Genomic DNA, 57,671 nt, shown 5'->3' on the forward strand with positions numbered 1-57,671 from the left:
GGCGAGCCTGGGCGGTTGGTAGCGGCATGAGTTGAATTTTTCCGGTGACCATATCGAGATGCCCCACGAAATTCCCTTGTTGTACCGTAAACCAGATATCCCGATCATGGCCAAACACCAGAGTATGCGGATCGTGGGCTTTTGGATCGGGCATGGGATATTTAATGACCTTGCCGGTGGACGGATCAAGTTTGCCGATGTGGGCGGCGCGATTTCCGGCATACCAGACCTGACCTTCCTTATCCACAATCAGATTGTGCGGACCGGTACCGGGATCCAGTTTGAATTGGTGAAATTGCCCGAGCTCAGGGTCAAGCACGGCAATGTAATCTCCTCCCTGCCCCACGAACCACACGCGTTGCTGTTGATCCACATACGGATCACGCGGTCTGGTCTGGTCCCAAGGCACCTGCCATTCTTTCATCTCCACCGGCTTGAGGGAAGCAGCTTCGGCTTTCGTGGGATAATTGGTGCATCCGGAAAAACCCATTGGGATGATCAGCCCAATGATGATGGTGCTTGTTTGGTGTAGACGATACACAACGGTTTCTTTCTTTGAATGATCCTCGATGATGAGTCACAAAACCTTATGTGCCTATGTTGGCATGTCTGGAAATATTAGGCAATCAACAATCAACCAGGCAGACCGGATGGACTTAATAGGTCAGGAAAGAAGAACGGATGCCGGGTCTCCGGCAAACCATTTCTTTTTTAACCAGAGCGCGACATGGACAAGAGCTAAGAGCACTGGGACTTCAACTAAAGGTCCGATGACGGTGGCAAACGCAACGGACGACCCCAGGCCGAATGCGGCGATGGCGACGGCGATGGCCAGTTCAAAATTATTGCTGGCTGCCGTGAAGGAGGTAGCCGTGGTTTTGCCATAATCGGCCCCGATGAGTTTGCCCATACTAAAGCTGACGAGAAACATGATGACAAAGTAGAGAATGAGTGGCAGGGCAATGCGAACCACGCCTCCGGGGAGACTGAGCACCATGCCGCCTTTGAGCGTAAACATGGCAAAGATCGTGAACAGAAGCGCCATTAGGGTGAGAGGACCGATTTTCGGAAGAAATGCCTGTTCATACCACGCGCGGCCTTTTTGCCTGATCCCGATCCAGCGTGACAGGTATCCACACACAAAGGGGATGCCCAGATAGATGAAGACGCTATCGGCAATCGTCCGAAAGCCAACGTCGACGACTTCCACAGCCAGACCTAATGCCCCCGGCAGGATGTCCATATAAAACCAGGCCAATCCACTGAAGAAAATCAATTGAAAGAGGCTGTTGAAGGCCACCAAGGCAGCCACATATTGGTTATCGCCTTCGGCGAGTTGATTCCAGACCAGCACCATGGCAATGCAGCGGGCCAGGCCAATAAGGATGAGCCCGGTCAGATATTCCGGGGAATCGTAGAGGAATGTGACAGCCAGACCAAACATGAGCAAGGGGCCGATGACCCAGTTTTGGACGAGTGACAGGAGGAGAATCTTCCAATCGCCAAAGATCAAGGGCAGCTCCTCATACTTCACACGGGCCAGCGGGGGATACATCATAAGCATGAGACCAATGGCGATGGGGATATTGGTGGTTCCGACAGAGAGGCTGTTCACCAATGCCGGAACTTCGGTGAAGACCGAGCCGATTGAGACGCCGGCTGCCATGGCCAGGAGGATCCACCCCGTGAGATAACGGTCGAGAAATATTAAACGACGTGGGGCGGACGCGGTCATGACATGAGCTCTTCGATTCTTGACTTGAGCAGGAAAAAGGTCTGGTCAAAGGCCGCGTTAATTGCTTCTTTCGTACCTATCACCCTGCCCGGATCAGGAATACTCCAATGTAACTTTTGGGGGTGACCGGAAAAAATCGGGCAGGCTTCTCCGGCAGCTTGGTCACAAACCGTGACGACCAGGTCAAACGGTTGGGAAATCATGTCATCCCACGATTTGCTGTACGGCTGGCCCGGATCAATCCCATGTCGTATTAAGGTCGAGACGGAATCCGGATGAACGTATCCGGCAGGATGACTGCCTGCACTCCAAGCCCGGTATCGCCCTTGGCCCATGTGGTTAATGAGGGCTTCGCCCATGATGGAGCGGCACGAATTACCGGTGCAGATAACCAGAACTTTTATTGGCTCAATAGACATTAGCTGCAGCAGGCGCTGGATTCCTGTTCCGGCGTTTTAGGCTCGGGTCTCGCCAAAAACGCCGGTTCACAACAGGCGGTTTCTGTTTGCGCCGAATGGGTTGAAAAGATTGCCGCGTCTTCCATCGTGCGGTAGGCTTCCCAGGGTACACCGGCAGGATCCATCACCCAGGATTTATCCGATTTGGCATAACAACAAACAGTCTCGCCTTCCTCGGCCACCGGGAGACTCCCGACTTGAAGTCGTTGCCTGATCTCGTCCAACTCCTGTCCCTCCTCAACCTGAATGCCCAGGTGATCCACGCCTTTCGTGGATGTCCGCGTAGAGATGGCCAGGTTCACGCGGGGATCTTCAAGCATCCATTTGGCATAGTCCGGTTTACGTTTAACCGGTCCCGCCCCGAACAATTTGCTGTAAAACCCGATGGCTTCTTCCAACTGCTCGACGCCGATATGAATATGAAGACGTTTCATGGATGGGTCTCCTTGTGAGTGGGTTAGCAACAATTTGAGAGTTCAATAATGCTGCACTTCTTTTTTTTATTGTCCCGGATACTGGCCATATCCTCCCGACAGCAGTCTTTGACCATATAGCGAATCAGGTCGGTAAAAAATTCAAAGTTGGCGCTGTAGATGATGGACCGGCTTTTTCGCTGAGAAAGGACCAGCCCCGCTTTGCTCATATGCGAGAGATGAAAGGACAAAGTGTTATGGGGAATGGCCAGGGTCTCGCTCAACGTCCCGGCGGGTGCCCCTTCCGGACCGTATTCCACCAGCAGACGAAACACTCGCAACCGAGTATCTTGTGAGAGGGCCGCAAAAGCCAAAAGGGCCTCCTTAATTTCCATATGTCCAGAATAATAGACATGATTTAAAAAAACAAGGCCCCCTGAATTAATCAGGCTGGAGAGGGATCATGGGATGTGTTGCACCAGTTGTGGGAAAAATAACAATACGGGTCAACACTCAGAGGAAAGGACTGGTTGAATTTTTCATCCATGGCTCAAATCATAGAGGCCATAGGTGTCTGGCCTTTTTGAGACAAAAACTAAAGAGGTCGTGGCGAAGCAGGCTAAGGGCATAACAGTTGGGCGACCATGGAACGCAACTCCCCAAAATCATACGGCTTGCCAAGGATGGCATACACTCCTAAGCGGATGGCTTTCTCACGGATTTCAGCGTTGAGCAACCCTGTGACCATAATGACCGGGACATACGGGCTTTGGGGTTTGAGTTGTAAGCGGTTCAAAAACTCCATGCCGGTCATGACGGGCATGGCATTATCAAGAATAATAATGTCAAAAGGCTGCGATTCAATTAGAGACAACCCGATCGCCCCATTCTCCGCCTCCACGCAACGGCATCCATCATATTCCAGGACCAGCCTGAGCAATCTGCGACTCATCTCATCATCATCAATAATCAGTGTGTTTTTGGACATCAGGACACCCTCTCTTGGCAAACGGCCAAATCCACCACCCTGATAAACAGACCCGACTGAATGCCCGCTCACCGTTTGGGGCCTGTTGAATTTTGGGGCCTGTTGAATAGTAGGGGGATTTGTCGAGCTTTCTGCTATCCTCTGCACAATTGACCTCCCCATCCACCTTCTCCCATGGAGTCGGTCGTATCCCAACTCAAAATGGTGACTCTCGATAATCCGTAACCGTCCATCCATTCCCATCGCCCTCCAATTCATAGAAGACTTTTCCGATTCGTGAACCCTGCGCTATTTGTAAAAAACCCGGGCCGCCTAATGGGTTTGGGGCTTGACCTTTGTCCAGGCCTAGGCCGGACGACAACCTTATCCCCCCTGCCTACACATGCCTTAACCCCCTCACCCGTTTACCACGATGCTGAATCCGCTCAATCCTGCCAGGTCGATGAGTACAGTGTTCATCTTTGAGGGATGTTATGCATAAGATGGCCAGGGCTACTCTGGGGGAAGAGCAGGATAAGGCCTTGCCACAGACGTTAGATAAGCTGAACAAGGAGGTTATTCCCAAGGTGGGAATAACCAGACAAGCCCGACTTGGGTGCAAGGGCAAGAAGAGCTGTGGAATGGCTGGAAGGAACATGTCAGTGTGAGCAGGCAATCCGGACTCATCAATACGATGGCCACAATGTGACCTCTCCATTTCATCCGGAGCATTGAACCGGATACCCAAGGGATCTCTGCGAAGAAGGGAAACCGCTTCATCACCCCGTGCATTCAACCGGCTCACACTCCCAAAACCCCTTCCCTCGGATAGGTTATCTGCTATTCTTCAACTCGCCCTGTTTACCCTGGAGTCGGATTTCTCTCCATCAGCCCATTCATTTTTCCCCACGCCATTCAGAGTCAAGACCTCTTTTGCCGCCTGAAACCAGTCCGCTTGATCATTGCCATGTTGCCACCCTCGTTGTTCATACAATTCATACGCGCGCTTGGCAATTCGCTCCTGCAATTCCCATTCTGAAAGGCAACCAGAATATTCTGTTGGGAGGTGCATGGTTCCTGCACCATTCTGAGGTTCACCCGATTGGCCCAAAGAGTGTGATTTCCCTTTATTCCCGGACTTGGATTTTGTCGTGCGAACCACCATCCTGGATTTGGGAAGTCGGGAGGCCGATCCCTTTGAAGGACTCTCTTCATTGTCAGATTTTTGAGATCTCATAACTCTCCTTTATGTGTGTAGGCTTGCCATTAGTTCACCCTGAATTTCTTTTTCGCTCGCCAACGCATTCTTTGTTTAGACGGGCCGGGTCCGGATCTCTATGCTGTTGAATCCCACGGTCACATTACCCGTATGACCGCCCTTACCACCAGGGAGCGGAGTCGCTGCCTGTGCGAGCCATCCGAGGTTTCGCCTCATTCACGAGCAAGGTCCTCCCCTCATACACCTTATCATTCCAAGCTGCAATCGCTGCCTGAACCTCCTCGTTGCGGGACATCTCCACAAAGCCAAAGCCACGAGATCTCCCTGTCAATTTGTCCATAATCACCTGAGCGGACTTTACCACGCCGTGAGGAGCGAACAGCTCGCGTAATTGAGCGTCCGTCATAGCAAACGGCAGTCCACCCACAAACATTTTCAAATTCATACGATTCCTCCTAACAGGTTGCGGTTAGAGCCAATGAAATCCCATAAGGAACGAACATGAGAAAGGCCAACACCAGAGATGTGATCATGTCTGTGACTCAGATCCACCTCCGATCCACTATTCCTTGACAACCTCACAAACCTCATGAAGGGACAAGGATTCCCGTTGCTTGAAAGAGCCCGGCTTGGCGGGCACCCTTCCTTTCCAAGAGAGACCTTTTCTCCACGGACGTTCGACAAGAAAAATGACGAAGTGATTTCTGCAGCAAGAGATAGGGATTAAATGGTTTCACCAAAAAATCCTGGGCACCCTCATGAAGTAATTCCCGGAGTTTCGCTTGATTCGCCTCTTGGGACATGACAATGACCGGAACGTCGTAGCCCTGCCATCGCAGTTCATCCAGCATGGTCCACCCATTCATGACCGGCATCTCCAAATCAATCAAAATGCCATCGAATGGCATAGTACCGAGCACCGAGAGCCCTTCACGCCCATTGGAGGCAGTCACCACGTCAAATCCCAACCAGGCTATTGCATCGGCTATAATCCGCGCACTGCCTGCCTCGTCATCAACAACCAGAATCCGCTCAGACATTATCATGCCCTCCATTCAAGATTCGATTCACCGAGTTTTTTGCATTGGAGCCCATCATGCGGTGAAAAGCGGCATGAACTCCCTGCCGGACGATTTTCGCCATATTCGCTCTGCTCTCTGTCCCAAGGGTGGTAACGGCAAAACGGGCCTTCTCGTTTGTCCAATTTTTTCGCAGAATTCGACGGCAACAGCGTTACCCCGTCATGGAGTCAGCCCATCCCCTGCACTCGAACCATTATGTTCCAGCTCGGCCCTATCGTTTAATTAAAAACCGCCTGGGAACCTTTCCCCCACCAATGTCTGACGGAATGGCATGAGAATATTCTCTTGATTTTCGCTGATTATCAGGCAGCGACTCTTTCTTCATTGGTACGGACTTTCCTGTTTCTGGTGATTCCCGTTGGTTCATCGTACTCCCTTCTCTCCACATAGCGGTCGATGTGATTCAAGTAAAACAGCCTCTTGCTCTCAACCTGTACTGGCATACCAGAATGCCAAGCCCCATCATGTCTGGAGGGCGCTTGCCGGTTCCATGTCCAATAGGCGAGGCTTCCTCATTTGGCCCGCTCTTTCCAAGGAAAAATTCGGCTGTAGTCCAAAGCGGTGAATATCATACAGGATACGCTCCGGACTTCCCCAATCACTCCATGACACCCCGGCCATTTCGAGCATCGCGAGGTGGTCTGGCACACGCGCCAGCAGGTGTGAAGAGAAATTCCACGCAGGCATCACGCGATAAATCGATTCCAGCACGGTTCCTTCGTATGAGGTGCCAATTGCATGGCCCAGCCTTTCAAACAGCGGCATCATTTCCGGGAAACACTGCCATCCCAGTTTCCACAATGTTTCTGCCTTGGCCGCTATCACCATCGTGTTCCACCACATGCCCGACCGGCCTTGGGTTCCCCATTCGGTGAGATCCGGCTTTTCGAGGAATGAATGAACCGCTCGAACCTTTTGACCAGAGACCCAACCGATTTCCCGCCCGACCTCAATCCATCCATAATCCGGCTCTGTCCTGTCAGGCTTCACTCCGAGCATCACGAGTCGGTCCGTCAACCATTCTGTTGCCGAAACCGCTCGCCCCACGATTTCCAAAAATCGTGCCTCGGGAGTCACAAAATGATCCGACGGATAAATCACCACCGTAGCTTTGGCATCACGGGCGCGCACATAGGTCAACGGGAGAAAGATTCCCGGCACCGTATTACGATTGAGAGGTTGACTGATGATGGTACCGGCTGCCCGGTCTGCCATTTGCTCCCACGCCAGGTGTTGATGAGCTTGCGAAATCACCGTCACCCGGCGTTCCGAAGGTACCAGGCGATCGGCCCGGTCTATGGTATGTTGCAGCATGGACCGGGTCCCGACAAACGTGCAATACTGCTTCGGCTTGTGATCCCCAAACCAGTGATAGTTGGCAAGTCCAAGGCGCTCCCCATTGCCTCCCGCTAAAATAATCGACCAAACATGGTCATTCTGCTTTCCCGAACCCATCATAAACATCCTCCTCGATTGCCCCAATAACGGTGCTATGGTCAATCCAACAATTTGGTGATACGCCTAACACATCCCTCATTCTTCCGATGGTCTCTCAACTGACTCGACCAAAAGGGAGAGAAGCAGGAGACGGAATGGTCGTTTTTGGTTGGATGTGGCTTCCAAACTGACGATTGGCAAGAATCTGCGAATCAATCACTTCCCCGCAATTCACACATTTCCATATCCCGGCCGGATCATCCCGACATACGGCTTCACCTTCCACAAACGTCTCGATCATCCATCCACCACATCGGAAACACTGTCCTCTCATGCTTCACTCCTTCATGCCCTTGCTACTGTGGATGAAGGTATAGCAATCCGATGTTAGGGCCACAATCACCAATACGGCGATTTTCCCTTCACATTTCTGACGATTACGTTGTCGTGGTTTGTACTACAGAGGCAGGGATGACCGAACCGGTTCCCCAGGAGAACACGGTGCCCTGTCGGAATGTCGGTTCAAGGAACCAACTGATGCTGAAAGGCGTACCGGGTTATTTCCGCATTGTTCTTCATTTTCAGTTTCTGAAGAATACGTGAGCGGTACGTACTGACGGTGCTGACGCCCAAAGACAATTCCTGCGCAATATCCCGTGCGGTCTTGCCTGAAGCAATCAGACTGAGGATCTGATACTCCCGGTCGGACAATGTGAGATGAGGAGGGCTTCCGAGGTCATCGGAGAGGGACATGGCTAAGACTTCCGCAAGTGCGGAACTGATATATTTCCCCCCAAGCAAAACTTTTCGGATAGCCGTTACCAATTCTTCTGCCGCACTCTCCTTCGTCAGGTAGCCGGCGGCTCCTGCTTTTAAAACTCTCACGGCGAATTGATCTTCCGGATGCATACTCAACACCAGCACCGGAAGCTTGGGATTCAATTGCTTCAGATCCTTGAGGGCATCCAAGCCGCTTCGACCCGGCATGGTCATATCCAGGATCACAATGTCCCATTTTCGCTTCCTGACGAGGTCAAGGACTTCATGGATATTGGAGGCCTCACCAACAACCGCATCCTTGAAATCCTCGGCGAGAATTTGCTTTACCCCTTGCCGGACCACAGCGTGATCGTCTGCAACCAGAATTTTTACCATACCCCTCCTCGAAACATGTGATTCCCCTTCATCACGTCGGGCGTGCCGACGGGCCAGCCTCCTGACAGACCTTTGCTGATCACCCCTCACGGTTGAGCGGCAATTCCAGGAAGACCGTCGTGCCTTTCTCTGGGTCACCGACGATTGTCACCTCCCCACCCCAAAGCAGGGCGCGTTCGCGCATACCGACCAGGCCCAGGGATTTGGGACTGGAAATCTGCATGAGGGTAATGCCGCGACCATTGTCCGTAACTTTTAATTTCAGATGCGTCACAGACCGATTCATGTGTATGCTGACACTTGTCGCATCGGCATGGCGGATGACATTCGTTAAGATCTCCTGGAGGATTCGAAAGACAGCCGTGGCGCGATCACTGTCGATAGCCAGACTCTCAGGATAAATGTCCAATCTACAAGTAATTCCGGTCCGACTCTGAAATTCTTTGGCCTGCCATTCGATGGCCGGGCCAAGTCCAAGTTCATCCAACACCGCTGGTCGCAATTCTGTACTGACCTTTTGAACCAATCGGACCATCTCATTCGCAAATTTTGACATTGAATGAATTTTGGGAGCGAGTTGAGCAGCCGTCTCCCTTGAATTCGTCATGGGGATTCGCTTGGCCATCCAGGCCAAATCCATTTTCAAGCATGTCAGCGCCGAACCCAACTCATCGTGAATTTCGCGGGCCACCCGCGTCCGCTCCTCTTCCCTGACCGTCTCCAGATGCGCAGCCAGATCGCGCAACTGTTCATGAGATTCCCTCAAACGCTCCTCTGACCTTTTTCGTTCGGTGATGTCCCGGAATGTGACCACCGCTCCCACGATCCTGTCGTGTTCCCAAATGGGATTGCTGGTATATTCCACCCAGAACGGCGAGCCATCCTTTTTCCAAAACACATCCTCCGGAACATGGTGAAGTGTTCCATCCCGAAATGCCTGATGGATCAGACACTCCTCAACCGGAAAAGGCGTGCCATCGGATTTACTGTGGTGGAGAATATCGTGCATGGACCGGCCGCGCAATTCTTCCCTGGTATAGCCAATCATGTCTGCAGCGGCCGGGTTCATCAATATCGTTTTTCCCTCCAGATCAATTCCATAAATCCCATCATGGGCGGAATTCAAAAGAAGTTCATACTTGTAGCGAAGTCGCGCGAGTGAGGCTTCCGCCTTCTTGCGTTCCGTGACATCCCGCGCGATTCCCACTGTAGCCGAAAACTGATTGCGATGATCGTAGATGACCGTCGCATCCACCTCAATCTCACGGATTTCACCACTTTTCATCAGGAAGCGTATGCTTGATCCACTGGTGGCCTGACGTTCCATGCCTTCTTTGTGAAACCAGTGCGCAGAGCGAGGGAGATCGTCGGGATGAAGGAAATGTGAGACAGGGACCCCCTTCATTTCTTCCGGGGCATATCCAAGGATGGGAAGCACGGCCGGGCTGACAAAGCGAAAGCAGCCCAACGCATCCAGTTCAAACACGATGTCGGTGATATGTTCAATCAGTCGATGATAGCGCTCCTCCGTGTGCTTGATCCTGAGCCGCAAATGGTGCTTTTCAAGCACTTCACGCACCACCATGGGCAATTCCAACAAGAAGTTGGTGGATTTTCGGAGGTAATAATCGGCGCCGGCGAGCATCACCTGGACTGCTGTCGCCTCATCACCATGTCCCGTGAGAAGAATGATGCTGGATTCGGGACAGAGAGACCTCAACTCCCGGAGAATCTCCAGCCCGGTTTTCCCCGGAAGCTTATAATCTAAAAGAATCAACGACCAGCTCGATGCTCTGGCCTTCGCCAAACCAGCTTCCGCCGTCCCGGCTCCTACGATGATGCTGCCTGGCCAGACTTGCAGAAGAGCTTCACCGGTCAATTCCACATCATCGGGTTCGTCGTCGATGATCAAAATTCTTTGTGTGTCTTTATCAGGCATACGTACCTCTGCACATTCATTCAGGCATCATAGTATGAGTCGAGACACACCATGCCTTGACTCCCGCCCTCTCACACCCTGTTTCATGAACATGGGAAATCCATGCCATTCAACGTTTCAGAGCTTCCCCACCTGGGAGGGAAAAACGGGAAATGGGTTGCAGGATCCTACAAATAGGGGGGCGGGGTATTCGTCAAAACCCAATATAACTCCAGCGTCTTGACCGTCTCAACAAATTTGTCAAACAATACGGGCTTCTGAATATAGGAATTCACTCCAAGGTCATAGGACCGGACAATATCCTCATCACGTTTCGACGTGGTCAACACCACCACAGGAACCCGGCAAAGGACAGGTTCCTTTTTGATTCGCCTCAAAACATCAATGCCGTCCACCTTGGGTAATCGCAGATCCAAGAGAATGAGTTTGGGAAATCGCTCAGGTGGAAGCGGCGGCTCCCCGTTACCGAACAAGTGTCTCATGGCTTCCTGTCCATCACGGATTACCGTGAGATTATTCGCGATTTTGCCTGCACGCAAGGCTTCCCTGGTCAACTCAATATCGTCTACATTGCCTTCAATCAGCAAAATATCAATGACGTTGATGGTCATCTCTCCTCCTTATGACACCGCGGGAATTTCCATTTGATGGACGATGAGTCTCCTCTCTTGCCTTTCTAAAGACGTGTCGGGGCAGCCGGAGTTGGCGCGGGAATACCCGCTGACAGTGATTTTCCATACCCTCCTTGATTTTCCGGAAGCGTGAAAAAGAACGTGCTCCCTACTCCCTCTGCCGAATCCACCCAAATTTTCCCTTTGTGGAACTCGACAATGCGTTTGACGATCGCCAGCCCAATACCTGTGCCCTCAATCTGGTCTTCAGTATGCAGTCTATTGAAGACTCCGAAAATTTTCTGGTGGAACTCCGGAGAAATGCCAATTCCCTTGTCGCGAATAAAGAAGATAAATTGTTCCGCAAGCTTCTGACACCCGATGCTGATGACCGGAGGCTCCCCGGGTTTGGCATATTTGATGGCGTTAGACAGGAGATTGGCCCAAAGCTGGGCCAGCCGAACCCGATCTCCATAGACCCATGGCAAGGGGCCCTCGATCCGTAACTCTGTGTGTGTCTGACGAATGCGGTCTTCCACATCCATGCGAACCTGAAGAACAATTTGTTCCATCGACACTAATTCCCATGGATGCGTGATGCGTTCGATGCGGGAATACTCTAACAGATCCCGGATTAGTGCCTCCATTCGCTCGGCGCCTTTTCGGATGCGCTCCAGGTAATGCCGCTCTTGGTGTTCCAGTCGCTCGGCGGCTCGTTTCAGGAGCAGGACGGCAAACCCCTGTATGCCCCGCAAGGGTGCTTGCAAGTCATGGGAAATGGCATACACAAAACTCTCTAGTTCTTCATTGCTGATTCGCAGAGACTCTTCATTTCGCTTCGCAGCGGTGACGTCTTTGCATAATCCAACGGTTCCGGTCGGTTGCCCTTCTGCGTTCCGAAGGACAGAGAGGGTGAGGCTGATATGGACGGGATCCCCCTTGGGATTCCGAAATACAATCTCACGACCAATGACCTCCCCATGGACAGTTAATTCGTCCACCAATGGCTTCCAATGACCTGGATCCATGAAGAGTTCCGTCACGGGTTTGGAGACCATGGCTTCCGCGGCATATCCAAGCACATTCTCGGCTCCCCGACTAAACCTCGTAATGTTTCCCTCTGTGTCGGAAAAAAAGATCGGATCGGGCGCGTGATCAAGCACATCCGCCAACTGATCCCGCGCCGCCCGATATTCCTGCTCGGCTTTGACCGCCCGAACCGCCTCGGTTTGCGCCTGACCATATTCCTGTCTCAAGCGGTATGTGAGCCAATACAACAGAGCCACCAGCGGGAAAAAGATGACGCCCCCCGCGAGACCCAAATTCCAAACGATCCGGTGGAGGGGTGCCAGGATCGCACTGCGATCCAGGTTGACGAGGACTGTCCAATTCAGACCTGGAAACTCGCCTATTCCTTTGGTGCGGGCATATCCTCTGAGGATTTCCACTCCACGTCGTTTATGCATTTCTTCGACGTAACCAGGCTGCCCCGACGCATTCATGAATGCCGGTTGAACTCCTAGCTTTCTCAGGTTGACTTTTCCCTCTTCCTGTAACAGAGAATCGGCTAGTAGGTTGCCATCCTTGTCCAATAAATGCCACTCCCCCATCGCGGAAGGGCCTTCAGGCATCTGTACAGGGATCACTGTCCGGTCGAAGACTTTTCGGAGATCGGGCAGCCCCACCCGTGCAGTCACGGCACCCAAAAATTTCGCATCAGCATCAAGGATCGGAGCCGAAAAGGCCACCGCCAAGATCCCTCCAGCATCCAGGGAACGTTCTGCATCTTGAATATGAATACCACCTGTATCGCGCACATCTTGAAACCAGGTTTCGCGACTGCGGTCTTCTCCTACGTTGGAGCGATTGGAGGCGGCAATAATCCTGCCCTGCCGATCGGTCACCGCTATCCACCGGTAGATAGGGTAGGCTTTTTTAAACAAATCCAGATAATTGTTTATGGTGTGGACATCCCTACCATGAAAAACTTCTGATTTGGCAATGGTTTGAATATCCCCATACCGCTCAAACAGGAGCAGGTCCAACTTATCGGCAATATCGACCGCAACCCTGGTCAAACTCCTTCCGGCAGCTTCCAGGGTTTGATTTTCAAGCTGATGAACGGCGACAGCCCCATGAACTAATACCCCGACCACGATGAGGATGCGAAGCCATGACAACCATTGGTAGGAACTTTTTGGTAGCTGCATCATCGCATTTCGTTAAAACCCCTTCCGGACCATAGACCAGAACCCACATTTCCCGGCCTTCGCCATACTGCTACACACAAAGCGGATACGGTTCCGCCGCCTGGCATCCTCTTATGGCTCTTCAATATTCGTCTGTTTAGCCTAGACACAACTTTGAGGGATCGGATCACCACGAAAGATGTGGTCAATGCAGGCAAGTGAAAAAGGCACTGAGGAAGAATTCAATATCACGACCCTATGGTCGATGCTAATTAGCATGCTCATAGAGCCTGGTCAATAGGATGGATTCCTTACCCGGAATTCCATCAGAAAATAAGGATGATGTATGGTTTGCGTTATTCAATACCCCCCTGAACTCAAAACCCTGATAACGTCCAACCCACCACGCGCAAGCGAATTTGTCTCATCTGATTCTGTGACAAGACCTGAGAATCAATCCACAAGCTCAATAATACCCACAGAGGGTACATTCGGCTTCATGCTCAGAAATCAAAAGGCTCGTTAAAATGAAAGAATTGCGTGATGGTGATAGAAAGATGTATGGGCCTGTTAGTATAGGAACGCCTTCCAATAATACCGGACAAGCGACGCATTCCTTCTTACGTCAGACGATATTTTCCGGGCTTGGGGCATGCATTGGGGGATATCGCTTGGGAATTAACACCTATAAATTATGGAAAATAAGTCGAAGGTAATGCGAGCAGGGAGTAGGATATTGCCGACATACTTAGAAACGTCGGTCAACTATTGATTTGGCCAAGGTGATCTAACCGACCACCAGTGCATTCTTGACATCGTTTGGGTGTGCATAGAAAGTCATTTCTCTGGCGCAAGTATTCCCGCAACCGGGCTCCTCCTTCTACCCCACTTCTTTTGGGGTCAACACGTCGTGTTCCGCCTGAAACCAGTCCTCTCGATCATACCCATGTTGGCAGCCTCGTTGCACAAACAATTCATAGGCCCGCTTTTCGATTCGCCCATGTAATATTTCTTCCGAAATGTAATGGGGAAGACCTGATTGAGCTTGCCTGATCTTTGCACCCTTCCTACGCTCAGCCAGTCGAGACACGGCTTTTATATTCCCTTTTTTGGAGTTCGTCGTGGAAGCCCCGTCCTTGGTAATGGGAAATTGAAATGGTAAAACTTTTGAGGTCTTTTCTTCATTGTGAGATTTTTGAGTTCTCATCATTCTCCTACAGTTGGTCCAATGGACACGAGTTCGGGTTAATAATCTTTTTACTCCTCAAGCACGCCTTCTAAAACGTGTGAAAATCGATCCCTACATCATTAAATCGCTCGGTTGTACTTCCCACATATCGTTGCTTCCCAGTGACTATCAAAAACAATGTCCAACCTTCCCTGATCGGTTCACTCTACATGGTGAAAAGAAAAAAATTCATCCGCATCATGTAAGCAAGGGCATTGAGGAAGCATACAACACAAGGGCGGATGACTCTTGCGACTCAGGCCACCTTCCAATCGGATTTCTCCGCAGGCACCCAACAACTCCTTTGGACCAAGAGCGCTCCTTCTGCCAGAGAAATCTTGGCCTCCTGAGTTTCATCTTTTACGATAGCCGGTCTTTTTCCCATGCTCGGTTGCCAAGGGAAATGCCGAAATGTTTTCTGCATCAGAAGAAGATGATTGAACGGTTTCACCAGATAATCCTGGGCACCTTCTGCAAGGAATTTTTTGAGTTTCGCGCAATTTCCCTCCTTCGACATGACAATGACCGGAACCGCGTTCCCCTGCCATCGCAATTCATCCAGCATGGTCCATCCATTCATCACCGGCATCTCCAAATCAAGCAAAATGCCATCAATTGGCGTGGCGTGAAGCACGGAGAGACCTTCACGCCCATTTGAGGCAATTTTCACCTCGAATCCCCACCCCTCTATCGCCCCGGCTACGAAGCTGGCACTGTCTGCCTCATCATCAACGACCAAGATCCTGGTCGACATCGCTTCCTCCATATTCAAAACTTGGCTCGGGGTGTTGCTCGCAGCCGCAACCCCCACTGAAGGCGCAAAACTCGATGCCACAAACCCTCTGCCCCATAATCAACGCGATCGGTCTGGCCTTGGGACTCAATGACGGCAACGGGCAATCGGAGGTCTCTCGTTCTCCATATTTTTCATACCGTCCATTCCCAAAACGGTCAGGCATGGCCCGACAGAGAACAGTACCTTGTGCCGGATATATCAAGTCCCACCTTTTTCCTGACGTTTAATCAAAAACCGTTTAATACCCTTGTCCAGGCTCGCATTTGCGGAATTGGGTCGAGAATGATCGCGTAAAGCCCGGGTATGATCGGCCGCAGCCTCTTTCTCCGTTGGCGCAGACAATTGGGGCCTTCGTGCCTCTGATTGATTCATCATTCTCCCTCCTCTCGAAATAGGGGGTGGATTCAATTCAAGCGTCAGAATCTTTTGGTATCAATCTGTTGGGACGCGCAACACACCGCTGGCAGGGAATTCGTCTTGACTCTTTTCAATAAGGAAAGAATCCCCTCGTCTCATTCAAACCTTCATAGCATAATTGATACCATCGAGCCGCTAGAGATATCCGCAACCGGCCTATGCCTCCAAACACATGACTGGGATTTGGATTACTCCCTCAACGGACAAAGAATCGAATTACAGTCGGGAAAGGATTACGGCGAGCAAAGAGGTTTGAAATGGGCGTTTTCGCACTGAACGCACACGTAAATTCACTCATACATGCGAAGCATGGGCTTGGGAATTTATGATGAACCGTTGTCACGACATTACCAGTCAAATAATCAAACTGATCTATGAACCACGCTCCAACGATTATTCGAGTAAGCGTGGCATTCACACACACCGCCCATCCATTTTTCCGTGCGTGACCTCCACATCTTTCAATTCTATGATGTAATTAACCAGGCTAGTTGGCGCGCCGGGTTCACCTGAACGCCGGGGGAAGCAGAAGGCAAACGGAAAGTATGAGACACTGCAAAAACAATGGGGACATGTGTCACGGAACTATAGGACCAGGGATTCAGGAGAGATGACTTTTATAGGTTCAAATTTCATACGACCGCTTCTGAAACACGTATGCAGGTGAACATGGGAACCAAACAGGATGAAATTCTTTTCATCCTAGACCTCTCTCTCAGTCCTTCATTTCCAGAGGATGCTGGAATCAAAAATTTCCTCAAACATTCCTTCCATCATGAGCCTCGCTTTAAACCAGTGTTCGTCCTCACTATTCTCAGCCTTCCTCTGCTCTACCTCCGAAGATGTCTGTCTTAGCAGTGCGCCACTTGACCTCCTTGGAGACAGCCCTGCAACCAATGCTGTAGCTCGACCAACAACTTCTCAACCACCTTTTGGGCAGCTTGCACGCCACCATAGGCATCTTCACTGGGAGCATTTTCAAGAATTTCAAAACTCCGTGTTCCAAGGACACGAGGATCAAAAACCGTCGTCAGTTGTGCCCTCAGGGCCAATCGAATTCGACTCGGTTGTTGCGTGAATTCCTGAACCAACGCCACCTGGGAGAGATCCAGGCGATAGTCCCCTCGAAGTACGGAAGGCAGTTGAATCACCGCACCCCATTCCCCACTGCTTTCGAGTGCATTCATGATTAACGGGGCCAGCATTCGGGCGGGGGAATCCACCCATTGGCTGGTGGCAAAATAGCGAATTTCATAGGGAACCAGTTCATAGGCCATTCGTTGCAATTCATATCCCGGAGCAGGTTGAGGGAGCGAAATAAGAAGAATTGGCAAATTCGATGGACGGGATCTATCCGTTCCCCGGGCTTCCCCTCCTTCCCCAATTTCCAGGACATACGACCGCACCGGCTCATCATTCCCTCGAGAAAGTGCACAAGCGGAAAGTGCGGTCGCAAGGAATATGGCCGCCAGCAGGAACATAGCCTTCATGTCTTTACTCACCGGGACCTCTGGGTTGAGATGGTCGACCATAAATCAGCGAGTCGGGTTCCTGCTCGATTTGATGAGCCACTCGTTGCAACGTGTGTGTCAGCTGCCGGAGTTCGATGACTAATTGCCCGGTTTCACCCAAAGTTTCGCGCGTGAATTGCTGGATGTCCGGATGGCTTTCCTCAACGATGGACTCTAACGTCTTTCCGGTTCGAGCCAATTCTTCCGCCACCGTCTTGACTGCTGTGACACTCTGGTGAATTCGCGCGACCAGTCTTGGCAAGTCATGGTTCACCGTTGAAGTCAGCATGGCCAGATTCTCGGCAGCTTCGGACGCCCGGTCAATTCCCTGTGCTATCGATTCATTGTGCCGCGTCAAAGTGTGAGACACTATGGAAAGATCATTCAGAATCCCTTCCATCTTTAAGCGGTTCTCCTCATTCATGAACGCCGAAGCGTTCTCACTCAACCCATGCAAACTACTCAAGAGCTTGGAGAGTCCCTGCTCTGATAGGAGACGCGAAATGGCCATGTCCAAACGAAAGAAAAGGGAGGGTTTCGTCTGAATGACCGGATATTCTTGACCCAGCTCGGATTCCAATCTTGGAGCCTCGCGGCTCCCTCCTTCCAAATTCATCGTCGCCAATCCCGTTAATCCCTGCGTCTCTAGCGTCGCAACCGTATCGGTCTTGATGGGTGTGCCCCGAAGAATATCAAGCGTCAAACGCACCTCCTCGGGATTGTCAGGATTCAACGCAATTTCTTTCACTCGCCCCACATTCACCCCCCGATATTTCACCGTCGAGTCGACGCTTAACCCGGACACGGATTGCCGCATGTAGGCATGGTACTGGTCATACGCGCCGCGGTAATCTGATTTCCCCAACCACAACACCATTCCCACCGCAATCGCACCCAGCACAAAAACGAACAATCCGACCATGACGTAATTCCCTCGCGGCTCCATCATGAAACCTCATTTTGACTCTGGGCCGCCCTCCCCCGGGGACCATGGAAATATTCATGAATGATGGGATCCCGTGATTCCGCTAGTTCGTGCATCGTTCCTACACCCAGGATGGTGCCGTTTCCGAGCACGGCGACACGATCTGCGATGCGCCAGAGAGAATCAAGATCATGCGTGACCATCACCACCGTTAAGCCTAGTACCGCTTTTAATTGCAAGACCAAGGCATCAAATCCCGCCGCAATGAGAGGATCCAGGCCGGCAGTGGGTTCATCCAAAAAAATGAGCTCCGGATCCATAACAATCGCCCGTGCCAACGCCGCTCGTCGCCGCATACCCCCACTCAATTCACTGGGGAATTTATCGGCACTGTCCATGGGCAATTCGACCGTGGCAATTTTTACGGCCACAATCTCGCGAATGAGTTCCGGGGAGATATCAGTATGCTCTTTTAACGGCACGGCGACATTTTCCGCCAAGGTCAACGAACTGAATAAGGCGCCCTGCTGAAACATGACCCCCAAACGCCGGTATATATTCTGTGCACCCTGCTCTCTTAACGCTGCCACGTCATGTCCGAACAGGCGAATGGTTCCTTCAGCCTGTGCGTGTAATCCAATGATTTCCCGGAGGAGTGTGGATTTTCCTGAACCATTCCCGCCTGCGATGGCAAAGATCTCCCCCGACATAATCGACAAATTGACATCATCATGGACAACGGCGTCACCAAACCGGGTACACACATGGCTCACTTCAATAATAGGATTTGCGTGATGAATAATGCCTGAAGCCATCGTTAAATATTCCACCAACTAAAAACAATGCTGCACACCGCATCAAACACGATAACCAGAAAAATACTTTGGACCACGCCAATCGTGGTTCTCTTACCCACATCATCGACATTACCCCGGATCTGAAACCCCTGATAACAGCCGACCATGGCGATGATAACGGCAAAACACGGGGCTTTCCCAATCCCGATAAAAAAGTGCCGGAGTGCCACGGATTCTTCAAATCGTCCCACAAACTCCACCCCGCTGACATTCAGCTGACTGGAGGCAACCAATGCACCGCCAATGACTCCGAGAATATCCGCATACACCGTCAAAAGGGGGACCGCGATGACAAGCGCAAGGACCCGCGGAAGTACCAGCAATTGCATGGGCGAAAGTCCCAGGGTCCTGACAGCATCCAACTCCTCCGTCACCTTCATCGTGCCAATCTGGGCGGCATAGGCTGATCCCGAACGCCCGGCAATCAGAATGGCCACGATCAAGGGAGCAATTTCACGAAACAATGAGATGCCGACGAGATCCACCACGAAAATATTGGCTCCAAACTGACGCAATTGTTCGGCACCCTGATACGCAATCACCACACCCATGAGAAAGGCGAGCAATCCGGTTATCGGCAACGCATGATAGCCATCCCGGTCCAGGCTGCGGAACAACGCCCTCCATCGGATTAATGAAGGTCGTCGGAGTGAACGGATCATATGCACCGTCGCCTCTCCGACAAACGCCAGAGCTTTCACCATATGGCCGATATGCCGGGACACCCACCATTTGAAATTTTTCTCCGTATGTTCGCTCACGGGCAATGCGGGATGGATTCGATCCCAATGGCTCGCGACTAATTGCATCAGTTCCTCAAACTCCGGACGTAGGCCTTCAAGCGAGACTTGGTGCCCTTTTGAACGAAGCTCCATAATGGTCCGATACAGCACAATCGCACCACCCGTATCCATGGCCCGAATATTCACCACATCCCACACCAGCTCTCGCACCAGCGGCCACTGGATTTCCATCAGTAACGTATTCAGCATTGTGAGATGAGGAATGATCCATGATCCTTCACAACGAACGATGGAATCATCCATGATAAGGACATGCGGCGGTCTATTTTGATGTGTTCCAGTCATAGGAAACCGGAAAAAATTGCGTGAGAAGTTAACCAACAGGTTTTGGGAACCAAAGCCGGGCCTTGCGTTCTTTCTCTAGGATAACCCAGCTGCAATGGGAATGCCTGGGAACATGGACAACGCCATACACTTTCCTCCCGCATGGTGATTTCTTGAAAAACCAGTTTTGCACCCAGGACTTGGGATGTTTTTCTTAAAATTACCACCTCTAGATACCCTACCCAAAAATCATATTTCCACATTGGGGACAGTGGCGCGAAATGCTACATCTGAGATGTTATCCATTTTCTAAATTCGCTGAAAAACCCTGAGTCCTGAGTGTTTTACTCTTTGAGCACAACCCTTGCTGTCATTTTTCTCTCAGGAGTAAAGATGAATATTTTTCGTCACTGGTATCGATGACCACAAGCATTCCCCCTTTGAATATCACCATAGCCCAACGGTTGAAAGAAGTGGCTGAACTTCTGCACAACCAGGGAAGCAATCCCTTTCGCGCTCAAGCCTATCAGCATGCCGCCCGGACACTCGAACAGTTAGAACAACCCGTCGACGAGCTGATCCGCACTAAGGGGGTTGAGGAACTGAAAACGCTTCCCGGTATCGGAGAAAGCCTGGCCCGTGCCATACGGGAACTAGTCCTCCGAGGAAGATTACCGATGCTCGAACGGTTAAGAGGTGAAGCAGAATCCGAAAGTCTCTTGGCCACGATTCCCGGAATCGGGAAAAAACTGGCCGCCCGTCTCCATCATGACTTGGAAATCGATACACTTGAAGAACTGGAAACGGCCGCTCATGACGGGCGGTTACGGCAGGCAGGCGGAATTGGAGAAAAACGCCTGGCCGGGATCATCGCCTGTTTAACCGAACGATTGGGACGCGTTCGAGCGACCGTTCATCAGGATACGCAAGACATCCCTTCCATCCAAGAACTGCTGGATGTCGATCGGGAATACCGGGACAAAGCCAAAGCCGGACTGCTGCATTGCGTGGCTCCACGCCGGTTTAATCCCACCCATGAAGCCTGGCTTCCCATCCTTCATACGCAACGCGGGAATCGGCATTACACGGCCTTATTTTCCAACACGGCCCGGGCGCATCAAAAAGGGAAAACCCGCGACTGGGTCGTACTGTTTTTCGACGATAGGGTGAAAGAGTCCCAATGTACGATCATCACCGCTGAATGGGGAATCCTGGAGGGGCGACGAATCGTGAGGGGCCGGGAAGGGGCATGCCTGCGCTATTATGAAAAGCAGACAGCCCCCGAACATGAGACTGCCACCTCATGACGATTTTGATAGGAAGGAAACACAACCGACATGCCATTGGTCGACATTCAACATCTTGTGTGTGAAATTCATGGAAAGACGATCCTTCAGGATCTCACTCTCCCTATTGAGGAACAGGAAATTCATGCCTTGTTAGGGGCCAATGGCTCCGGGAAAAGCACATTGGCCTATGTCTTAATGGGTTGCCAGGGCTTTGCTCCCACCAGCGGACTGATGACCTTCAAGGGGAAGGATCTTGGGCCTTTGCCGATGTTTGAACGAGCACGATTGGGCATGACCCTCGCGTGGCAGGAACCGGCTCGCTTCGAAGGCATGACCGTCTCTCAATACATCAGGATAGGAAAACCGGACATCGATCCCGCGCCGTATCTCACCAGGGTGGGACTCTCACCTGACACCTATGGGAACCGCTTGGTGGATACATCATTGAGCGGAGGCGAACGCAAACGTATTGAGCTGGCGTCCGTTCTGGCCATGAAACCTCTATTCGCCATTCTGGATGAACCCACTTCCGGGATCGACATGCTTTCGGTCCAGGACATGATGCATGTCATTCGTTCGTTTAAAGAGGGGGGCGCCTCCGTCCTGCTGATTACTCACCAGGAAACAATTGCCTTGATGGCCGATCACGCCTCGCAACTCTGTGGGGGACGGATTATTGCCTCGGGCAATCCTAAGGACATTGCCGACCAGTATAAAAAAGGTAGTTGCGTTCGATGTGATGGTGAACGCTGTATACCATTGACCATGGCCAGGTAGGACCCTATGCGCGAACTCAAAATTCTGACTGACACATTCCAATCGCTGGGCGGGGACCCTGAGGTTTTTCAGGATCGGCACATTGCCCATATGGCCGCCAGCGGCCATCAGCTGGTCAGTCAACGGGAAATTCCCGGCGTCACGATTGACGCGCAAGAAACGGGAGATCGCATTACCAACACCATCATCATTGAGAAGGGAAAGCACATAGACCTCCCGATTCATCTCTGTCTGGGCATTACCGAAAAAACCGGGATTCAACGCATTCAGACCAGGCTGGTTATTGAAGAAGGCGCGTCGGTTTCATTTGTCGCCCACTGTCTGTTCCCATTTGTGGAGTTTGGAGAACACCGCATGGATGCCACGATTGCGATTAAAGAAGGTGCGCATGTGCGATACCACGAAAATCATTACCAAGGAACGCATGGAGGCATGGTCGTTGTTCCCAAGGCCATTATTGCAGTCGGACCCGGCGCACAATATTTTTCCGATTTTTCTCTGGTGAAGGGCCGGGTCGGACAGTTGAACATCGATTACGTCGTGGAGGTGGCCACATCGGCTGTGGCGGAGCTTACCTCAAAAGTATTCGGACGAGGAAGCGACATCATTCACATCAAGGAAAAAATGATACTGGCCGGTGAGTATGCGAGGGGGCTCATTACAACGCGTGTAGCGTTAGAACATGACGCTCAGGGTGACATGACCGGCATCATGGAAGCGCATGCCAAAGGAGCCCGCGGGCATGTGGATTGTCGGGAAATTATCAAGGACCGTGCGATCGGCCGCGCCATTCCCATCGTAGAAGTGACGCATCCGGAGGCAAAAGTCACACATGAAGCCGCCATCGGAACGGTGGACAAAAAGGAGTTGGAAACCTTAATGGCGCATGGACTCGACCCGGAACAGGCCACGGAACTGATTGTCAGCGGCATGCTGCAATAAGTCTTCACTCTCTGTTCTGGAAACAGAGCATCAGGGAAAAAGCAGCTGGCAACGATCTCTTCAACAAAAGTTGCAGGTACACCCCTCAGAGAGCCATCCCCTCACATGCTATCGCTCTGCATGCCCTGCACCTCATGGCACCATACAGTGCCTGGCCGCATGCTCAAGAACCTGCTGGACATGCACCTCGACCTGTCTCAGGACCGACGGCGAGACCGCATAGCCGTCACTCTCATAGGTCAGAATTGGCATCCCCTGCTTAATACTGCAAGGCTTGAGGATCGCCTCCGAGATCCGGTATTGCAGACAATTGAATGGTCCCAGAAGGATAATGCCGTCATAACCTTCACTGGCGGCTTCAAGCCCCTTGCCCAAGGTCGGAATAATCTCGCCATAAATGGTCGGCGAAATATGCTCTGCCGCTTTCTCAAATAGGGAGGCGACATTATTGGCTCCTGCGACCAGCAATCCTGTTCGACGAAAAAGGCCACGGTAATAGTGCTCGGACCATTCTACGGTCTGGTGACCCAACCACTGCTGCAGATACTCCCTGCCATCGGGCTGCAGGATTCTTGTGCACGCCTTCGCCATGGCCAAACCTCCTGGTTTCATCCCCCACCCGTCGGCATTTCTTGTGATCCGGTCATAGGAGTCATAGAGCACGAGGTCACCCAGATCAACCGGCTTGAGAATAATGCCTTTTTGGTTATACCGGTCACGCACACCGTCCATAAAAAAAGGACTGAATCGGGTAAAAAAATCGCCCGTGACCACCACTCGCGGACAGGTCAAGGGATCCCGCTCACGTGGAAAGGCGGCAAGCCGATCGATCAATCCAGGGAGTCCGGCTTGAAATTGATCGAATGAGCGAGCAGCGTGTTTGAATCGCTGCCACTCGGCTTTGAGCTGGTCCACGCTTTCAGGTGTACCCACCACCCGCAGAACCTGCTCGATTTCCACGAGGATATCTGCCACATGCATCGTCGGTAATAAATGCTTCGGCAGGGATGCCAGATCTAACCCTCCGTAATTATTTTCCGGTCCGGGACTCAAGAGAAAAATGTCGGACAGTCGTTGTTCGGCAATAAACCTCTCAAAATACCCCATGTAGCAATCGGTCACGCAGGGGGCACCACCACGGATCATATAGAAGCCGGCAATTTCACCTGGACGACGGTGCTCAGCCACCTGAAGCAACTGCCCAATACAAATGGGCAGGGGTAGACACTCACGACCCGAGGTATGTTGAAGTCCCCGGTCAAGCTGGCTTCGATCCAGGGGAATAAGGTCGCCGACATGCAACCCTAACCACTGGGCCGACATGGCCGCAGCCTGGGTATGGTAGTCGGAGAAATTCGGGAAATAAATTTTTACCCGTGGATCGTCTAACCGCACCTGCTCTCCGTTCGAACGGGCAATATGCCCGCTGGACGTCAACCGGCATGGGATAAACGGTTTGCCCGAACTGGTTTGCGCTTCACGGTAGTTCTGGACGATGTCCAGGAAGGCCTCCAACCGTGTCTGCACGCCCGCATCCGCCGTGTGCGCATCGATTTCAAGAATCAGATAGGGCTTGGCGCCCATCTCGGAAGACAGCACGGAATGCGTGAAGGCATCGATGGTGCAACTAAAATTACTCACGCAGAGCAAAAACAGGTTCGGATATTTTTTGGTTACGGCCATCGCATTTAAAATCTGGTTTGCAAAATGCCATGACGTGGAACCGTCTTCAATAGACGCGAGACAATCGGCTGGAATCACGGGAACCCCCATACTGGATAATTTCTTTCCCACTGATTGAGACGCCTCCTGGGTAAATGCACTGTAGCTGTGCCCGGCGAGTAAAATCGCGGGCATTCCCGATGCCACCGCCTCGTTCAAGGCCGACTGACCAAGGTCCCGAAGGGCCTGCTCGCTTTCTCTCTGAACCCGGATAGCCGCTTCCCATGCCTGTTGAGCCAACTCACGCGGCATCTGCAAATCCTCGACAGCCATATCCACAAGGGCCACACACGCCTCATAGCCGTTCACAAAATCTAACACCGGCGAAAGAAAGCGAATATCGGAGAAGGCTTTAGACATAAAATACGGACAGGCTTGGGTGATCGGACACAAATAGCATTCCCGGCAGGCATTTTGATGAGGCATGCGCGTCACCTGAGGCAGAAAAACCAGATCCAACTTTTTTCGGGAGAGATCTAACACCGCGCCGTGGGCAATTTGTATGGGAAAGCAGAATCCCGCGTTCGACTTCAAATCGCCACGCGGGTCCACATCCGACAACACCACTTCCATCCCCAGGCTGGAGAAAAAGGTTGAATAGAGCGGATAGAGGGAATGCGTCATGAGTGCTCGTGGGATCCCGATCTGTTGCTTCTTTCCTTGCTCACCGGCGGTCACGGGGTGAGGGTGGCCGAGGGAGGCTTCCACAAGTGACTTCGCGCTATCGAAGGCACGCTTGACACCCCAGCCAATGTGATTTCCTCCTTCTTGGTTGGGAGTGGTGGACATAGGGGGTGGGACACTGGTGAAAATTAATTTGGCCCGCTTCTCGACCAGATCGGGAGCCGCAACGGTTCGGACCTTTCTTTTCCACACGCTTTCAAAAAGGCTGCAACGACCGCCGAAGGGAAACCGCCGGCCGGCGACGATAAACCGGTCGATACTGCAATACATGGCACACGCCCCGCAGGTAAACCGCCCGGCCAGCGTCATCTCTGGTTCGGCCAAGGCCAGCAGATTGGTTGCCGAGCCGAGTGCGCCACCGGACCTCTGAAGTGCGAGCAACCCGACCCCCAGGGCCCCGAGTAACTCAGGGCTGGGGGGAATGACGATATCGCGTCCGATACTATGGGCGAAGGCGTGGCCAATCGCATGGTTCAACGCGACGCCGCCCTGCAGAAACACTTTCTTTCCCACATAGCGCGGGCCCTTCACTCTATTGAGATAATTACTGACGATGGCATAGACCAATCCGGCCACAATGTTGTCACGTGGGTGCCCCCCCTGTTGCGCGATGCGAATATCAGAGTTGATGAAGGCGGCGCAGGTCGCCTTGAAATGGACCGGCGAAGGCGCGTCCAGGGCGATGTTCGAAATTTCCGACACCTTTATGCCCAGATCTCCGTGAGCACTCTCCTCGAGGAACGAGCCGGTTCCCGCCGAACAGGCGTTGTTCATGGCATAGTCGATGGGAACCCCGTTGCGCAGATAAATATATTTGGAATCCTGCCCACCGATTTCAAAAATCGTGTCCACACCGGCATCAAAATGGTTCGCCCCCGCAGCGTGAGCCGAGATTTCGTTGTAGACATATTCGGTGCCCAAATAGGCCCCGACAAGTTCTCGTGCTGACCCGGTCGTTCCCACGAGACCCACGGCACGATTGCCAAGTTGATCCACCAGGGCTTGAAGGCATTCACGAGTGGCCCGCACAGGATCTCCCTGTGTGCGCGCATAATGGGAAGCCACCACGCCATACGTGGCGGGATCCAACAGAATCGCCTTAGTAGTGGTCGATCCGGCATCGACTCCAAGGACCATCATGCCGTCGGGAGGCGCTTGATGTGGCAAGGCCGGAATAATTTTTACGCGATCGGCATAGCGATGAAGCGGCGGGAGATGGCCAAGGCTGGCCTGAGCCGAGATTTGAGGCGAGGTGTAAACCGGCTCATCCCGGGCGATCAATGCACTGCCCCAGGCTTCGAACCAGGGACTCTCCGGCAGCACGACAAAATCCGTGGCCGGAAGCTTTTCGCGCAACGCCGCCAGCATGGCCGCATTACGGGTCACCCCGCCGGTCAAGAGCACCCGTTTCGGCTCGTGCATTCCTTTTTCCAACAACGCAATCACCTTGTTGGACATACTGTCATGAAGCGTATGTAAAATATCTTCGGGGGTGGCCTCGTTCCGATTCAGCTTATGGGTGATATCCGATTTGCAGTGCACAGAGCAGCGAGAGGCCAGGGGCACAACTTTCCCGCTGAAAGAACGCTGGATTGCCTCGTCCGTTTCCAACCCCATCCGGCCGATCTGCTGCATAAAAAATTCCCCGCTTCCGGCCGCACATTTATTATGAGATAAGACATTGGTGATCTTTCCGTCCACGAGGAGATAGACCAGGAAGGATTCGCCCCCAAGACAGGCCACCGCATCAAACGCGCCTTCCACCTCACGAAGGGCTCGCTGGATAGCGGCCACTTCGGGAATATGCCCAAGCTGACCGGAGACGCCATAGTATTCCGCATCTGCGAACTCCGGGCTGGCGAGCAATTCCTCAAGCACCTGCAGGGGACGCCCTTGATGAGCCACCACCCTGGCATCCCTCGTATCGCCCCGGAGCACTGCCACCTTCACAGTCAGAGCACCGATGTTCACACCAATATAAGACATGGCAAAACCTCCCGAAACCAGAGAGTGGGTACATCCCTCAGCTCGCCACAGGGCCTGAAAGACTCATCATACGCTCTTTGCCGAAAAAGGCTTTTTCTCTTGGATGACATTATGAAGGCCAATCATCAAAATGAACGCTTCTCTTGCTGAACTCTTCACCTCCATTGAAGTGATCGATATCAGAGATGCAGCACTCCCTAAGGTCCTTGCTTCACAGAGAGGTCACAACACATTACTTTCAAAGAGGTGCAGGAAGGGAGCCAGAAAGGTCAAAAAACATCTTTTCGGAAAGATAGGGAGAAACAAGGGAGATTTGAGAGGACATGAGATCCACTCATACTCTAGTGACGCGTTTAGGGGCAGAAGATAAATGGCCCTGTAGTCAAATGCGACAGACCATCAAAGGTTTTTAGCAGAAAAGTTTACCCCCTGACGGCTTACGACTGTGCCGCTGGCCAAACAGAGAGGCTGGGTCTGTTGAAAAAAGCCGCCAGCGGCGTTCTCTCCTTTTTTCCGTGCTCACGTACTACGCGTACGCTCCGCGCGTAAAAACGGCTGCGGCCTTGCTGGACGGACTTTTTTGAACCGACCCGGAGCCTTTGATGAGTAACCTAATCCTGGGCAAATTTTTCCTTGAAAATCTTTATTATTCAACACTCCCAGGCTTGAATGGAGGGAGAGGCTTGTTGAAGAAAAGACCAAATTTTGCAATCGGAATTAACTAGTTGGGGAGAGTGGAATCCAGGCAGTCACTGTCGTGCCTTTGCCCTCTGAGGCTTTAACAACAAATTTACCTTGCACCACACGAATTCGTTCTTTCATGGCAATTAGCCCTAACCCGCGAGTGCCTCGCAAACCAGACTCAGGGATGAATCCTTTACCGTTATCCGTAATGACGAGTTGGAGGCCACCCTCTACCCCTTTCACCTCCACAGACACTTGAGACGCCTGCGCATGCTTCGCCACATTTCGTAAACATTCCTGCGTCACCCGATACACACACGACGCAATATCCTGAGGCAGAAACTGAGGGACATCCCGGGGTTGAAACGTGACCGCAATGTTCTCCCATTGAGAAAATTCTTGAATAGAGGACTTAAGGGCGACGACTAACCCCAAGTCATCCAAAATCGAAGGATGAAGCTGATAGGCCAGATGCAGGACGCTATCGGAAAGCGCAGACACTTGATCATTCAGATGATGAAGAGTCTTCTGCATCGGATCCGACTCCGGCAGGGACCTCTGAACAGAATCTATCTCGAGCGCGACCATGGCTAACCGTTGATTCATATCATCGTGCAGTTCACGGGAGAGACGGCGGCGCTCATCTTCTTGAGCAGAAATGAGTTGCGCACCAAGAGCCCGGAGCTCTTCCTGGCTCTGCTCAAGTTCCCGCTCTCTGCAATGAAGAGCCCGTTCTGTCTTCCTGCGTGCTGTGATATCCCGGACAATGCCGGTAAAAAAGATCTCTCCGTGCTTGTGCCAATATCCCAGAGACAGTTCCAGAGGGAATTCGCTGCCGTCCCGTCGAAGTCCCATCAGCTCAAACATCTCTCCCACAACGGTCTTTTTCCCCGCTCGCGAGGCCCGTAAAATTCCCTGTTGATGAGCCTGGCGAAACCGTTCAGGAATGATGCACTCTAAGGTCTGACCTTTCATCTCCTCCATCGAAAAGCCAAACAAGGTTTCCGCTCCTGTATTCCACAACATGACCTTCCCCTGACTATTCAAGGAAATGATACCCTCATCGGTTGATTGCACAATCGAATGTAACTGTTCCCGGCTTTCCCGAAGCGCCACCTCTGCCTGTTCACGTTGACTGATTTCGCGTTGTAAGGCTTGGTTGGACTTGCCCAATTCGAGGTTTAAGGTCATGGAAGCCATCGTGACAGTATGGTTCCGTCGTAAGGTGACAAACATCATTGTCAGGAAAAGGAGACACATGCCTCCCATGGCCATATGCCGTTCTTCATTCAGGAGAAAGAATTGAATGATGAGCGGGCTAATGGCCGGGAGAGCATAGGCCAGAAAAGCACCTTGCAAGGGCGCATGAACTGCGGTCGCCCCGGCAATCATGCCTCCTAACACAAAGGCCAAAAAAATCTGATGGGGAATGGAGCTTTCGGGAAAGAGTATGACACCGGTTACCCCCCAAAGAATGCCGGAGGCAAGGGTCGCGCCAAGAAATCTACGCCCCCATCGATGGGAATCCTGCGGATGTCGAGATGCATTGCGAAATTGATACCAGAGTAGAGTCCATGCCCCGTTGAGCAGGAACAGGCCGGTCAACCAGGTAAGCAACAGGTCATGGGAGATCACGTTCCATTGGATACCAGTCAGAATGGATCCATTGACCAGAGAGGCAATGATCCCAACGGGTGCAAGGGCATAGAGTTGTTCTATCTGCTGCCCATACAAGAGATCGTGCTCGTGTTTAGCCAACACGGACCCTCCACAAACTCTCCAGGGAACGTTTTGAGACCTTCTTCGGTTTCCAACGTCATAGTGACATCCGTGAGAATGATTCTGTGTCTGTACGAGAACAATGTTACTTTAAAACTCTTATTCATTAATCACAAGGCTCCTTCAATTATTTGCCTCCGACAGGTTAGAATAAGTGCTTTGGAGCGAACAGCAAAAGTAAACCCAACCCCAGCATGACCAATCCGCTGATCAGTTTAAGCCACCGGCCCTCCCGTGCTTGCAATTTACGATGGCTCAGGGTAACCACGGCGATCGTCACCATCACCGCATCATCGGCGACATAGGCCAGATTGTAGAGACCGAGATATCCGTAATACTCAAACGTGGTCAGACCCTGTTGGCTCAACACCTGAGTGAACATGGCCGGAAAGCCCGCCGTACACACAAACTCAACCATGTTCACTAGGGTGGCCAACACCAGAATGCCGATCATCGCCTGACCGACATGCTCGGCCGCTAAAATTTTTCGAATTCGGGCATAGAGCCCCGGCTTCACCGACTCGGGAATGGTAAGGGAAAGGCCTTGCCCAAAGGCCCAAAATTCCTTGACATTCAGCAGGCCAATGCCGACGGCCAACCCACCCATCAGCACTTGGATGATTCGCACATACCCGATGAACAGAAAGACATTCAGCCACGCCGCCATGAACGCAAAATACACCACTCCGCTGACCAGGACGAATGTGCCCGCCAGGAGAAACATCTTGCGCCGATCCCGAAGGTTGGCCAGCAACGCCAGAAGAAACAGCAAGACCCACATCGCACAAGGATTGAATCCATCAAGAAGTCCGAGAAAGAGTGTAAAAAGCGGTAGGCCGAGTTCTGGAAGAGTCCGGTCCCCCAAAAAAGGAACCTGAACACTCTTTCCCCCGGCATCGCTTTGACTGGATACCGGGGGACAGGGCATATCAGGTTCAACCGGACAGGCACCTTTAGAGGAAGTTCCCGCATCCGGCGGTGGACGCCCTAACAATTCTTCCAGTTGCTGCCCGGTTGTCTCGGCAGACTCAAAGCCGATCAACAACTCCCCTCCCCCATAGAACGCGGGCACACCCAGTGGTGTCATACCGAATTTCGCCGCCAAGGTCTTCAATCGAAGTAACGCCTGGGGATCTTCCCCAATATCGCGAACGTTTACAGTAAGTTTGGGATATTGTTGCTTCAGCCGGGTCAGGTAGCTTTTCGCCTTTTCGCAATGCGGGCATCCCTGGCGGACAAACACTTCAAGATCACTCTCAGCCTGATCCGGAAGCACGTCAGGCTTCCCTGACAGACCAAGCATCCCCACCACCACAAGTCCCACGCACAACAGAACGAAAGGCCATCTAAATTCCATCCAATGAGTTGGGCTCTGCTGCCCCCCTGGCTTTCGGAAGCGGAGGGAAAGAGGAACAAAATTAAAATTATTGAGTTTGGGGATTTTCATCTATGAGATAGACTCGATAAGTCAAGAAGGAATGCTAGATATTTCCCGCAGCTTTAGAAAAGGTTGATCCCTAGTCAACAAATTATTTATTGGAAATATAAATCTAGCACAGAAAAGGTTTGAGGTGACACATCCTAGGTGGCCTTTAGGCCCTGTACCCATTAGAACTGACCACACCAATAATCCGGCTCTGGCAATAAGACCGCATACAAGGCTTGAAAATTTGCCATCTTCCGGCCTATAGATTACTTATGACCCGTCCCAGGTTCACCTGTCGCAATACTCTACAACGACTTCGGGAAAACTATGATGAAAGACAACGAAAAGAGGAAAACACGACCAGGATGAAAATCGCTCGCGTGGAATATGCGGTGAAGGTCACGGAAGAGGATGGGACGATGGTATCGGTGAACAAAGAACGAATCCTGTCCGAACTGAATTCAATTGATCCCGAACATATCCAAAAGCTTCTTGAGCAAGAGGAACACGCAACAGAACAACCATCGTCTGAGCAAACTCCCATTCACTCTTCGTTAGTGGTGACCAACATCACAGAACTCCAACCCACCGGCGACGAGGACCAAATGTAGCCAGGTAGGTCTTCGGATGGTTCTTCAGTGAATTGTCCCGTTAATCTTGTTGAACCCAGCCCCTCGCACATATCTCGCAAGCCTTCATTCCTCGAATCAAACTTGGCTAGCCTTCAGGCCATGTGGATATTATTTTACCCCACCACATACAGCCATGAAATTTGACTGAGTTTTCAGACTTCGCTCAAGGCACAACATCTACGTTCTCGCCCATGTCTTGACCGACTCTGTCATCCTGAGCAGCGCGAAGGATCTCGCTCAGGCCACCCGATCAATCCTTGACAAAGCTTGTGCATTACTCAAGAATCCCCCCTCATCGAGGCCGACCTCTTTGTGTGGACGGGAGTTCCACGGTAACATTGAAATGCAACGATCATGTCGGTATTTTCAGAAAATACGATGGCGTGTTATAGAAATTGGCAGATCCGGCTCTTATGCGGATCCGCCTAAACATTGTTCAGCCGATCACGACTGAGAACGGATGTTATGAAGAAGCGCCTGTTCGTAGGGTCAGCGAGCGAGAGCTTGGACGTGGCGTATGCCGTGCAAGAAGAACTGGATCGTGCACTGGAGGTAACAGTCTGGACGCAGGGGATCTTTCAGCCCTCTCGCACGACAATGGAGTCCCTGACCGAGCAGCCGAAAAGGTTTGATGCTGCATTGTTCGTTTTCACACCAGACGACGCCGCCATCCTTCGAGGCCTGCCCAAATGTGTTGTGCGGGACAACGTGATCTTTGAGCTTGGGCTATTCGTGGGAGTACTGGGCAGACACCAGACATTCATTCTTCTCCCGAGGGACATAGGCGACCTGCATCTTCCTTCAGATCTGGCGGTTATTACGCCGCTCGACTACAACCATCAGCGTGCTGATGGCAACCTCCTCGCAGCTGTGGGGCCAGCATGCAACAAGATCAAGAAGGCTCTCATCCCAGGCTATGGCAATACAGTGGGTACGGGCGGACACGACGCGCAGTCATTGGAACGACTCCTGGTGAGTCAGCCCTATAGACTCGTGTTCAATCCCACAATGAAGGCGTCGAAGCGTATCGTCTTCGGTCCGGACGGGGTCATTGTGGAAGGCAACAACCGAAACGAGCACAAGTGGCGACTGTTTAGGAAGAAGCTGGAATTGTTGAAATTGGACGGGAGAGTGCACAGCCGCTTTGAGTATGATGCAGACTCCGACCAATGGAAGCACACGAATGAGAGCGACACTCTTTCGATTAAAGGCCAGTACATCGAACCTGAGCGATAGGCGTCACAAAATGCAGTCTGAGGGGGGTCAGGTCCTCCAAACATCTATATTTTAATTCGGGACCATCGGAACTGGTCCGGGTCGACTCCCATGCCTGCTTCCCCTGCGCAAGACTGACTTGTATCCCAAGAAGGAACCGGCAACTTCTTGATATCTTTTTGTGCCGGGGTTCGTTCCCGCAGAACAGAACATGGCACCGATACCATCTCTTCTCAATGATTCAATTGCTCCTTGCTTCACTAGGCTCCTTTGGCCCTGTGGCGAGGCCACCGAATTCCAATTATGGGTCTGATCTTCTAAGACGAATCGGCAACACAAAACTTCGATAGATACCACGGCTAGAGAACCCGACTTACACACCTTCCCAAAGTCCGACGCCTGCTGACAGGCTCAAGGAACGGACGCTCTGGTGATTCAGCAGACCTTGTCTGAGCCCTTCGCCAGGACTCAGGACAGGCTCCCCGAGTTGGTCGCCTCTTAAGGCTCGCGTCTGTCCCATCTAATGAAACCTGTCTGGGCGTCACTGGCTTTGGCCACTTTTGCCGGAACAAAAATGGCTCGTTCGCCGGGGCGAAACCCGGCAATACCAATTACCACTTGGACACTAAAGGTGGTTCAACTTATGTCCCATGTTCCAACAGTTGAGGAAGGTGATAAACCAAGATGGATTCCCCAAAACACGTGTCGGGAAAGACAGAGAAGACACTACGTTTGTGAAATGGCTTTTTTTTCCACGCTGAGGCGGGGAAGACGGGCACTCAGTTCAAACAGACTATTCGGCAGTGAGTATATTGCCATGGAAATTAGAGCCACCCATTCGCAGGCATCTGTCTCACCCTTCTTGTCAGGGTAGTCGAAGTGGGGTATTCTTCCACTATGCCCAGTGAACAACTGTTATCCCGCATCACGATTGATCCTCAGATTTGTCACGGCAAACCCTGCATCCGTGGGCTGCGGTATCCGGTCGATTGGTTATTGGAACTCATGAGCAGCGGCATGTCGAATAAGCAAATCTTAGGCGACTATTCGGACTTGGAGGAGGCTGATCTTCAAGCCGCCTGTGCGTTCGGGGCACGACTAGCGCGTGTACAACGAATTGAGCCGGTGGTGGGGTGAAATTCCTTGTCGATGCGCAACTACCCCAATACCTCGCTAAAGAATTGACGCGGGCCGGTTACGACACACTCCATACCCTAGACCTTCCACACGGGAACCATACGCGGGACGAAGAGTTGGCCGCCCTTGCCACTCGCGAGGATCGCATCCTGATTACCAAGGATAGTGACTTCGTCACCACCTTTCATCTCCAACACAGTCCACCCAAGCTCTTACTGGTTTCCACCGGCAATATTGATAATGCAGCCCTCCTGCAACTGTTCCTCACAAATCTTGTTCACCTGGAACGCGCGCTCATCGAAAATGATTTCGTGGAACTAGGCCGAACGGCACTCACTATCCACGGATAAAGGAGGCGGGGTCAGGACTTGCAAACATACATCTTTCAAATCACGACCATCTGAGCTGGTCCAACCGGGTTGGCTCCCATGCCTTCTTCCCAGGGGAAGGATAACTGATATCCCAAAAATGAACCGGCGCATTCGTGATATCTTTTTGTGCCGGAGTTCGCCCCGGCAGGCGAGGTCCTTTTGTTTCGGCAAAAGGACCCAAAACCATGGTGGCCGTGGCGTGGCCCTTCGGGTGCCCTGCGCCGTGGAGCCGACTTCGGCGGCGCGCAAACTCGCGGAGCCTGTCCTGAGTTTTTTCGAAGGGCTCAAACAATGCGCGCCTTCACCCGAACTCGGCTCCACGACTTGGCCTCGCCACAAGGCCACGGGATTCTGTGTTGCTCTAATCTTCTGGAACGAACCTCAGCAACATCAAAACTTCGATAGATACCACGGCTAGAAAACCCGACTTACACACCTTCCCAAGGTCTGGCGCCTTCCGCCCGGCCCGGACGCTCAGATCATCCGGCGGGCCTTGTGTGAGCGCAGCGAGTTGGACCGCCCTCCAAAAGGTCGCGTTTACTCATACAAATGAGGCCGGATAGGGAATCAGTGGTTTTGGCCACTTTTGCCGAAACAAAAGGACCTCGCCTGCCGGGGCGAAACCCGGCAATACCAATCATCATGTAGACACCATAGTTTGGAATACTAGGGCACAGTCTTGCATCTGTCACCAGGCATTGATTGAAAAACCCAAGATAGATTCCCAATAAAAAAAGTTGGGAATGACGGAGGGAAAAGTAGAGGGATTCGTCGGGTTATGTCGTTTTGAGGAGTCGTGTTGTTTTGGGAAGGAACCGTCTGAACTTGAGGCTTTCGATAATGAGATTAGAGATCCTCAGAATGCAGCCCGGTAGTTTTGGCAATTCGAGCCAATATTTTTGGTCCTAGAGTTTCGCCATCATGAAACGCAAACACGACGTTTGGCCATCCTTCCCGTGTGAGGATTTATGCGACCCGGTTTGACGTTTGATGCGCCACCCGAGCCTGAGAAGTGCCGCCAGCACCCGTTTTGCTGACGTCGATGCCCATTGACTCATGCGCCAACAAAAGAGACGTTCATCAATTCGTCCGGCGCTACCTCACCGTGATCTAATCGGTCAGCTAACACACGCAAAGCCAAGGCCTGCACGGCTACCAATGCGTATTCCCTGGTTGACACGTAGGCGATCACCCCCGACAGGGCAGCAATCTCACCAATCCATCGCCCGTCATCTTCCTGCTCAAGTTCAATTTTGAAGGATTCTACATTCGACATGGGGTTCTCCTCCTTATGACATCACTTCGGATATTATCACACTGCCCTTCTTCAGGTAGTGGGAAACTTTCCTCGGGATGAGGAAATTTGAACAAGGCCGGAACTGTAAGAACGAGATTCCAATTATGGTCTGATCTTCTGATACGAATCGCGCCAACACCAAAGCTGCTCCTGCGGCTTTGGAACGTGGTATGCGCACAAGCCCAACTTTATGGCGGGGTTAGTGGTTAGGATCTCCCCCGCCGCTTCATGCTACGTACCCTTTGCCCTTTTTTGGAACACTCCCCACCAACCGGTTAGGGAAACGCGCCTCATCTTGGCAACCCTTCCGCCCACGTATGCCTCTCCTAACTAACTAGTTTCTTAGAACTTTTCCGCGTATCTCCATACAGGCATTTCTTTTGCTCGTCTTAAATCAAAGATGGAATGGTTGGCCCTGTGCTAACGACCCAAAAGGGGTAGCGATGAAAAAGCGAGTGCATAAAATTCTGACCGGATGAAGGGAAGGCGGCTTTTTGTGCAGGGCAAAAGATTGTCGAAATATTTTCTAATCTGGTTTCTTATCATGGGAGTGAACGCAGGATGGACTCCTTCTGTTCGGGCAGAATTCGAGGTGGATTTCTATGGGGGTTTGGCCAAGACGGAGAATGGTCAAGTGGAAGGGCAGGTGCGAAATGTGCCATTTTCAGGGAGTCCCGTCACTACTTCCAAAGATCTCAAGGAGGATGCGAAATTCAAAAATGCCTTGACGGTAGGGGGACGCGTGACCTACTGGACGAAGACCATTCCCTGGCTAGGCGTGGCGTTTGATGGCTCGTATTTTAAGGCTGACGCCAAAAACGCCAATATTGAGATTCCCGTTTATGGGTTCTCCCTCTTGATGATGATGCGGTATCCCTTATTCCCGAATGAACAGTTTCCTCAGGGAAGGTTAGAGCCCTACTTTGGGGTCGGTCCCGAATTCGGTTTTTCTAAAAGCACTGTTGAGTTCGAAAACGATGGTGGCAAAACCAAGATTAAGGAAAACATGGATGGTTTTGGTGTTGATGTACGAGGGGGCATGTTGTGGCGTCTACATCGACATTGGGGGATCTTTACCGAATATCGATTTACGTATTTAGATATAAACGATAAGTCAATTCCCAGGGATTATAGTCGTCAGAATGAGGAGGGCACCATAAATTTTGAAAATCTGGGAGCCAAACTGACCACACATTATTTCCTGGTGGGTATTTCCTTTCGCTTTTAGTGATTGAAAGGCTATCCTTGATAGCGACCCTATGAACCTAAATAAGCCTACCCAGAGAAGTAGTTGGGGTCAGGACTTGCACGCATACATCTTTCAAGTCGAGACCATCTGAGCTGGTCCGGCCGGAGCGGCTCCCATGTCTGCTTCCCTGGGCAAGACTGACTTGTATCCAAAGTAGGAACCGGCGCCTACTTGCTATCTTTTTGTGCCGGGGTTCGTCCCGGCAGCCGAGGTCCTTTTGTTTCGGCAAAAGGACCCAAAACCATGGTGGCCGAGGCGTGGCCCTTCGGGTCCCCTGCGCCGTGCAGCCGACTCCGGCGGGGCGCAAACTCGCGGAGTCTACCCTGAGCCATGTCGAAGGGCTCAAACAATGCGCGCCTTCCTCCGCAGTCGGCTACACGACTTGGCCTCGCCACAAGGCCACGGGATTCAGTGTTACTCTAATCTCCTAAGAAAAATCGCGCCAACACCAAAGCTGCTCCTGCAGCTTTGGAACGTGGTATGTGAAAATTCACTTTCCCTTTCCCTCTTTGCCTTATCCGACGCCTGCTGACAGGCTCCAGGGACGGACGCTCTGGTGATTCAGCAGACCTTGTTTGAGCGCCGCGAGTTGGTCTGCTCTCCTAAGGCTCGCGTCCGTCCCATCTAATGAAGCCTGTCTGGGCGTCACTGGTTTTGGCCACTTTTGCCGAAACAAAAGTGGCTCGTTCGCCGGGGCGAAACCCGGCAATACCAATAACCACTTGGACACTACAGTTGGCTCAACACATACCCCATGTTCCAACAGATATTGAAGGGAGCAAAACAAAATGGATTCCCAAAAAAGAATGTGGGAAATGACGGGGGAGGAATGAGCGGAGAAGCCAGAAGTTCACGCAATCCACCGGCGTTACACACCCTTTAGGTAGGTGCATCTGCGCACAAATGCTTCTCAAGGAACTCTCTCACTCGCACCTCATATCGAGGTCCCTCCAGCCCATGGGCAAAGCCATGGTCAGCCCCCCGGACAATCCAGAGCGCTGTCTTTTCGGGATCGGCGTTGGCGTAAATGGTCCGCGAATGCTCAAGAGGGATCTGCGATTCGGCATCCCCATGGATAATCAGCAAAGGGGTGTTAAGATTCCGCACGACTTCGGACGGGACCGCATCATTGACTCGTACACCCAGGAAGAGCCGGGCATAGAATTTTGTCAGTGCGACAAGCGGCCATTTCGTGAAGCCCGGAAAGAAGAAAAACTGCCGGGCAATGAGTCCTTCCAGAGTGCCATAGGGACTATCGGCCACAATGGCTTTGACATCGGGATGCCGAGCCATGATGAAGGCTGATGCGCTCATGGAAAACCCCAGCGCCCCGATTCGTTCCGGATTCACATCGCCCCGGCTTTTGACATACTCAACGGCGGCATGGACATCACGGGTTTCTAATAGACCCGCCGTGGTATAGGCACCATCACTCTCACCGAAATACCGGAAGTCAAACAGGAGAAGATGAAAGCGGGGATGCAGGAAGAGCGCATGCCGAAGGATATTGGCTTTATCAAAAGGATAGCCATGGCCCACCAGGACAGTCCCGCACGTATTCCATGCCATCCCTCCTTGGCGCCATGATTCCCGTGCTGCAGAGGCTGTGGGAATAAACCACCCTCTCAGGGTTAACCCATCAGAGGTGGGGAATGAAACCGATTCGTAGTCCAACCCGTAGCGCTTGGGGTCATCATCCGTTTGAAATCTTGGCGGATGCACACCCAGCAGAAAATTGAACAATGGCAAGACAACTATAAGCCCAAGGATCCAATACAGCAATTTCCAGCTCACAGGATTCTCCTCAGGGCCAAGAAAAGCTCTTTATTCAAGGATGACATATAAAGGAACCAGGAACATTTTCGAAACCGTGACGGGATTGGGCTTATTTCGTGACCCGGAGAATTTGCAAGATTTAAAGCTCACAAACCGGCTGATCAGCAAATGCCTAGGAGTCTGTCGGACTTAGGGGATCGAAAGCGAAAAAGCGGCTGAGCGAGGCCAGATTGTGACGATTTCGCAGGCCCATAGTGGGACTATGGGCCAAGAAAGCGGTGGAATATGGACCGCTGAGACACTTTTGCAACCGATTCTTCCTACGTCCGACAGGCTCCTAGAGAGCAATATGACGGACGGTTACGTTCTCGGCTCTGGCGGCCTGAAGCAGCTGACTATCGGAAGACACAAGTAGGGAGGGCTCGCCGACCAATTGCTGAAGCTGGAGGACGGAAGCAAGATGGATCGCATCCAGAGTCCTGAGTGGGTGTCGTTCAATAAGCTTGGCAGACAACATAATAATTTCTTCATCGAGCTGGACTCGAACGAACGCCGGCCAATCACGTTTAAAGAGATCTATGACTGTACGATAATGCCCTGCAGGAAGAAATCGCTCTCGCACACGGCGTCGCAAAGCGGAAAAGATTTCAGAATACGTGATCATGGAGGTGGCGTGAGGCAAATCTTGAGTTCGAAGGGCAAGCACTTCCTCACTTCCCACCTCAGCGAGGAATTGCTTCACCAGCGCGCTCGTATCCCAATAGATCACGTCGCGCGCTCACGGTCCTCGATCACCGCTTGAGCCGCGGAAGGCCCCTTGTAGGGTACAGGCTTGAGTCGCGTGGCCAATTTACGTGAAGGGAGACAGATCTTACCCTGTGCAGCCAATTGGGCCAGCCGCCCTTCCCGGGTCAAGACCAGTTGATCTGAGGTGATGTGGTGAATCACCGCAACAGGTTGTCCCCTATCGGTCACGATCACCTCCTCCCCTTTTTGGGTCAGGCGCAAGTAGTGGGTGAGACGGTTCTTCAGCTCTTTAATGCCGACTGTACTCATAAAATCAATCCCATCGTGCTGAACTCGATTTTGTAGCTACCGTAGCCACTTCTTAAAGATACCCTATACACCCAGTCTATTCAATAGCGAAATTGTGATTCTCCCACTTCTGCACAACTCTCATTCTTTGATTGCGAAGGGCACACTACCAAGAAAAGGGAAATAGGCGGTCCAAATAAAGGTGGTTGACAGGAATCATCTCAGCGTGCAAAACCTAATAGGCTATTGGCTGGCAGTGGATTTTGAAGTCATTCAAAGTTCTCCGACCATTGCTTGTCCTCAAGAAACTCCTGACCCATGCAGAACATCGGGATACCCTGGAGCGGTCAGACAAATGCGGGTCGCCACACGGGCGCGGCTGCCCGCAAACCACGATCGGGAGTTGACCCTATCCTCGACGGACAGGGATTACCCCGTTCACCATTTTCAATTTGAAATTTCCCACCAGCATTTTGCTCATTGTGCCTCAAAAAAGTATGCGTCTTATCCCCTAAGAGACCATTCCCTTATCCAAAGACTTCTGTAAGGCGACCTGTGTAGAAATTTGCCCCACAAATTTTCTGGGTGCGTCTCCTAGGCATTCCTTAATTCACGAATTCCCACCCTAGCGAAATTTTTATTGAATGGCTCTTATTGCGGAAAAACGGAAGCGGGTCATGGAATTGATTGCCTTATACTGAAAGGCAATCAATTGGCACCATTATTGCGGAATCAATTTTACAGAATCGCTTGGAGAATTTTTTCAATTTTTTTTTAATACCATGTGACTATTGGCATCATGTTAAAAAGGACATCCTCAGGAGTCACTTATGAACACGTTCAATAAGTTACGACAGGACATGATTGATCAGCAGTTAGTGGCTCGTGGCCTCCACGACCAAAGGGTGCTTCATGCCATCAACGCCGTCCCTCGTGAGGAATTCTTCGCCACAGACCTTGTTGAATTTGCCTATCGTGACTCGCCACTACCGATCGAAGCCAGCCAGACCATTTCTCAACCCTACATCGTGGCGTTGATGACTGCTGCGCTTGAATTACAACCGGAAGACCGCGTGTTGGAAATCGGGACGGGTTCCGGATATGCCGCGGCGATATTGGGGGAAATTGCTCAAGAAGTCTATACCATCGAACGACATAAAATACTCGTGGACACCGCACGCACACGCCTCGCGGAACTGGGTTATCGCAACATTCAGGTCCTGTATGGAGACGGAACCCTGGGATGGCCGGAACATGCCCCCTATGATGCCATTGTTGTCACCGCAGGCGGACCCGAAGTACCTCAACCCCTGAAAGACCAGTTGGCCATCGGTGGCCGTCTCGTGATCCCCGTGGGCTCGACCCTGCGCACACAAAAACTCATCCGGCTTCGACGCATAAGCGAGCATGAATATCAGGAAGAGGATATGGGCGGTGTACGTTTTGTCCCACTGATTGGCGCGGCTGGCTGGGAAGACGAAGCTGGGCATACACCCGCCAGGGAGGATTTCGAAGCAAGCCTACCCGAGTTGATTGGGCAATCGAGTGAACACTTTGCCAGCATTAAACATGTGAAGCTGGATCACCTCATGAACCGCATCGGTGATAGTCGCCTGATCTTGCTGGGTGAGGCCTCGCATGGCACCGCCGAGTTCTATGATATGCGTGCGCGAATCACGCGGGAATTAATTGAACAGAAGGGCGTGAATGTTATTGCGGTAGAAGCCGACTGGCCTGATGCAGCCTCTATCGATCATTATATTCATGGTTCCTCGCCCGATCCGTTCCTGAAAAGTCAGCCATTTTCCCGCTTCCCTACCTGGATGTGGGCTAATCATTCTGTCCTGAATTTCCTTTCCTGGTTAAAAGCCCATAATGACACCATTAAAGATCCTCATCAGCAGGTGGGTTTTTACGGATTGGATCTGTACAGCTTGTACAGCTCCATTGAAGTCGTCCTGGATTATCTGGAAAAAGTGGACCCGAAAACAGCAGAAGTGGCGCGGGTTCGCTATGGTTGCCTGATGCCATGGGCCAGTGATCCCGCAATGTATGGCCGCGTCACCATGACCAGACAGTACCGGGAATGCGAGCATGAAGTCCTGGCGATGCTGAAGGATTTGCACAAGAAGCGCATGGAATATTCCCGGGCAGACGGAGAACGCTTTTTCAACGCCGAACAAAATGCACGCCTGGTAAGTAATGCCGAACGCTATTATCGTACGATGTACTTTGCCGAAAATAGCTCCTGGAACCAGCGTGACCAGCACATGTTTGAAACCTTGCAGTCTGTTCTGGACTTCAGAGGCCCGGATGCCAAGGCCGTGATCTGGGAACATAATTCACATGTCGGTGACGCACGGGCCACGGAGATGAGTGCTCGTGGTGAGTTCAATGTCGGGCAACTGGTGCGGCAGGCATATGGCGATGCGGCCTATCTGATTGGCTTTGGCACCGACCATGGTACCGTTGCCGCGGCATCAGAATGGGGTGGCCCGATGGAAATCAAGCAGGTTCGTCCATCGCATCCAGACAGTTATGAATATCTGTGTCATGAAGTGAAGGCCGACAACTTTCTCCTACCTCTCAGGGAACCACTCAAGAACATCACCCGCGAAAAACTTCTGCAAGAAAGACTGGAACGCGCGATTGGGGTGATTTATCGGCCCGAAACCGAGTTGCAGAGCCATTATTTTTATGCTTCATTACCACACCAATTTGACGAATATATCTGGTTTGATGAGACGCGAGCTGTTGAAGCACTCACCAGAGAGACGACTAAAGATATGCCGGATACCTTCCCCTTTGGATTGTAATTGTTAGGGAAAGACTACCCAACCATGCTACAATGAGCCCCTCATCCCGGTTGGTACGATCATGCAGGGCTGTCCCTTAAACATCGCTGTGCACACACATTCTTCCTCCAACAACACTCTTCCCTTTTACCGTTTGAAAAGTTCAGCAGACGTGATAGAAACTTACTGCAGCACATTTTTTAGGGATTATACAGAAAGTATGGCTCCACACTCTTTCAGCAGGATACCTGAAATGTTCATCTCCCAATGTCCAACGCCTGCCGCCCGGCCCTCTGGATGGACGCTCTCATGACCAGGCGAGCCTTGTTTGAGCGCCGCGAGTTGGCTCGCCCTCCTGTGGCTTGCGTCCATCTCATTTCGTGGGGCCGGGCGGGGCGTCAATGGTTTTGGCTCCTTTTGCCGAAACAAAAGGGGCTCGGCTGCCGGGCCGAAACCCGGCAATACAGAAAAGCACGGTGATACGCGAGTTCGGGAAGAATAAGGGACTCATTCACCGACCAACGGGTCTCAACTCGAAGACCTCAAAATAGATTTCCGATATAAATAATATTGCTGTAAAGTCAGAACCATAAATTGTTTATGATCCTTCTCTAGCCATCACAGACGAAATAATCCAGGAGAACACCAGTCATCACTCAAAAGATTCACAAACGTTCCCAAACATGAGGAGGTCCCCATGCCCAATTCCGTCCGACTTGCCAAGTATTACAAAATGATGGTTCCCCATAAATCGGGACAAGGCATCAAGCTCCTGGAGCACCTACAACAGTCCCAGGTTAACCTGTTAGCCTTTCTGGCTTTTCCGAAAAAAAACGGGAAAGCCCAAGTCGACTGTGTGCCCGTCGACCCTGCAAAGTTTACGGCCGCCGCCAAAAAGGCCAAATGGAATATCAAAGGTCCCAAAGCCTGTTTTGTCATCGATGATAAGGATCAAATGGGGGCCTTCGTTCCGTATGCTGCAAAACTCGCAGAAGCGAAAATCAACATACGGGCGGCCGCGGCCGTGACAGGTGGCGCAGGACGCTGCGGGGCCATTTTGTGGGTCAACCAAAAGGATGTGAAAAAAGCAGCCAAAGCCCTTGGGGCTGAGTGAGGACTTTGAGCCAAAAACAAACGGCAATATTGCATCCAGGATGGTTTTTGGAATCAGGGAATCTTTAGAATCCTTGTTATGCTCAAAGAGGAAGGTATGCCATTAACTTTACATGAACGCTGCTTAACGCAATCAGCAACTTATTGCAGACCAGGACAATACATTTTTACGAGTTGCGAAATTTTTTGTTGAGAAAAGCTTGTTTGGGGACCGACCCAAAGCGGCCACAAGGCGGTCGCCGGTTGTTTCAACGACTGCCTGTATTCGCGAATAACGCAATGTCTGACAAACTTCAGATTCGCGAGAGTGTGCAAGGTGATGTCGCTGCAATTGAGTCATTATATCCCGAAGCGTTCCCGGACGAGGATCTGGTTCCGCTCGTGCGGGACCTTTTGCAGGATGCGGCAATTGCCATTTCGCTCATCGGGACGATTGACTTGTTGATTGTAGGACATGCCATCTTCACGAAATGCGGCATGATCGGAAGTGGCGTCAAAGCTGCCCTGCTCGGGCCACTCGCTGTCGCGCCAGCCTGGCAAAGACGTGGCATCGGGAGTGCAATGGTGCTTGCTGGCCTAAAACGGCTTGAAGACGCCGACGTAAACTTAGTATGTGTACTGGGTGACCCTGCATACTATGGCCGCCTTGGGTTTGTGCCAGAGACTCTTGTAGAGCCGCCATTCCACTTGCCAACTGAGTATAGCGGAGCATGGCAGTCACAATGCTTGGGCGGGACAACCATACCCTATGACGGAAAACTGTCCGTCCCTCCCCAGTGGCTCAAACCCGCCTTGTGGTCTCCTTAAATCATCCCTTTCTGGCCGATACCGGGACATTCGGACACGGGTTTTCCGTTCAGGATATCAAACGGGTTGTCTGGATATTTCCTTGCGACGCTTGTGCACATCTTTCCAGCAAGTTGCCTCCCGCTGTCGACAAGAATAGTTACGTTCCCTATAGATCCCTTCTTGCAAAGCATTGCCAACCTCAAGACACTCAACTGATTCAATTTTGCAAATTCCCTGTTACAGAATTTTCCTACGAAACCGGTGATGCGAGTCATCACTAAACAGGTCGCTTAGCATGCATTATCGTAGCGATACGCCCGGCACCCTGACCTTGTGGGTCGCTGATGAGGAATTCGCCAGGCATAACCAAGTCGCGTGATTGTTATTGAAGAACCAAATACCCATCCGGTGCCAGGCTGGTCGCCAGCATCACGCTGTTAATATCACGATGCCCGGTCCAACTGTGACTTTGTTGATTGCCCGGCTCAAGCCAGAAGGCCTCGATGGATTCGATCAATGGAAGAAAACGCCCAAGGCCCGACAGGCTGGCCCGCAACTCCTGTGGGTTGGAAAATTTCTCCGGATGCAGTTCGATGGCTTTCTGCATCTTCACAATGGCATGGAGGCCGATGGATAGCCCTAACTCGCGAAAGGCCAGACGGTAATCGGCAGAGGCATTCAGGGACCGGCTCCGGACAAAAGCCTTCAGACCAAGCTCCGCATCTCGCAAGAGCAAGACCAATCGATCTGATTCGCGCAAATTGGCACTGCTCATTAATTGTGTCAGTCTGTGGGCATCGGAAAGAAGTCCACCGATTCCCAGTGGATCATCCGTCCTCCATGTCATCCCTTCACACATCGCGATCATCTCAGCAATCTCTGGCCCCAGAGGGCTGTCTGCATAGGGATCGCCCAATCTCACAGCTGTCGCACGATTTTGCTGGTAAGTGATCAGCCCGTCGAGCGGATCGTGCTGCCCCATGGACGGGACCAGGGGATAGGAGAGGTCGATGCTCATTTTCCAATACATGCGCTTGGGGCCACCACCCCAGGGTGTATAGGTGAAGCGGGCATGGGCGATCCCGGCCAGTTCCAAAGCCCACCGGTTATACACGGCATCTCCCGTCACCCGTGCCAGACAATCGAGGGCATGCATCCATTTGGTCAGATAATGAAAATACTGCCCATCCCGTTCCCATTCCAAATGGTCATCATACGGTTGATCCGGTCCGCGTTCAGCAAGCGCTTTCCCGATTCTCAGGCCGCCTCGGGTCGGATGCAGCTCTCCTTCCTGTTCGTCCAATCCACTGATCCATCCCTGGCGCGAATCGTCCTCCCGGTGTCGCCCCAGGACACGGTGGACTTGAGAGACAAGACGTATGGCATCTTCCTGGTAATGTTCCTCCCCTGTCTGACGGAAAAGTTCCAGATAGTTGCAAACGGCAAACGCATCGGTCCAGAGATAGCGACGAGGCGGTCGAGCCGGGGTCTTCAGGCCCGTCCGCTCAGCGAACCCGGTCATGATTGCCCTAACGGTAGATATATCTTTCATAGACCAACCCCAGAAAGCCTGCTCTCAGGCCCTCCTTCCATCGACGCTCCAGACATAAGCACCCAACAGGCACTTGAATCTGACGCCTGAACAGAAGAAATCGTCACTGCAAGGTCAGTTGCCGCCAACCATCAGACAAAACCTGCCCTTCCATGAGCGGGCATTTCCTCCATCAAGTCAAATATCTTTGTTACAAGATGATTCAGAATGGAGTGTTTCCAGCACAAGCCGGTAGTTGTCTTGATCAAAGATTGTGAAGCGTGTACTCCTTTCCTCCAAAGCCTGTGCGCATGAACTGTAACACTCCGGGACACACGAGGATATGCGCATGTGAATGTTCTCAGATCCTACAATATTATGCAGCCCTTCACCCCACCGCCGAACCAGTGTAGAATTAGAATCCATTGTACCAATGCCCAGCAACCTGCATTCCCGGGTCTAAGGCGACAGTGTCCTGGTGGACAATTTGATTCGGGTCAAACAATCGTTCCCATTCGCAGCCAAAGCCGGAAGGCGTTGAGGGAGGCCCCCTTTAGGGAATAATGTGGTGAAGGCATTCAGCTCGCTCAGGCCGGCAGACGATATCTTGGAATGCCCTTTGGATGAACAAAATACGCCAACTATCCTGGTTAGGGGGTAGCGAAATTCACGTCAAATGAAGGGAGTGATCTATGGTAAGGGATAAGACATTACTCGTCAGTGTCGACGGGTCAGATTCTTCCATTCGAAGCGTCTCCTACGTGGCTGAAATGATTGGGGCCCGTGAAGATTTTCATGTCGTGCTTTTTCACATCCTCCCCCCGATTCCTCCCGACCTTTTGGAATTCGGGGGCGCGGAAGATCCGGCAACCGAACAAAAGCTGGATGCGACCTTAAAAAAAGAGCAGGCTCAATGGATCGAGAAGGCAAAACAGGATGCGGAACCAATCTTAGATAACGCCAAGACGATTCTGTATCGGATTGGGGTATTACCCGCCATGGTCAGCGTCGTGTTTTCTCAATCCATCCACCGGCCGGATATTGTTGGTGAATTGATCGGGACAGCTCACAAACAGAATTGCGGAACCATCGTCGTTGGACGGGAATCGTACTCAAGCTTCAAAGAAATATTTCATCACCATGTGGGCGAAGAGCTGGCCAAAAAAGGGCAGGGCTTTGCCGTTTGGGTCATTGCCTGATAGTGAATCAAGAAGCCCGGCCTGAGAAAAATTTTTCCATTATCGAGGGTTCCGGTATTGGTGAATGACCAAAACTATCCGACAGGCGACACGGGAATTCGGGCCATATTTCAGCCATGATTGGACATAACCATCGTGAATAAAAGAAGATGCTCTTCTGGGTTTTGTGTGAGTCAGCCATGCTGTCACGTATTTGCGACCAAAAACGCTACCGGTCATTCCTCCCCTTTGTAAGGGGAGGACTAGGGTGAGGTAGAGTCTCGGATCTTTAGGCATCTTGCTGGCAATAGGAAAATTTGGCCAACAGTTGCGATATGGTGTTTCTACCTCCCCTGCCCCCTCCTTACAAAGGAGGGGGATTGAGAACCGGAATGAGGGTTCGCCCACACGATTTTCTGAAGAGCTAAAAAAAGGAGTCCGTCATGACAGAAAAGAATCTTCACGAGGTGGATCTGCCTTCTCTCAGTGACCGGAAGTTTTTTCCTTCTCCCGCCGCATGGGAGGATCAGGTCTTATACTTTTTAATGCTCGACCGTTTTTCGGACGGACAGGAAAAAGGCTACAGAAGCAATGACGGGACGGTCGTCCGGCGTGGCTCAACCCCACTCTTTCAGTCAACCGATGCGGGCAATGCGGATGCATCTCATTGGAAGGCAGCGGGACAGAAGTTTTGCGGAGGGAATTTATTCGGATTGACGAGCAAGCTGGGATACCTAGAACGTCTCGGTGTGACCGCCATTTGGATCAGTCCCATTTTCAAACAGGTGTCATTTAAAGACACCTATCATGGATATGGCATTCAAAACTTTTTGGATGTCGATCCGCATTTTGGTCAACGGGAAGATCTGAGAACCCTTGTCCGGACCGCTCATGCTCACGGGATCTATGTTATTCTGGATATTATCCTCAACCACACGGGAGATGTGTTTCGCTACAATCCCAACCGCTATCGGACCGAACATAACGGGCAGATCTTCAACGATCCTCGCTGGGATGGCCAACCCTATGACGTGCAAGGATTCCATGATCAATTCGGAGAACCGACTCTCCCCTTCCAACAACTCGACATCGCAAGCCATCCCGCCGCCTGGCCGCATGGTGCCATCTGGCCACAGGAATTCCAGGACCCTCAGGCCTTTACCCGAAAAGGCCATATCACCAATTGGGATTTTTCACCTGAATTTCTTGAGGGAGATTTCCTTGATCTGAAAAATATCCAACTCGGTTCCGGCGACGTCGATCAGTATCAGCCGTCGGATGCTCTTAAGGCCCTGGCCGAGGTGTACAAATTCTGGATTGCCTTTGCGGACGTCGACGGATATCGGGTTGATACCGTCAAACATATGGACCTGGGAGCGAGCCGGTACTTCGCCTCGGTGATCCATGAATTCACCCAATCCATCGGCAAAGAAAATTTTTATCTCATTGGGGAAATTACCGGTGGCAGAACCCGGGCATTTCAAACGCTGGAAACCACGGGTCTGGACGCCGCACTTGGCGTCGACGACATCCCGGACAAAATGGAATACCTCGTAAAGGGCTATCGCAATCCGGAGGAGTATTTCCAGTTATTCCGCAATTCCATCCTGGTTCAGAAAGAATCCCACGTCTGGTTTCGCAACCGGGTGGTGACCCTGTTTGATGATCATGATCAAGTACGAAAGGGAGAAAACAAAGCCAGATTTTGTGCTGATCCTGCCGGACCGGACGGACTCCTGAATGTCCTTGCGCTGAACGCCCTCACGATGGGCATCCCCTGCATGTACTATGGCAGCGAACAGTATTTTGACGGGCACGGACAGAGTGATCAATACATTCGCGAATGTATGTTCGGAGGAGAATTCGGCGCCTTTCGAAGCCACCAACGGCATTTCTTTAATGAAGAGAGTCCGGCGTACCGGCAACTCTCGATCCTGTTAGGCATTCGCCGTAACAAGCTTGCGTTACGACGGGGTCGACAATACCTAAGAGAAATTTCCGGAAATGGGATCGACTTCGGGCTGCCGCGCATGCTGGGTGGGCAGATTCGTTCGGTGATTCCCTGGTCCAGGATTTTCAATGACCAGGAAATTCTCCTGGCGATGAATACCGACTATGCTGCCCCCCGAAGCGCCTGGGTGACGGTTGACGACGGACTGCATCACACCGGCCACACACTCACATGTCTCTATTCAACGAATGCGGGACAGATTGGTCAGGAGACGACCGTAGAGTCGAGAAATGGCAAAGCCGTCGTGCTCACCCTTCCGGCTGGCGGATTTGTTATTTATGAATAGTGAATGTGTTCAACGGAAGTGAAGTCCGTCAAGGCTCGGCTGCGGAAGGATTCGTTAAAGCTTCGCCTGTCATGGGCACAAACACCACTGGTAGCAATTCGGTTTCCTGATATCCCTCTTCAGTGCGACGAATTAACAACAGACGTTGAGGGTAGTCTCCGACAGGAAGAATGAGACGCCCGCCGATCGCCAGCTGCTCTAAGAGTGGTTCGGGAATATGGTTCGGCGCCGCCGTCAGGATGATCGCATCAAACGGGCCTTCATCCGGCCAACCTTTATAGCCATCACCAGCCCGTACAATCACATTGTCATATCCAAGTTCTGCCAGAGTCTTTTTTGCCTCCGCAGCGAGTGGTTCGACAATTTCTATCGTGAACACTTTTGAAACTAATTCAGCCAGGATGGCGGCCTGATACCCGGAACCCGTGCCAATTTCCAAGACCTTCTCATCCGGCTTCACTCTCAAGGCTTGCGTCATATACGCAACAATGAAGGGCTGAGAAATCGTCTGCCCATAGCCGATGGAGAGCGGAAAATCTCCATAGGCATCTTTAGCATGTGACTCAGGCATAAACCGGTGCCGGGGAACCCGGCGCATGGCTGCGACAACGGCCGGATCGGTGACACCCCCCGCCACGATTTGGGTATCCACCATCGAATCCCGTTCAACCTGTCGTGAGTGATGATTTTTTTGGGTCATAGCCTGATTGCCATTTCCACATCCGGACAGAATAAACCATACTCCACCAAGGATCACAAAAAAGGCAAGTGGATGTATTTTTCTCCTCTGTGTGATCGCGATCTTCATGCGGCCCCGGATACTCCATTATGCTTTCTCATCAGGAAATATAAGGGAATACCAGCACTCAGGGTCAGACAGGCCCAAAGGGTTTCAAGCGGTTTTTCCACACTCAGAAAAAGGATGATCACTCCGGCAACCAGAATATAGCCCACGGGCAAGGCAGGATAGAAGGGAACCCGGTAGGGACGAACGAGTTGCGGACGCCGTTGACGAAGAAGAATGACCGCCCCGACTGTCAGCGCGGTGAAGGCAGTGATCACCATTCCGCTGTAAATCACCAACTGCTCAAAGGATCCTGAAAGCACTAATACCGTCACCCACAGGCTTTGGAGAACAATGGACCGAACCGGGGTGCCATGATGCTGTTCCGTATCCGAAAAGAAGTCCGGCAGAAACCCGTCTCTGGCCATGGCATAGTAGACCCGTGGCCCGGTCCATATCATGGCGCTCACCGCGCCGGCGATGGAAATACACAACATGATGGTAACAAATTGAGCGGCCGCCTGACCAAACAATCCCACCGCGACCTTTTCCGCCACAGGCATGAGCGGAGGTGCGGCCAAAACTTGAATCGGTAACGCGTAGAAATATACCACGTTCAGCATCACATAGACCGTGCCAACCAGTAGCGTCCCGCCTATCATCGTTCGGGGTATAGAACGGGTCGGATTGAGTATTTCTCCGGCAATGTACCCTGCGGCATTCCATCCCGAATAGGCATAGGTCACAAAAATAAAGGACACTACCAGTGTTCCCAGTCCGATATCCGGCTTTCCCGGGGGCATGACCAAATGCTCCCAATCACCATGGCCTACCGTGCAGGCCCCAACGATGAGAAGCAGAATCGCTCCAATCTTCAAGGCCGTGAGGAGCTGCTGAAGCACCCCGCCCGGGCCAACGCCTGCCACATGAACCGCAGTCAGGCTCCAAATCAAGGCCAGGGCAAATCCCTTGATCAGAAAGGTGGAATCCGGTTCATGTGGGATAAGTTGGACCACATAGGAGGCAAATCCCATGGCGCCTGCGGCAATGGCGGCTCCAAAGCCCACAGTAAATGAGGCCCACCCACTCAGAAATGCGAAAAAGGGATGGTAGGCTTCCCGAAGATACACATAATCTCCCCCCACAAAAGGAAATGCTGCTCCCAGCTCGCTGTAACACATCGCCCCTATGAGAGCCAGTAATGCACCCGCTCCCCATACCAGAAGAATCAGCCACGGATCTCCAAGGTCTCGGGCCATAAATCCCGTCGTGGTGAAGACCCCGGTGCCAATCACACTACTGACCAGCACACACGTAGCCGTAAACCCGCTAATGCGACGGGAACCTTCTTCCAAGGGTCCGTTATGAAGTGGACATTCAACCAATGTGTTGTCAATCAATCATGCTTCCTGTCAGGCGATAGCATCTATCTGGTTAGAATTTGAAATCGTTGCGTACACCATTTCGATGATTGTCATGATGGCTGTCAGCATATCCGGAATTGCCCTTTGGCCAGGGCCTCGCAAAAATGTTCCATATCAGCCAGCTCCTGCTTGATCAGGGCTTGGACTTCTCCCGAGATCCGCTTTAGTGAAAATCCCTTCTTCACCCCGACCTGAGCCGACACAACAAAAGGTTCGTTCACCGGTGCACCGATCCGACTGACCATCCACACGGTGACATCACGCACTCCTGGTATTTGTGCGTATGCCTTCAGAGCGAGTTCACGAGCCCACACATTATAAATTTTCCCAACATGACTGACGGGGTTTTTCCCGGCCGCAGCCTCCCCGCTCATCGGTCGATTCAGCGCAATGACCCCTGAAATGCGGTTCCCCCGTCCCACCTGTCCGGAATCTCCCTGCTCCGCGGAGGTTCCCAATAGCGTCAGATACATGCCCTTCAGTCCTTGACCCGGGCGATCAAGCGCATTCACGACCACCTCCACCTGCTTACAGGAATGAGGTTGCTCACGAATAAAGTGCTGCACATTCTGAAGGACCTTCGCCTTTCGGGCTAAATAGGTCTTTTCTGTGGTGATCCGTTTGGCAAGAAACGGCATGGCCACCGTGAGTGACAACATCCGGTCCATGCGAACGGCCATGACTTTGACGTCCTCCCCCGTTTCGGGAAATGCCCGCTTAAATTGTGGCCCGTTTACATACTGTTCAAGGTCCACCACCAATTGCTCGGTGGGAGTCAGCGGTGCATAACCGACTCCGGCTGATGTATCGTTCGCGGGAAGCATCCCCGATCTCTGATCAAAAATCGCCCCAAGTTCAGCGGACGTCGGTTGCAACTCAATTTGATACCTCATATGGGTATCAGGATTCACATGGGGCAAATGGCTCTTGATCCACGTTCGCGCTGTCTCCTCCGCAATGTCGGACACGGAGATCATTTTTCCCGGAACACCGAAGGAAGCCCGGTCCCCAAGGATCAGGCGCATCGGATGGGTGACCCGACCACCGCCCAGATGCAATTTCACCTGACCCGCCACCAGCAGACATTTATCGATATTATGGTGCAAAATGCGCCCAAATGTTTCCTGATACGCCTTGGACAATTGAATGGAAACAGCTTCAGCAATGGCATCACAAATGGTATCGGGATGCCCCCTGCCTTTCCGTTCGACAATTTCAAGAGGTTGCGCGTCAACCGGCACGTCCGGTCCCTGGTGAATCAGAATACGCGTCTTCATCCTCAGCATCCCTCAGGGGGCCGTGATGTCACCAGACTTGTCTCGCAAGGTCTTCACCAATTCTTCATAGGAGGAATCGCGAATAATGCGATCGAATTGCACCCGGTAATTTTTCACGAGACTCACTCCATCGACCACCACATCGTAGACCCGCCAGTCGCCATCTTTGAGTAGGAGCCGGTAATCGAGAGCGATTTCGGTTTTGTTTGACACAATGATGGTCTGTACTTCTGCATAGGAATCTTTCAGCCGTTCCTTGAGATACTGGACTTTTTCTCCCGCATAGTTCTCAATTTTGCTGGCATAGGTTTTCGAAAGAAGCGATTGAAACAATGTGGCAAACTCCTGATGTTCCGCCTCACTTCGATTCCTCCAATGTGCGGCCAATGATCGTTTGGCCATCTCTTCAAAATCAAAATGTTGTCCAATAATCTCCTCCAACAATTGCCGGCGATGGGCCGCTTGATCCGGCGTCTTGAGACCTTCGTCGCTCACTAAACGGATGACCTCATCGATAGTGCCTCTGACCACGACGGTAGGAGCTTCCACACCCAGGACACCACCCGGCCAACACAATACTCCCAAGACAAGAATGGCTCCTGCCGTAATCGCGTTGATGCTAGAATATCTTCCAATCACAACGAAAATCTTCAATTTCCGGAACACCCAGCCCCCTCTTCAGTCAATGGTTTTCTGAAAACCCGGTTCTCTCGGTTTCGAAGAGGCATACAAAAATGTTGAACCACGAACTTACCTCAACCGAGGTATTATTATTGACGCTCCCTGGAGAAGACATCTTTCTTCTCCGGGAGCGCCGCCCAAACGCAGATTCATACCGATCCAAACACGGGCAGATGGACACTATTCAATTTTTACGGTGACATGCCGTTTTTTGGCATCTTCGGTCTTGGGCAGCTTAACTTCCAGAATCCCATCCTTAAACGTGGCCTTCACTTTGTCCGTTTTCACGGCACAAGGCAATTGCAGACTCCTGGAAAAAGACCCGTAGGCTCGTTCGGAGTAAGTATAGTCTTCTTCCTTAACCTCCTCTTCTTTTTTCTTTTCTCCGGAGATGGTCAGCATGGAATCCGTCAAATCAATCTTGAGGTCTTCTTTGGAGAGACCTGGCACTTCGGCCTTCAGCACGACTTCCTCCTTCCCTTCATACAAATCAACGGCAGGAACTCGCACGTGCAATGATTCGCCCAGCAACGCTCGTGACGGCCGGACCATACCAGGCATGGATGGCCATAACCCTGAAAAGGGACGCCCCCAAACTTCCGTCATCATTTGCTCCATACGGTCAAGCCACCGGTCAAATTCTCCTTGACGCGCCAATTCTCCTTTCTGAACCGGAGCGACTTCCTTTTTGTCCTTTTCCACTACTAAATGTGCCATCACATACCTCCTTTAAAAGTATGATAATTGGGAACAGCTTTTTGTAAGTAGATGAAATGCAACTTATATACCCTGCTTGACGATTGGCGGGAAGAAGAAAAAATTCTGTCATGCCCGCCAGTATTCATCCGGCATCCCTCAGGTCTTCATTGCGGATAATTCACCGCTAATAACCGGCGGGATGGCAAAAAACGGAGGTTGTCCATAAAGGCACGAGGCTTGCTTCAAGGAAGAGCAAAGATTTTTTCATGGTGAATATGGAAACCATAGCATGCACACGGTTCAACCATTTACAAGACCGAGGTTAACACATGAAACAAGATACCGTAGAATGGCTAAAGGTCAAAATTTGTGGAAAAACAATCGTGTCTGTTGAACCATCCAGATGGTCCGGGGAAGTCAAATCTCTCATGAAGAATCAAGAGTTTTTATCCATCACCTTAAGTGACGGAACCGTTCTGGAGGTTGGAGGGCTGTATATTCGAAATGGAAGTCATACCTGACTTCGTCTCAAACCCTTTAGATTTTCATTCACCCCATCCGTGTGAAAAGACTTTTGTGGGGTTATGAGTGAAAGAGAGAGGAGGGACACATGGGTCTTCATGCGGTCGCTACCGTCGGCCTCCGAACAATCCAACAAATCGCCACACTCCATGATTTCCGTTTTCATCAGGATCAGAATGGATTGGCCATAACACAAGAACTTCTCACGTCTTCCTTGCCAGGCGCGCCGGTTGTCGATCCTAACGGGCACTGCGTTGGATTCATCAGCCAATTTGATGTTCTGGCCGTGCTGGAAGCGGGGCGGGATGTCAGCCAATTAACCGCAAAGGAAATTATGGTGCCGGACCCTATCGCCATTTCTATTTCCACCACATTAGCGGAGGCTGTCAAAATCATGAAAGACCATCATTTTCTAGTACTTCCAGTGGAGGAAAATGGTGTGGTGAGAGGATGCCTGACCCGGCAGGATCTTTTAGGAGCATGGGTAGGCTTGGGATTAGAGCCAAAAGACTAAGTGAAAATTGAGCACACAAAAAGTGTTGCAATTTGGGTCCATGGAAAAGGGAAGGGCTGTTGCAAGATGCGACAAAATCGCATTTCCATGAAAAATGCTGACTTCACCCGATGAAAAAAGAACTACGCCTTCTCAGTCTAGTCATATTCGTTATCAGTTGGGGTTGCATCGTGTTATGGCCTGAAGGAGTCCGGGCTCAGCAGACCACTATGATCTCTGCGGGAGAAACAATTTATCGTCTGCATTGCCTCCGGTGTCATGGGAAGGCTGGCGACGGAAAAGGGCCGGATTCATTCGCATTAATCGTGCCCCCAACAGATTTCCACTCTCCGGAATCCACCGCCAAAAGCGAGTTTGACCTTCGTGCGATCGTTATTTGGGGCCTGGTCTTTAGCCCCATGCATGGCTGGTGGGATCGATTGAGTTCAGAGGAGATTCGAGAGGTGATCGGCTATATCCGGCAATTAGCCCCTTACCAACCCAGGATCTAACATTGCAGTCGAGGAGAATCCAAGGTTCAAAAACAGCCATCCCACACATTCGCTAGGAAATTTGATTAAACATGGACGAATTAAAAATTCCTTTTTCACAATTGGCTCCAACCATCGACGTGGATAGTTTGGGGTTTAGCGACACCACTGAACTGCCGCCCCTGGAAACACCGCTCGGCCAAGCCCGGGCCATTGAAGCCCTGGATTTCGGGCTGAATATGAAAAGCCACGGATTTAATATTTATGCCTCGGGGCCAATTGGTACGGGTAAATGGGCCATCATCCAAAAGCGTGTCCAACAGGTGGCCTCGTCAATGCCTGATCCTCCCGATTGGTGTTACGTCTATAATTTCCTTGAGCCGTCTTCCCCAATCTGCCTGTCATTTCCTGCCTCCAAAGGACGGGAGTTTAAACAGGCCATGAGCTTCATCATTCAAAGTCTTCAAAGAGATCTTCCCCTGGCGTTTGAAAGCCATAAATATTTAGATGCCAGAGCAAAAATCATCGAAGAGCGGAATGAAAAAAAAGAGGCGCTCTTCAAACAAATCAATGAAGAAGCCAGCACACGTGGATTTGGCTTCAAAGAAGATCCGGTAGGATTCAGTCTCGTGCCGATGCGGAATGGGAAACCGCTGCGTGAAAAAGATCACGACACGTTAACCGCGATCGAAAAAGATACCATATCCGAACAGGGAAAGATTCTGGAGGGCAAAATCCGTGAATTCCAAGCCCAGGTCCATGCCTTGGATCATGAAGCCGACCATCAACTCAGTGGAATGGATCGTCAGGTCGTCAGAGCAGTCATGCACAACCGCTTTGCCGTCCTTCGAGACCATCATCAATCCCTCCCTGATGTGTTGGAATATCTTCAAAAAGTCGAAGAGAACATTGTCGCCAACTACAAGGATTTTTTACCGCACGAAGGTCCCCAATTGGCACTCATGGGTTGGGATGTACGCGATCGCAAGCCCAATCTCAGCCGCTATGACGTGAACCTCCTTATCGAGCATGCCCAACATTCCGGGGCTCCCATCATCGATGAGCCTCATCCGACCTATGCGAATTTAATCGGGAAAATTGAGCGAAAGGCGCATTTGGGCGTGGTCTATACCGACTTCACCGAGATCAGAGCCGGCTCCTGTCTGCGCGCAAGCGGCGGTTTTTTGATGATGAATGTGATAGACCTGCTCCGTCAGCCCTTCTCCTGGGAAGCGCTCAAGCGGGTCATCAAAACACGCTCGGTCAACATTGAAGATCCCGGAGAGTATTTTGGTTTTTCGACAACCGGCCTTAAACCTCAAGCAATTCCCACTGACATCAAAGTCATTTTGTTAGGCCCTCCCCACATTTTTGCACTCCTGCAAGGGTATGAACAAGATTTCTCAAAGCTGTTCAAGGTCAAAGCGGACTTTGAAGTGGATATCCCCCGTGATACCACCCAGGATCAGCTCTATGCCCGTTTCATCGCGCAACTCTGTCGTGATGAAGGGCTTCCCGCTTTTGGGGCTGACGCTGTAGGTGAAGTGATCCGGCACAGCCTTCGTCTGGCCGAATCCCGCGATCGCTTGT

At 51.6% G+C, this 57,671-nt stretch carries 54 protein-coding genes (2 of these 54 cut by a window edge); 18 read left to right on the forward strand and 36 right to left on the reverse strand.

Features of this window, described 5'->3' with window-relative positions:
• The 22 genes from H6750_00260 to H6750_00365 form a co-directional block, all read right to left on the reverse strand.
• Positions 1–490, reverse strand: partial view of a lyase gene (locus tag H6750_00260; GenBank protein MCB9772742.1) — the 5' portion only. 485 nt of this gene lie to the left of the window's left edge; only the first 490 of its 975 coding nucleotides appear in the window; it begins with the start codon at positions 488–490; the stop codon falls past the left edge of the window.
• Positions 491–664: 174 nt separating this feature from the next.
• Positions 665–1,735 (reverse strand): ACR3 family arsenite efflux transporter, encoded by a 1,071-nt coding sequence (arsB, locus tag H6750_00265; protein MCB9772743.1) that lies wholly within the window; start codon positions 1,733–1,735, stop codon positions 665–667.
• The gene (locus tag H6750_00270) at positions 1,732–2,154 is read right to left on the reverse strand and encodes an arsenate reductase ArsC (protein MCB9772744.1); all 423 of its coding nucleotides are present in this window, start codon (positions 2,152–2,154) and stop codon (positions 1,732–1,734) included. The genes arsB and H6750_00270 overlap by 4 nt, the downstream gene beginning before the upstream one ends.
• Positions 2,154–2,627: a glyoxalase/bleomycin resistance/dioxygenase family protein gene (locus H6750_00275; GenBank protein ID MCB9772745.1), complete on the reverse strand. Its 474-nt coding sequence runs from the start codon at positions 2,625–2,627 to the stop codon at positions 2,154–2,156. The genes H6750_00270 and H6750_00275 overlap by 1 nt, the downstream gene beginning before the upstream one ends.
• Before the next feature lie 23 nt (positions 2,628–2,650).
• Positions 2,651–3,001, reverse strand: a complete 351-nt coding sequence (locus tag H6750_00280) for a helix-turn-helix transcriptional regulator (GenBank protein ID MCB9772746.1) — start codon at positions 2,999–3,001, stop codon at positions 2,651–2,653.
• 224 nt (positions 3,002–3,225) lie between these two features.
• Positions 3,226–3,594: a response regulator gene (locus H6750_00285; protein MCB9772747.1), complete on the reverse strand. Its 369-nt coding sequence runs from the start codon at positions 3,592–3,594 to the stop codon at positions 3,226–3,228.
• An 826-nt stretch (positions 3,595–4,420) separates the two neighbouring features.
• Positions 4,421–4,810, reverse strand: coding sequence for a DUF2934 domain-containing protein (locus tag H6750_00290; GenBank protein ID MCB9772748.1), 390 nt, complete (start codon positions 4,808–4,810; stop codon positions 4,421–4,423).
• A gap of 142 nt (positions 4,811–4,952) precedes the next feature.
• Positions 4,953–5,237 (reverse strand): RNA-binding protein, encoded by a 285-nt coding sequence (locus H6750_00295; GenBank protein ID MCB9772749.1) that lies wholly within the window; start codon positions 5,235–5,237, stop codon positions 4,953–4,955.
• Positions 5,238–5,379: 142 nt separating this feature from the next.
• Positions 5,380–5,832 carry a response regulator gene (locus H6750_00300; protein MCB9772750.1) on the reverse strand — a complete coding sequence of 151 codons (453 nt, stop codon included), beginning with the start codon at positions 5,830–5,832 and terminating at the stop codon, positions 5,380–5,382.
• 504 nt (positions 5,833–6,336) lie between these two features.
• Complete coding sequence (locus H6750_00305; GenBank protein MCB9772751.1) at positions 6,337–7,332, reverse strand: hypothetical protein; 996 nt, start codon at positions 7,330–7,332, stop codon at positions 6,337–6,339.
• Positions 7,333–7,426: 94 nt separating this feature from the next.
• Positions 7,427–7,645 carry a hypothetical protein gene (locus H6750_00310; GenBank protein MCB9772752.1) on the reverse strand — a complete coding sequence of 73 codons (219 nt, stop codon included), beginning with the start codon at positions 7,643–7,645 and terminating at the stop codon, positions 7,427–7,429.
• A 188-nt stretch (positions 7,646–7,833) separates the two neighbouring features.
• The gene (locus H6750_00315; GenBank protein ID MCB9772753.1) at positions 7,834–8,466 is read right to left on the reverse strand and encodes a response regulator transcription factor; all 633 of its coding nucleotides are present in this window, start codon (positions 8,464–8,466) and stop codon (positions 7,834–7,836) included.
• A 79-nt stretch (positions 8,467–8,545) separates the two neighbouring features.
• Entirely contained in the window at positions 8,546–10,405 is a 1,860-nt protein-coding gene (locus H6750_00320) for a PAS domain S-box protein (GenBank protein MCB9772754.1), read from the reverse strand.
• A 167-nt stretch (positions 10,406–10,572) separates the two neighbouring features.
• Entirely contained in the window at positions 10,573–11,016 is a 444-nt protein-coding gene (locus tag H6750_00325; GenBank protein ID MCB9772755.1) for a response regulator, read from the reverse strand.
• A 65-nt stretch (positions 11,017–11,081) separates the two neighbouring features.
• Complete coding sequence (locus H6750_00330) at positions 11,082–13,229, reverse strand: PAS domain S-box protein (GenBank protein MCB9772756.1); 2,148 nt, start codon at positions 13,227–13,229, stop codon at positions 11,082–11,084.
• A gap of 856 nt (positions 13,230–14,085) precedes the next feature.
• Positions 14,086–14,415, reverse strand: a complete 330-nt coding sequence (locus H6750_00335; protein MCB9772757.1) for a DUF2934 domain-containing protein — start codon at positions 14,413–14,415, stop codon at positions 14,086–14,088.
• 274 nt (positions 14,416–14,689) lie between these two features.
• The gene (locus H6750_00340; protein ID MCB9772758.1) at positions 14,690–15,187 is read right to left on the reverse strand and encodes a response regulator; all 498 of its coding nucleotides are present in this window, start codon (positions 15,185–15,187) and stop codon (positions 14,690–14,692) included.
• 240 nt (positions 15,188–15,427) lie between these two features.
• Positions 15,428–15,604: a hypothetical protein gene (locus H6750_00345; GenBank protein MCB9772759.1), complete on the reverse strand. Its 177-nt coding sequence runs from the start codon at positions 15,602–15,604 to the stop codon at positions 15,428–15,430.
• Positions 15,605–16,497: 893 nt separating this feature from the next.
• Positions 16,498–17,136: a membrane integrity-associated transporter subunit PqiC gene (locus tag H6750_00350; GenBank protein MCB9772760.1), complete on the reverse strand. Its 639-nt coding sequence runs from the start codon at positions 17,134–17,136 to the stop codon at positions 16,498–16,500.
• Positions 17,137–17,140: 4 nt separating this feature from the next.
• A complete protein-coding gene (locus H6750_00355) occupies positions 17,141–18,106 on the reverse strand; it encodes an MCE family protein (GenBank protein MCB9772761.1) in 966 nt (321 codons plus the stop codon).
• Entirely contained in the window at positions 18,103–18,897 is a 795-nt protein-coding gene (locus tag H6750_00360) for an ATP-binding cassette domain-containing protein (GenBank protein MCB9772762.1), read from the reverse strand. The genes H6750_00355 and H6750_00360 overlap by 4 nt, the downstream gene beginning before the upstream one ends.
• 2 nt (positions 18,898–18,899) lie before the next feature.
• A complete protein-coding gene (locus tag H6750_00365) occupies positions 18,900–19,985 on the reverse strand; it encodes an ABC transporter permease (GenBank protein ID MCB9772763.1) in 1,086 nt (361 codons plus the stop codon).
• Between the two features lie 440 nt (positions 19,986–20,425).
• On the opposite strand from H6750_00365, the gene H6750_00370 reads away from it, so the two are divergent.
• The 3 genes from H6750_00370 to H6750_00380 all read left to right on the forward strand — a co-directional run bounded on the left by H6750_00370 (position 20,426) and on the right by H6750_00380 (position 23,014).
• Positions 20,426–21,313 carry a DNA-binding protein gene (locus tag H6750_00370; protein ID MCB9772764.1) on the forward strand — a complete coding sequence of 296 codons (888 nt, stop codon included), beginning with the start codon at positions 20,426–20,428 and terminating at the stop codon, positions 21,311–21,313.
• 30 nt (positions 21,314–21,343) lie between these two features.
• A complete protein-coding gene (locus H6750_00375; GenBank protein MCB9772765.1) occupies positions 21,344–22,072 on the forward strand; it encodes an ATP-binding cassette domain-containing protein in 729 nt (242 codons plus the stop codon).
• 90 nt (positions 22,073–22,162) lie between these two features.
• On the forward strand, positions 22,163–23,014 hold the full coding sequence (locus H6750_00380; protein MCB9772766.1) for a SufD family Fe-S cluster assembly protein: 852 nt from the start codon (positions 22,163–22,165) through the stop codon (positions 23,012–23,014).
• A gap of 132 nt (positions 23,015–23,146) precedes the next feature.
• On the opposite strand, the gene H6750_00385 is transcribed toward H6750_00380, so the two are convergent.
• Positions 23,147–27,406 (reverse strand): hypothetical protein, encoded by a 4,260-nt coding sequence (locus H6750_00385; protein ID MCB9772767.1) that lies wholly within the window; start codon positions 27,404–27,406, stop codon positions 23,147–23,149.
• Positions 27,407–27,536: 130 nt separating this feature from the next.
• Here H6750_00385 and H6750_00390 point away from each other — a divergent pair, with 130 nt between their 5' ends.
• Positions 27,537–27,776 (forward strand): hypothetical protein, encoded by a 240-nt coding sequence (locus tag H6750_00390; protein MCB9772768.1) that lies wholly within the window; start codon positions 27,537–27,539, stop codon positions 27,774–27,776.
• 347 nt (positions 27,777–28,123) lie between these two features.
• On the opposite strand, the gene H6750_00395 is transcribed toward H6750_00390, so the two are convergent.
• Together H6750_00395 and H6750_00400 are read right to left on the reverse strand one after the other, a co-directional pair.
• Positions 28,124–29,851 carry a PAS domain S-box protein gene (locus tag H6750_00395; GenBank protein MCB9772769.1) on the reverse strand — a complete coding sequence of 576 codons (1,728 nt, stop codon included), beginning with the start codon at positions 29,849–29,851 and terminating at the stop codon, positions 28,124–28,126.
• 163 nt (positions 29,852–30,014) lie between these two features.
• On the reverse strand, positions 30,015–31,226 hold the full coding sequence (locus tag H6750_00400) for a glutaredoxin family protein (GenBank protein ID MCB9772770.1): 1,212 nt from the start codon (positions 31,224–31,226) through the stop codon (positions 30,015–30,017).
• Positions 31,227–31,660: 434 nt separating this feature from the next.
• Between H6750_00400 and H6750_00405 the strand changes: the two genes are divergently transcribed.
• Both H6750_00405 and H6750_00410 read left to right on the forward strand, forming a co-directional pair.
• A complete protein-coding gene (locus H6750_00405; GenBank protein ID MCB9772771.1) occupies positions 31,661–31,906 on the forward strand; it encodes a hypothetical protein in 246 nt (81 codons plus the stop codon).
• 531 nt (positions 31,907–32,437) lie between these two features.
• Positions 32,438–33,163, forward strand: coding sequence for a nucleotide-binding protein (locus tag H6750_00410; protein ID MCB9772772.1), 726 nt, complete (start codon positions 32,438–32,440; stop codon positions 33,161–33,163).
• Positions 33,164–33,515: 352 nt separating this feature from the next.
• On the opposite strand, the gene H6750_00415 is transcribed toward H6750_00410, so the two are convergent.
• Complete coding sequence (locus H6750_00415) at positions 33,516–33,662, reverse strand: hypothetical protein (protein MCB9772773.1); 147 nt, start codon at positions 33,660–33,662, stop codon at positions 33,516–33,518.
• A gap of 377 nt (positions 33,663–34,039) precedes the next feature.
• Between H6750_00415 and H6750_00420 the strand changes: the two genes are divergently transcribed.
• Positions 34,040–34,279: a DUF433 domain-containing protein gene (locus H6750_00420; GenBank protein MCB9772774.1), complete on the forward strand. Its 240-nt coding sequence runs from the start codon at positions 34,040–34,042 to the stop codon at positions 34,277–34,279.
• Positions 34,276–34,629: a DUF5615 family PIN-like protein gene (locus H6750_00425; protein ID MCB9772775.1), complete on the forward strand. Its 354-nt coding sequence runs from the start codon at positions 34,276–34,278 to the stop codon at positions 34,627–34,629. The genes H6750_00420 and H6750_00425 overlap by 4 nt, the downstream gene beginning before the upstream one ends.
• Positions 34,630–35,704: 1,075 nt before the next feature.
• Here H6750_00425 and H6750_00430 read toward each other — a convergent pair.
• Positions 35,705–35,926, reverse strand: coding sequence for a type II toxin-antitoxin system HicB family antitoxin (locus H6750_00430; GenBank protein MCB9772776.1), 222 nt, complete (start codon positions 35,924–35,926; stop codon positions 35,705–35,707).
• Between the two features lie 565 nt (positions 35,927–36,491).
• Between H6750_00430 and H6750_00435 the strand changes: the two genes are divergently transcribed.
• Positions 36,492–37,175 (forward strand): outer membrane beta-barrel protein, encoded by a 684-nt coding sequence (locus H6750_00435; protein MCB9772777.1) that lies wholly within the window; start codon positions 36,492–36,494, stop codon positions 37,173–37,175.
• 900 nt (positions 37,176–38,075) lie between these two features.
• Here H6750_00435 and H6750_00440 read toward each other — a convergent pair.
• The 3 genes from H6750_00440 to H6750_00450 all read right to left on the reverse strand — a co-directional run bounded on the left by H6750_00440 (position 38,076) and on the right by H6750_00450 (position 40,028).
• The gene (locus H6750_00440) at positions 38,076–38,990 is read right to left on the reverse strand and encodes a prolyl oligopeptidase family serine peptidase (GenBank protein ID MCB9772778.1); all 915 of its coding nucleotides are present in this window, start codon (positions 38,988–38,990) and stop codon (positions 38,076–38,078) included.
• 319 nt (positions 38,991–39,309) lie between these two features.
• Complete coding sequence (locus tag H6750_00445; protein ID MCB9772779.1) at positions 39,310–39,741, reverse strand: type II toxin-antitoxin system VapC family toxin; 432 nt, start codon at positions 39,739–39,741, stop codon at positions 39,310–39,312.
• Positions 39,738–40,028 (reverse strand): type II toxin-antitoxin system prevent-host-death family antitoxin, encoded by a 291-nt coding sequence (locus H6750_00450; protein ID MCB9772780.1) that lies wholly within the window; start codon positions 40,026–40,028, stop codon positions 39,738–39,740. The genes H6750_00445 and H6750_00450 overlap by 4 nt, the downstream gene beginning before the upstream one ends.
• An 809-nt stretch (positions 40,029–40,837) precedes the next feature.
• On the opposite strand from H6750_00450, the gene H6750_00455 reads away from it, so the two are divergent.
• From H6750_00455 to H6750_00465, 3 genes are all read left to right on the forward strand, one after another.
• On the forward strand, positions 40,838–42,823 hold the full coding sequence (locus H6750_00455) for a protein-L-isoaspartate(D-aspartate) O-methyltransferase (GenBank protein ID MCB9772781.1): 1,986 nt from the start codon (positions 40,838–40,840) through the stop codon (positions 42,821–42,823).
• A gap of 676 nt (positions 42,824–43,499) precedes the next feature.
• On the forward strand, positions 43,500–43,916 hold the full coding sequence (locus tag H6750_00460; GenBank protein ID MCB9772782.1) for a hypothetical protein: 417 nt from the start codon (positions 43,500–43,502) through the stop codon (positions 43,914–43,916).
• Positions 43,917–44,194: 278 nt separating this feature from the next.
• Positions 44,195–44,722 carry an N-acetyltransferase gene (locus tag H6750_00465; protein ID MCB9772783.1) on the forward strand — a complete coding sequence of 176 codons (528 nt, stop codon included), beginning with the start codon at positions 44,195–44,197 and terminating at the stop codon, positions 44,720–44,722.
• 364 nt (positions 44,723–45,086) lie between these two features.
• On the opposite strand, the gene H6750_00470 is transcribed toward H6750_00465, so the two are convergent.
• Positions 45,087–46,256, reverse strand: coding sequence for a hypothetical protein (locus tag H6750_00470; GenBank protein MCB9772784.1), 1,170 nt, complete (start codon positions 46,254–46,256; stop codon positions 45,087–45,089).
• A 671-nt stretch (positions 46,257–46,927) separates the two neighbouring features.
• On the opposite strand from H6750_00470, the gene H6750_00475 reads away from it, so the two are divergent.
• Positions 46,928–47,434, forward strand: a complete 507-nt coding sequence (locus H6750_00475) for a universal stress protein (protein MCB9772785.1) — start codon at positions 46,928–46,930, stop codon at positions 47,432–47,434.
• Between the two features lie 422 nt (positions 47,435–47,856).
• The gene (locus H6750_00480) at positions 47,857–49,710 is read left to right on the forward strand and encodes an alpha-amylase (GenBank protein ID MCB9772786.1); all 1,854 of its coding nucleotides are present in this window, start codon (positions 47,857–47,859) and stop codon (positions 49,708–49,710) included.
• 28 nt (positions 49,711–49,738) lie between these two features.
• Here H6750_00480 and H6750_00485 read toward each other — a convergent pair whose 3' ends face one another.
• The 5 genes from H6750_00485 to H6750_00505 all read right to left on the reverse strand — a co-directional run bounded on the left by H6750_00485 (position 49,739) and on the right by H6750_00505 (position 54,593).
• Positions 49,739–50,410: a protein-L-isoaspartate(D-aspartate) O-methyltransferase gene (locus H6750_00485; GenBank protein ID MCB9772787.1), complete on the reverse strand. Its 672-nt coding sequence runs from the start codon at positions 50,408–50,410 to the stop codon at positions 49,739–49,741.
• A 104-nt stretch (positions 50,411–50,514) separates the two neighbouring features.
• Entirely contained in the window at positions 50,515–51,894 is a 1,380-nt protein-coding gene (locus H6750_00490; GenBank protein MCB9772788.1) for an amino acid permease, read from the reverse strand.
• An 86-nt stretch (positions 51,895–51,980) separates the two neighbouring features.
• Positions 51,981–53,195, reverse strand: a complete 1,215-nt coding sequence (locus tag H6750_00495) for a methionine adenosyltransferase (GenBank protein ID MCB9772789.1) — start codon at positions 53,193–53,195, stop codon at positions 51,981–51,983.
• 12 nt (positions 53,196–53,207) lie between these two features.
• Positions 53,208–53,813 carry an ABC transporter substrate-binding protein gene (locus H6750_00500; protein MCB9772790.1) on the reverse strand — a complete coding sequence of 202 codons (606 nt, stop codon included), beginning with the start codon at positions 53,811–53,813 and terminating at the stop codon, positions 53,208–53,210.
• A 243-nt stretch (positions 53,814–54,056) separates the two neighbouring features.
• Positions 54,057–54,593, reverse strand: coding sequence for an Hsp20/alpha crystallin family protein (locus H6750_00505; protein MCB9772791.1), 537 nt, complete (start codon positions 54,591–54,593; stop codon positions 54,057–54,059).
• A 311-nt stretch (positions 54,594–54,904) separates the two neighbouring features.
• Here H6750_00505 and H6750_00510 point away from each other — a divergent pair, with 311 nt between their 5' ends.
• From H6750_00510 to H6750_00525, 4 genes are all read left to right on the forward strand, one after another.
• Positions 54,905–55,096: a hypothetical protein gene (locus H6750_00510; GenBank protein MCB9772792.1), complete on the forward strand. Its 192-nt coding sequence runs from the start codon at positions 54,905–54,907 to the stop codon at positions 55,094–55,096.
• A gap of 89 nt (positions 55,097–55,185) precedes the next feature.
• Positions 55,186–55,611: a CBS domain-containing protein gene (locus tag H6750_00515; GenBank protein ID MCB9772793.1), complete on the forward strand. Its 426-nt coding sequence runs from the start codon at positions 55,186–55,188 to the stop codon at positions 55,609–55,611.
• Positions 55,612–55,781: 170 nt separating this feature from the next.
• The gene (locus H6750_00520; GenBank protein MCB9772794.1) at positions 55,782–56,102 is read left to right on the forward strand and encodes a cytochrome c; all 321 of its coding nucleotides are present in this window, start codon (positions 55,782–55,784) and stop codon (positions 56,100–56,102) included.
• A 71-nt stretch (positions 56,103–56,173) separates the two neighbouring features.
• A protein-coding gene (locus tag H6750_00525; protein MCB9772795.1) for an AAA family ATPase crosses the window boundary here: on the forward strand, positions 56,174–57,671 show its 5' portion. The gene runs 926 nt beyond the window's last position; only the first 1,498 of its 2,424 coding nucleotides appear in the window; the start codon lies at positions 56,174–56,176; its stop codon lies off the right edge, out of view.

It is taken from the genome of Nitrospiraceae bacterium, from assembly GCA_020632595.1.
In the GTDB taxonomy this organism is placed as follows: domain Bacteria; phylum Nitrospirota; class Nitrospiria; order Nitrospirales; family UBA8639; genus Nitrospira_E.

Excerpts from the sequence above, each read along its gene's own strand:
- arsB (MCB9772743.1), bottom strand. The coding sequence starts at position 1,735 with ATGACCGCGTCCGCCCCACGTCGTTTAATATTTCTCGACCGTTATCTC.
- H6750_00270 (MCB9772744.1), bottom strand. The coding sequence starts at position 2,154 with ATGTCTATTGAGCCAATAAAAGTTCTGGTTATCTGCACCGGTAATTCG.
- H6750_00275 (MCB9772745.1), bottom strand. The coding sequence starts at position 2,627 with ATGAAACGTCTTCATATTCATATCGGCGTCGAGCAGTTGGAAGAAGCC.
- H6750_00280 (MCB9772746.1), bottom strand. The coding sequence starts at position 3,001 with ATGGAAATTAAGGAGGCCCTTTTGGCTTTTGCGGCCCTCTCACAAGAT.
- H6750_00285 (MCB9772747.1), bottom strand. The coding sequence starts at position 3,594 with ATGTCCAAAAACACACTGATTATTGATGATGATGAGATGAGTCGCAGA.
- H6750_00290 (MCB9772748.1), bottom strand. The coding sequence starts at position 4,810 with ATGAGATCTCAAAAATCTGACAATGAAGAGAGTCCTTCAAAGGGATCG.
- H6750_00295 (MCB9772749.1), bottom strand. The coding sequence starts at position 5,237 with ATGAATTTGAAAATGTTTGTGGGTGGACTGCCGTTTGCTATGACGGAC.
- H6750_00300 (MCB9772750.1), bottom strand. The coding sequence starts at position 5,832 with ATGTCTGAGCGGATTCTGGTTGTTGATGACGAGGCAGGCAGTGCGCGG.
- H6750_00305 (MCB9772751.1), bottom strand. The coding sequence starts at position 7,332 with ATGATGGGTTCGGGAAAGCAGAATGACCATGTTTGGTCGATTATTTTA.
- H6750_00310 (MCB9772752.1), bottom strand. The coding sequence starts at position 7,645 with ATGAGAGGACAGTGTTTCCGATGTGGTGGATGGATGATCGAGACGTTT.
- H6750_00315 (MCB9772753.1), bottom strand. The coding sequence starts at position 8,466 with ATGGTAAAAATTCTGGTTGCAGACGATCACGCTGTGGTCCGGCAAGGG.
- H6750_00320 (MCB9772754.1), bottom strand. The coding sequence starts at position 10,405 with ATGCCTGATAAAGACACACAAAGAATTTTGATCATCGACGACGAACCC.
- H6750_00325 (MCB9772755.1), bottom strand. The coding sequence starts at position 11,016 with ATGACCATCAACGTCATTGATATTTTGCTGATTGAAGGCAATGTAGAC.
- H6750_00330 (MCB9772756.1), bottom strand. The coding sequence starts at position 13,229 with ATGATGCAGCTACCAAAAAGTTCCTACCAATGGTTGTCATGGCTTCGC.
- H6750_00335 (MCB9772757.1), bottom strand. The coding sequence starts at position 14,415 with ATGATGAGAACTCAAAAATCTCACAATGAAGAAAAGACCTCAAAAGTT.
- H6750_00340 (MCB9772758.1), bottom strand. The coding sequence starts at position 15,187 with ATGTCGACCAGGATCTTGGTCGTTGATGATGAGGCAGACAGTGCCAGC.
- H6750_00345 (MCB9772759.1), bottom strand. The coding sequence starts at position 15,604 with ATGATGAATCAATCAGAGGCACGAAGGCCCCAATTGTCTGCGCCAACG.
- H6750_00350 (MCB9772760.1), bottom strand. The coding sequence starts at position 17,136 with ATGAAGGCTATGTTCCTGCTGGCGGCCATATTCCTTGCGACCGCACTT.
- H6750_00355 (MCB9772761.1), bottom strand. The coding sequence starts at position 18,106 with ATGATGGAGCCGCGAGGGAATTACGTCATGGTCGGATTGTTCGTTTTT.
- H6750_00360 (MCB9772762.1), bottom strand. The coding sequence starts at position 18,897 with ATGGCTTCAGGCATTATTCATCACGCAAATCCTATTATTGAAGTGAGC.
- H6750_00365 (MCB9772763.1), bottom strand. The coding sequence starts at position 19,985 with ATGGATGATTCCATCGTTCGTTGTGAAGGATCATGGATCATTCCTCAT.
- H6750_00370 (MCB9772764.1), top strand. The coding sequence starts at position 20,426 with ATGACCACAAGCATTCCCCCTTTGAATATCACCATAGCCCAACGGTTG.
- H6750_00375 (MCB9772765.1), top strand. The coding sequence starts at position 21,344 with ATGCCATTGGTCGACATTCAACATCTTGTGTGTGAAATTCATGGAAAG.
- H6750_00380 (MCB9772766.1), top strand. The coding sequence starts at position 22,163 with ATGGCCGCCAGCGGCCATCAGCTGGTCAGTCAACGGGAAATTCCCGGC.
- H6750_00385 (MCB9772767.1), bottom strand. The coding sequence starts at position 27,406 with ATGTCTTATATTGGTGTGAACATCGGTGCTCTGACTGTGAAGGTGGCA.
- H6750_00390 (MCB9772768.1), top strand. The coding sequence starts at position 27,537 with ATGAACGCTTCTCTTGCTGAACTCTTCACCTCCATTGAAGTGATCGAT.
- H6750_00400 (MCB9772770.1), bottom strand. The coding sequence starts at position 31,226 with ATGGAATTTAGATGGCCTTTCGTTCTGTTGTGCGTGGGACTTGTGGTG.
- H6750_00405 (MCB9772771.1), top strand. The coding sequence starts at position 31,661 with ATGAAAATCGCTCGCGTGGAATATGCGGTGAAGGTCACGGAAGAGGAT.
- H6750_00415 (MCB9772773.1), bottom strand. The coding sequence starts at position 33,662 with ATGGGACAGACGCGAGCCTTAAGAGGCGACCAACTCGGGGAGCCTGTC.
- H6750_00420 (MCB9772774.1), top strand. The coding sequence starts at position 34,040 with ATGCCCAGTGAACAACTGTTATCCCGCATCACGATTGATCCTCAGATT.
- H6750_00430 (MCB9772776.1), bottom strand. The coding sequence starts at position 35,926 with ATGTCGAATGTAGAATCCTTCAAAATTGAACTTGAGCAGGAAGATGAC.
- H6750_00435 (MCB9772777.1), top strand. The coding sequence starts at position 36,492 with ATGGGAGTGAACGCAGGATGGACTCCTTCTGTTCGGGCAGAATTCGAG.
- H6750_00450 (MCB9772780.1), bottom strand. The coding sequence starts at position 40,028 with ATGAGTACAGTCGGCATTAAAGAGCTGAAGAACCGTCTCACCCACTAC.
- H6750_00455 (MCB9772781.1), top strand. The coding sequence starts at position 40,838 with ATGAACACGTTCAATAAGTTACGACAGGACATGATTGATCAGCAGTTA.
- H6750_00460 (MCB9772782.1), top strand. The coding sequence starts at position 43,500 with ATGCCCAATTCCGTCCGACTTGCCAAGTATTACAAAATGATGGTTCCC.
- H6750_00465 (MCB9772783.1), top strand. The coding sequence starts at position 44,195 with ATGTCTGACAAACTTCAGATTCGCGAGAGTGTGCAAGGTGATGTCGCT.
- H6750_00470 (MCB9772784.1), bottom strand. The coding sequence starts at position 46,256 with ATGAAAGATATATCTACCGTTAGGGCAATCATGACCGGGTTCGCTGAG.
- H6750_00475 (MCB9772785.1), top strand. The coding sequence starts at position 46,928 with ATGGTAAGGGATAAGACATTACTCGTCAGTGTCGACGGGTCAGATTCT.
- H6750_00480 (MCB9772786.1), top strand. The coding sequence starts at position 47,857 with ATGACAGAAAAGAATCTTCACGAGGTGGATCTGCCTTCTCTCAGTGAC.
- H6750_00485 (MCB9772787.1), bottom strand. The coding sequence starts at position 50,410 with ATGACCCAAAAAAATCATCACTCACGACAGGTTGAACGGGATTCGATG.
- H6750_00495 (MCB9772789.1), bottom strand. The coding sequence starts at position 53,195 with ATGAAGACGCGTATTCTGATTCACCAGGGACCGGACGTGCCGGTTGAC.
- H6750_00505 (MCB9772791.1), bottom strand. The coding sequence starts at position 54,593 with ATGGCACATTTAGTAGTGGAAAAGGACAAAAAGGAAGTCGCTCCGGTT.
- H6750_00510 (MCB9772792.1), top strand. The coding sequence starts at position 54,905 with ATGAAACAAGATACCGTAGAATGGCTAAAGGTCAAAATTTGTGGAAAA.
- H6750_00515 (MCB9772793.1), top strand. The coding sequence starts at position 55,186 with ATGGGTCTTCATGCGGTCGCTACCGTCGGCCTCCGAACAATCCAACAA.